Here is a 41,232-nt window from a genome sequence, read left to right as displayed (position 1 = left end):
TCGGCGCCGTCGGCACCACCGACACACCGTTCACCCGCACCGACAACGCACCCAGAACCTCAATGTCCATGTTCTCCCCCGTGAGTTCAGGCAAGGGTCAGGGGCTGTGTGTTGTAACACACTTGCACCGCCGGACCCCGTGCTCTGTTTGACTTGGACACCTTGATAAAAAAACAGCACACTCGGTTTGTCAATTACAGGACGGTGCCCCCCACACGCAGGCGCGGGGCGATATCAGCCCAACTCCATATCGAACCGACGCTCGCTCAACTCCCGCTCCAGCCAGGCGCAAGCATCACCACAGTGCGGGTCCACCGGAAGGATTCCGAAATGGCAGTCGTGTCGGTTCCGGAAGCCGATGGCCGGGCTCTCCGCCGGCCGGTGGCTCGACCGGCCGCGCTGGGATGCGAGATACCCGCGGTGCTGTGAGCTACTTGAGCGGCGGGCGAGGCGGCACCGACCGGCACGGCGCGGCGGGGAGGCGGGTCCCGCGGCTGACACAGGATGACAACCGCCCCACTGACACCACCCGCCTCACGCTCGGCTGACCAGCGGAGTCGGCCGAGAACGGCGGAAAGGGATTCCGCCGAACGTGCGGCACTCGGTCAGGACTCCAGCGCTGGTCGAGTCCACTCCGTCGATAATTTGGCATGCGCAATCACAAAGACATCGTCATGCAGTACCTCGACGGGGTCCCGCGCTACGACGTCGGATTCCCTTTTATCCGCCCGCCATGCCGTCGCACCGGCGAGCAATCGGCCGTGAATCGAGGCCCCTTCACCCGGCCTTTCGGCAGACCGGGAGTCTCGGCATGCAGAGGCACGCCGGGGGTTCCGCGCTCCGCCGCGCGCGGACGCGCGGAGCGGTCCTCGATCTCGTCACCCCTCCCACACCCCGACAGGAGCATGGCATGAGGCCACAGCATGACGCGCGTTCAGCCTTGGTACCTTGGCCCGCGGAGGTCGACCCGGATCAGGTCCGCCAGGCCTCGTCGAAGCTGATCGCACATGTCAGCAGCAGGGTCGACCCCGACGGTGCGATACGCGAGGACTGCAGGAGCCGGGTACTGGAGTCGGCGCTCGCGTTGACACTGATGACACGTGCCGGTGTCTCCTTACCTGCACGGGACCGCGTACTCGCCTTCCTCCGGGCGCATCTCGACACCCCCTTCGAGTTCGACCGCGTCCTGGCGACGCTCGCCGTCGCCCAGGCCGGCGACAGCACGTCCGCAGGTGACTCCGGCCTGATCGACAAACTGACCGAGGGCCTGCTCGGCGCCGCGCCGGAGTTCATCTCCGCGCGCCGCCGCCGGATGCTGTACGCCGTGCTGTCGGTGCTCGGCTGCCCGCTGCCGCCGGGCGTCGTGCCGGCGGCCGATGAGGAGGTCCCCACCGACCCCATCCACTCCTGGGCCGCGGTCCAGCAGGCCTCGGTGACCCTGATCCTCGCCGGCGCCGCGGGCGTCAGCAACAGCGCGACCGCCGCAGCCATGCGCACGCTGGACGCCACCCGTCCGGCGACGACGGTGTGGGAAGGCTACGTGCTGCTGCACCTGCTGTCACTGCACGCGCTCGCCGGCGTCCAGGGACAGGAGGCCACCGTCCGCAGCGGCGTGGAGACACTGGTGCGCCACCAGCGCGACGACGGCGGCTTCCCCTTCGTCACGGAGATGCAGAACTGGTGCACCTCGACCGCCGCGATCGCCCTCGCGGCGGCCGGCTCCCGCCCCGGGCAGCTGTGGACGATAGCGAAGTCGCTGGCGGCCCACCGGGTCGACGCGTCCCAGCGCGAGCTGTCGAGGTCCCTGTCCCGCGGTGCGGCGCTCAGCGACGGCTGGTCCATCGGCCCCAACGTGGCGCAGAACGACGTGGACTGCACTTCGTGCGTCGTGGAGTTCCTGCAGGGCGTCGATCCGGTCGCCTTCGGCGGCGCCGTGCGACGCGGGGTGGACGGCCTGCTGGCCGTGCAGAACAGCGACGGCGGCTTCCCCACCTACGTCGCCGGCGCGTCCTCCGAGCCGTGCATGACGGCCGCCGCCGTGAACGCTCTCGCGCCGCACCCCTCGACCGCGCCCGCGAGGGAGCGGGCCCTGGCGGTACTGGCCGACAGCCAGCTCGCCGACGGCGGTTTCGAACCGGGGTGGAGCCGCAGCCGCCTGCACACCATGTTCCGTGCGCGGCTCGCCGCACACACCGCGGACCCGCGGGACCGCCGGACGGCCCGGATGGCCGAGCGGATCGAGGGCTCGGTGTACGAGACGCAGAATCCCGACGGCGGTTGGGGCATGCAGCCAGGTGACCCCAGCGACGACATCAGCACCGCCTACGCGCTGATCACGCTGAGCTACGGGACGGAGTCCCAGCCCGTGGGGCGCGCCTTGTCGTGGCTGCTCGCCCACCAGAACGCGGACGGCGGCTACGGCGGCCCGCCCGACATGGTCGGTCCCCGCCCGTTCTCCTACCACTTGCCCATCCTGACCGACATTCCCGTGCTCCTCGCATTCGGCCACGTTCGCGCCCGGGTTCAGCGCACGGCCGCAGAACTCCAGACAATGGGGTGACAGCAACCGCCGATTTCTGAGAAATTGGACAGGCCATCGCGTAAACCTCCCAGGTGAACGGGCAGTTCACCGGAGGGAAACGCGCTGGCCTGTCGGCCGTTTCCGGCCCCCGGGGGTCGGCCCGAACGTGCCTGTCTCCGCCGGGACTCCAGCGCTGGTCGAGCCTGATCCGCCGATAATCTGCCATGAGGGATCGCGGGACGGACCCGCCCGGCCACCGCGGCGGGGACGGATTCCGCGGGGCAGCCGCCCCGGCATCGCGTACCTCTCAGCCACACCCTTCGCAGCGGCAGGCTGCCAAGCCGACGCCGACTCGCCGTTCGGTCTCCACCAGGACGCGCGGTCGATGCTCCGCTGCAAGAGCGGCAAGCGACGTTCCATTTCGAAACGTGGGGGGCCTGATGTCCGGAAAAGCCAATGTCGAGCAATTGCACTCGGTCGTGGAAGAAGCTGCCGGACTGCTTGGCATAACGTATCCGAGTGACAGGGTACGGGCGGTATTGACCGCATTCCAGGACGTGCTCGACTCGGCCATCGTGCTCAACGTGGTGACCAAGGGCGGCGGCATAGGGGACCTTTCCTTCGACTTCGCGGCGGCCACCAGTGCCGGCGACCCCTACGACATCGCCCTGGCGCACGGCCTGGCCGACGAGGTCGAGCATCCGATCCGGGCCCTCCTGCCCGACATACTGGCCCGCTTCCCCGTCCAGACCTACGGCGTCGACTACGGGATCACGGGCGGATTCAACAAGACCTACGCCAGCTTCCCGCTGGGCGACCTGCAGCGCCTCGAAAAGCTCGCCGACGTCCCGTCCATACCGCCCGGCCTGGCGGAGCACCTGGGCACCTTCACCACATACGGGCTGGACGGCAAGGTCTCGGCCATCGCCATCGACTACGCGCGGCGGACGTGGAACGTGTACTTCAACGCCCTCTCGCCCGAATACGTCGAGCGCGAGACCGTCGTGGCGATGCTCCGCGAACTCGGAGCGCCCGAGCCGAGCGAGCGGATGCTGGAGTTCATCGGGGCCTCGTCCGCCTTCTACCCGACCTTCGGCTGGGACTCCTCGAAGGTCGAGCGGGTCAGTTTCTCCGCCAAGAACACGGCCCCGGCGGCACTTCCCGACCAGGTGCGGCCGACATTCGAGAATTTCGCCAGGAGCGTGCCCTACACCTACGGGGGCGAGCGCGTGATCGTCTACGCCGGTGCGCTGTCGGCCGGCGAGGAGTACTACAAGCTCGCGGCATATCACCAGATGCCGGCCAAGGTGCATGACCGATTCCGGTCCGAGAGCTGACCTGCCGCCGTGCTTGCCTCATCCGGTGGCAGGCGGTGTCCGTGATCTCGTCCTGGACCGCCTGAGCCACACGTCAAGCCAGGAACTGGAGCGAGCCATGACCGGCATACCTTCCATCTCCGCATACCCGCTTCCCTCCGAGGGCGACCTGCCGTCGGCCGTCGTGAACTGGAGGGCCGAACCCGACCGGTCGGTCCTTCTGGTCCACGACATGCAGCGGTACTTCCTCAAGCCGTTCCCCGAGGGTCTGCGCGGCGACCTGATCCGCAACGCGGCCCGGCTGCGCGACGAGTGCGCGCAGCTCGGTGTCCCGGTCGCCTACACCGCCCAGCCGGGCGGCATGACCGACGAGCAGCGCGGTCTGCTCAAGGACTTCTGGGGGCAGGGCATGCGCCCGGAGCCCGAGGACCGCCAGGTGGTCGACGCGCTCGCGCCGGCCGAGCACGACTGGCTGCTCACCAAGTGGCGTTACAGCGCCTTCTTCAAGTCCGACCTGCTGGAGCGGATGCGCGCCGCGGGCCGCGACCAGCTCATCCTGTGCGGCATCTACGCGCACGTGGGCGTGCTGGCCACCGCTGTCGACGCATTCACCCACGACATACAGCCCTTCTTCGTCGCCGACGCCACCGCCGACTTCTCGGAGGACTACCACCGCTCGGCGCTCACCTACGCCGCCGAGCGCTGCGCCCGGGTCACCACCGTCAAGGGGCTGTTCGCATGACCTACGCCGACCTGCTCGACGAGGCCCTCAACGGGCCCTCGCAGGCGTTCGCCCTGCTGCACCGGCCCGGCAGCACCGGCCCGGGTGTCGTCGAGGTGCTCACCGGTGCGGTGTCCCGGCCCGAGACCCTGGCCGACATCCCGCTGCCGCCGGCGCCCGCGCCCGGCACCCCCGGCCGTCACGAGGTCCTCGTCGTCATCCCCTACCGGCAGCTGTCGGAGCGCGGCTTCGCCTGCGCCGACGACGGGACCCCGCTGCTGGCGATGACCGTCACCGGCCAGCAGCGGCTGCCGCTCGACGAGGCGCTCGCACGTATCCCCGACGTGCCGACCCCGCTCGAAGGGGGCGACTTCGACGTCGACGACGAGGCGTACGAGGAGGTGGTGCGCCGGATCGTCAAGGAGATGATCGGTACGGGCGAGGGCGCCAACTTCGTCATCAAGCGCACCTTCGTCGCCGACATCACCGGCTACGGGCCGCGCAGCGCCCCGGCGCTGTTCCGCCGGCTCCTGGAGGGCGAGTCCGGTGCCCACTGGACCTTCCTGATCCACACCGGCACCCGGACCCTCGTGGGAGCGTCGCCCGAACGGCACGTCAGCCTCCAGGGCGGCAAGGCCGTGATGAACCCGATCAGCGGGACCTACCGCTATCCGCTGTCGGGGCCCACCCTGCCCGGTGTCCTGGACTTCCTGGACGACCGGAAGGAGACCGACGAGCTGTACATGGTGCTCGACGAGGAACTCAAGATGATGGCCCGGATCTGCCCCGCGGGCGGCCGGGTCGTGGGCCCGTACCTCAAGGAGATGGCCAGGGTCGCCCACACCGAGTACTTCATCGAGGGCCACACCGACCGCGACGTGCGCGACATCCTGCGGGAGACCATGTTCGCGCCGACGGTCACCGGCAGCCCGCTGGAGAGCGCCTGCCGCATCATCACCCAGTACGAGATGGGCGGCCGCGGCTACTACAGCGGTGCCGCGGCACTCCTGGGGCGGGACGACGCGGGCGAGCCCGTCATGGACTCCGCCATCCTGATCCGCACCGCCGACATCAGCAGCGAGGGGCACATCGGGATCGGTGTGGGCGCCACCATCGTGCGGCACTCCGACCCCGCCTCCGAGGCCGCCGAGACCCGCGCCAAGACCGCCGGGGTCATCGCCGCGCTGAGCGGGTACCGGCAGGCGCGCTTCGCCGACCACCCCCGCGTGCTCCGGGCGCTCGGGCTGCGCAACGACTCGATCGCCGACTTCTGGCTCTCCGACACCGACACGCGCGCGTCGGCCCGGCCGGAACTGGCGGGCCGCAGCGTGCTGGTGGTCGACGCGGAGGACACGTTCACCTCCATGCTCGACCAGCAACTGCGCTCCCTGGGGCTGCGGGTGACGGTCCGGCGCTTCGACGAGGCCTACGACTTCGCCGGGCACGACCTGGTCGTGATGGGGCCGGGCCCCGGCGATCCGCAGGAGGTCGCGCACCCCAAGATGCACCACCTGCACACGGCCGTCGACCGGCTGCTGCGCGAGCACCGCCCCTTCCTCGCGGTGTGCCTCAGCCACCAGGTCCTCGGTCTGCGGCTCGGCCTTCCGCTGCGCCGCAGGACGGTGCCGAACCAGGGTGTGCAGAAGGAGATCGACCTGTTCGGCTCGGCGGAGCGCGTCGGCTTCTACAACACCTTCGCCCTCGTCAGCGAGCACGACGACTTCGCCTCCGACGGCCACGGCCCGGTCCGGGTCAGCCGCGACCCCGCCTCCGGCGAGGTCCACGGCCTGCGCGGCCCCGGCTTCGCCTCGATGCAGTTCCACCCGGAGTCCGTCCTCACCCGGGAGGGGCCGCGCATCCTGGGCGGCGCCCTGGCCGGGCTGATCGTCCCGGCCCCCGCGGCGGACCCCGATCCGACCTGACCCCCGAAACCGCCGGGCCGGCGCCCCCTCCCCCCCGGGGCCCCGGCCCGGCTTCTCGCCGCCTGCCGCCGGCACGGCCGCAGCCCTATGACGAGTGGGAGAACCGATGCACCAGTACGTCGTCGTCGATGCGTTCGCAAGGATGCCGCTCACCGGCAATCCGGTGGCGGTGTTCCACGCCAGCGACGACCTGACCGCCGACCAGATGCAGCGCATCGCGCGGGAGATGAACCTCTCGGAGTCCACGTTCGTGCTCCGGCCGCAGCAGGGCGGCGACGTCCATGTGCGGATCTTCACCCCGGTCAACGAACTCCCCTTCGCGGGTCACCCGTTGCTGGGGACTGCCATCGCGCTCGGCGCGCACGTCGAGGGGGATCGGCTGCGGATCGAGACCGCCATGGGCATCATCCCCTTCGAGCTGGAGCGGGTGGACGGCAAGGCCGTATCGGCCCGCATGCGCCAGCCTGTTCCGGTGTGGGAACGCTTCGACCGCACCGAGGAACTGCTCGAGGCGCTGGGCCTGGGCGAGTCGACGCTTCCGGTGGAGATCTACCGCAACGGCCCGCGGCATGTCCTGGTCGGCCTGGAGAGCGTCGAGGCGCTGTCGAAGCTCGACCCGGACCACCGCGCGCTGGCCCGCTTCCCCGACATGGCGGCCAACTGCTACGCCGGGGAAGGGACCTGCTGGCGCAACCGCATGTTCTCACCCTCGTACGGGGTCGTGGAGGACGCCGCCACCGGCTCCGCCGCCGGACCCATCGCCATCCACCTCGCCCGCCACGGCCTGATCGGGTACGGGCGGCGTATCGAGATCACCCAGGGCGTCGAGATCGGCCGCCCCTCACCCATGGGCGCACTCGTGCACGGCGAGGGCGACCGGGTCGACTCCGTCGAGGTCGACGGCCACGGAGTCGTCACGATAGAAGGAGTGCTGCATGTCTGACCTGTCATCATTGAACGCGACGAGCGAGCGGGCCACCGGCAACGGCCACGGCTCCACCCGTTCCGAGACGCTCACCGGGACCGTCGAGGTGGACTTCCCCGAGTTCCTGGCGCCGCCCGCCGAGCCGATGGGCCTGCTGACCTCGTGGCTGGAGGACAGCGTCGCCCGCGAGGCGCGCGAACCGCGCGCCCTTGCGCTGGCCACCGCCGACGCCGAGGGCCGCACCTCCTCGCGCATCGTGGCGGTCAACTCGGTGACGGACGAGGGGATCGTCTTCATCACCCACTCCGGCAGCCGCAAGGGCCGGGAGCTCGCCGAGAACCCGTGGGCCTCCGGTGTCCTCTACTGGCGGGAGGTCAGCCGGCAGATCAGCTTTGCGGGTCCCGCGCGCCTGCTGCCCGACGCCGACGCCGAGGCCCTGTGGTTCGCCCGCGCCGTCTTCACCCACCCCATGACCACCGTCTCCCGGCAGAGCCGCCCGGTGGACGACCTCGTCCAGTTCGAGGAGCTGCGCGCCCGGGCCCTCGAACTCGGCGCACCGGCGCGGCCGCTGCCCCGCCCGGAGACGTTCGTGGCGTACCGGCTGGAGCCCGCCTCCGTGGAGTTCTGGGCCAACGGCACCGATCGGCTGCACGAACGGCTCCGCTACGACCGTGCGGACGACGGCTGGCAGGTCAGCAGGCTCCAGCCGTGACCCTCGCGCCCACTCCCATCCGTTCGAGCCAGGAGGCACCATGACGTCGTCCCTGTCCCCCCGAATCGAGGCCCCCGCCCCGGTGTTCACCGACCACCACGACCTGCGGACCCGCAACCGGAGGTCGGTGGAGAGGTACATGGAGACCGGTGCCGAGGCGCGGCTGCGCCGCTACGCCCTCTACACCGAGGACGGCACCGCGTCCCTCTTCTACACCGACGTCGGCCGCCCCATCGTGGTCAAGGGCCGCGAGAACCTGCGGCGGCACGGCGAGCTCTCCCTCGAGGTGCTGCCCGACTGGCAGTGGATGGACGTGCGCATCTACGAGACGCAGGACCCGGCGGTCATCTGGGTCGAGTGCGACGGGGTGGGAACGATCCGGTTCCCGGGCTATCCCGAGGGCGTCTACCGCAACCACTTCGTGCACGGCTTCACGCTCAGGGACGGCCGCATCACCTCCAGCCGGGAGTACACCAACCCGATCGAGCACATGCGATCCCTCAGCATCGAGACACCCCACATCAAGCGGGACTGGATCCCCACCTGACCCGGCCATCGAGCGGCACGCCCCGTGCCGGCGACGACCCCAGGGCTCCCGCCCTGCCCGTGCGACCGCGCCCGCGTGAGTGCAAGCTGCTCAGCGGACGCGGTCGCATTGCTGATCCCCCCGGGTCACCGAGGCCAGCACACCTTCGGGGGCCGCCGCCAGCGACGGCAGGATGCAGGACCAGAAGCGTGCCATGCGCTCGACCGAGGGCCACTCCGCGTCCACCATGGCGATCACCACGAACCCGACGGTGGCCGCGACGATCGCCGTCGTCGCGTCGTCGGCAGAGACTCCCTGCGCCAGCTCCCCCTCGCCCTGGGCCTGGAGGACCAGATCGCGCACGAACCCGGCCCACCAGTGGAGCATGTCCGCCTCGCTCTTGCGCGACGGGTCGACGCACAGCTTGAACCCGGCCCTGACCACCGGGTCGTCACCGGCGGCGGCGAGCAGCCCGAACACCGTGTGGACCAGGCGCTGGAGCGCGGTTCCCGCGGTGCTCCTGCAGTCCTCGGCCAGCTGCCGCACGAAGCCCGCCGCCTCGGCCTCCACCGCCTTGGCCATGTCGTCCTTGCCGGCGAAGTGGAAGTGCAGGGCGCCCGCGCTCACCCCGGCGCGCCTGCTGATCGCGGAGAGGGAGGCCACGGCGTACGCGTCGGCGGCGAACGCCTCCGCAGCCGCATGGATCAGGGCCTGACGCGTGCGCACCGCCCGCTCTTGCTTGGCCATCACGCCTCCTTTGCCTGGCTGGTCGCTCAGCAAACCGCACAATTGGTATGACCGCCAGATCGGGATCAGCTGCCTGCCCCACGACGCGCCGGTTGAGTCCTTGCCCCGCGTGGCCTCGCACGACGGGCCGCCCGGGGCGGCGCGGCGGAAGGCCCCGCCGCCACCACGCCGGCACGTCCGCGCGGAGTTGCGTGCCGTACCCGAAGCCGCCCCTGTCACGGTCGCCCCCGCGGAACCGCGGGGCGACGCCGCCTCCCGGCGGCTGACGCGGCTCGAGCGAGCCCTGAGCCGCCCTCCACCCCCGCCCTGCCGGCGGCCGTGGCACGGGCCCGCTGTCGCGAGCCCCTCGCCGCGGCGTCAGGGAGCCGTGCGCCCGATCCGGCGGCTCCCCGGATGGCCGAACGCGGTCCCGGGTGCCGGGCGGCTCCGCATCCCGAGCCTGTGGTCCCGCTGTCCTGGCCGACCGTCCCCGCCGGCGGGGACCCGCCCCACCGGCGCCCGCCGCCGGGGAGGCATCATCGCGCCGACAAGCGAGGAAGGCCGGGCGACCCGGCCCTCCACTGGATTGTCCCGCTGTCGGCGCCCCGGACGGAGCACCGGGTGGTGTGTCAGGAGTGCGCCTTCTCCGGCTCCGCGGCCGGCTTGGCGCTGGGCCTGGCGGGCACCGGCAGCGGGCCGCTGCGCAGCAGCACGGCGCCGATGACGGCACCGGCCACGAAGATGCCCGCGCACCACCAGAACACCGTGGTGTAGCCGTGGATGACCGCCAGGTGGGCCAGTTCAGGCCCCGGCTTCCCGGTGGCGTGGCTGGTCATGTAGTGGGTGGTGGCGCTGGCCGCGATCGTGTTGAGCAGCGCGGTGCCAATGGCGCCGCCGAGCTGCTGGCCGGAGTTGAAGGTCGCCGAGGCGACGCCCGCGTCCTGCGGCTGGATCCCGGTGGTGCCGGTGTTCAGGGCCGCGGCGAAGATCAGGCCCATGCCCAGGCCGATCACCATGACCGGCACGAGGATCGTCGAGGCGTAGTGCGAGTCGGGCTTGATCCGGGTCAGCAGGACCATGCCGACGGCGTTGATGAGCATGCCGGCGGGAACGAGCGGCCGCGGGCCGACGCGCGGCATCAGCCGGATGTTGCCCACGTTCGCCGAGACGGCCGTGACCGCCACCAGCGGCAGCAGGGCGACACCGGACTGGAAGGCCGAGTACCCCAGGTCGGTCTGCATGTAGTAGATGAGGAAGAGGAACACACCGAACATGCCCGTACCGACGACCAGCGCGGTGAGGTAGGCGCCGCCTCGGTTGCGGTCGAGCACGACCCGCGGGGGAAGCAGCGGGTTCTTCGCCCGGCCCTGCCAGATGGCGAACATGAGCACCAGCACGGCGCCGGCCACCAGGAAGCCCCAGGTCGAGGTGCTGCCCCAGTCGTGCTTGCCCGCGTTGGAGAAGCCGTAGACCAGGCAGAACAGGCCGCTGGAGACCATGAGGACGCCGGGAACGTCCATCCGGGCCTTACGGCGCGGCTCGTACGGGAGCAGCCGGAGGCCGACGATGAGCGGGAAGGCGGCGAAGATCAGGTTGACGTACATGCACCAGCGCCAGTTCAGGCCCGAGGTCAGCGCGCCGCCGATCATCAGGCCGAGGCCGCCGCCGCTGGCCGCGACCGCGCCGAAGGCGCCGAACGCCTTGCCGCGCTCCTTGGGGTCGGTGAACGTGGTGGCCAGCAGCGACAGGCTGGTGGGCGCCAGCAGCGCCGCGAAGACGCCCTGGCAGGCGCGGGCGGTCACCAGCATGCCGAAGCTGTTGGCAGCGCCGCCGACCGCGGAGGCGGCGGCGAATCCGACCAGGCCGACGAAGAACGTCTGCCTGCGCCCGATGAGGTCGGCGAGGCGGCCGCAGAACAGCAGCAGGCTGCCGTAGCTGAGCGCGTACGCCGTCACGACCCACTGCTTGTTGGCGTTCGAGAAGTGCAGGGCCTTCTGGGCCGACGGCAGGGCCAGGTTCATCACCGTCACGTCGAGGGTCAGCATCAGGTAGGCGACGCAGATGACGGCGAGGATGATCCACCGCCGTGGGTCCTTTGCCGTAGGCGCGGCGCTGGGTTCGGACATGAACTGTCTCCTTGTCGGACTGAAAACCTGCTTCGCCTTACTGACAGACCCCGGCACCGGAATGTGACATCCCGGGGCCGGGGCCGGGGCCTGCGGGGGCCGCCGGACTACTGCCTTCCGGCCGTCCCCTGGTCCAGGACCTCGGACATCACCTGCGCCAGCACGCCCGCCGGGTTCTCGGCCGCGCCCATGGACCGCCACGCAACGTGGTTGTCGGGGCGCACCAGGACGGCGCCGTCGTCGGCGATCTCGCGTACGGCCGCCCAGTCGACGCCGGTGTACTCGGCGCCCTCCCCGATACGGGCCACGGTGAGGGGGACGGCGAACTTCTCCGCGACCTGCGCTGCCGCCTCGGCCCAGGGGCCGCCGGCGGGGCCGGTGATCAGCGCGAAGCCGTTCAAGGCCCCGACCAGGTCATGGGTGGACAGGCGCTGCCCGTCCCGCTCGATCCAGGCGTGCGGCAGCCGGTGCCCGGGGCGGGTGGTGGGGTGGTAGTCGACGCCCATCGGCGAGCGGGGCGGCGGCGGCGTCCCGTCGGGGATGAGCGCGCCCTCCTCGTAGCCGTAGCCGATCTCCAGGTCGTGGGCCTGGCACTCGGCGCGGTGGGTGCCGAAGAGCTCCGCGGCCCTGGCACGGATGACGGCGCCCACCGGGGACGGGTCGAAGTAGTTCTCGAAGGCGGACGGGCGGCGCTCCGGCGGGACGTGCGGGCCGAGGCCCACCGCGGCGTCGGTCATGACCCGGTGGTGGAACCAGGAGGTCAGGCCCCAGTCGACATTGCGCTTGCCGAGCGGCCGACGCTCGGCCTCGTAGGTGTCGAGCAGGCTGTCGTCTGCGCGGCCGGAGATCACCGCGGCGAGCTTCCAGGCGAGGTTGTGCACATCCTGGATGCCGCCGTTCAGCCCGAGCCCGGTGGTGGGCGGCTGGCGGTGGGCGGCGTCGCCGACGATGAGCACCCGGCCGGCCCGGTAGCGGTCGGCGAGCACTCCCTCGACCGTCCACTGCGACACCAGGTGCACGGTCAGGTCGATGGCGGGCAGGCCGAGCACCTCGCGTATCCGGCCGGCGACCGCCTCCTTGTCCGAGCGGTCGGCGTCGCCGAGGGAGAAGGTCAGTCCCCACTCCTCGCAGTGCGTTCCCCAGGTCGGGCCCATCTCCAGCAGGATGCTGTTCAGGTCGGGGCGGTAGGGGTTGACGAACCAGGTGATGAGGGTGCCCTCGTGCCACCACTGCGACAGGTCCGCGGAGAAGTACGCGGTGGTGACGTTGGCCATGTTGACCGTGCCCTGCATCTGCACGCCCAGCGCGGGGCCGAGCGTGCGGCCGCCGTCGGCGGCGATGACGTACTGGGCGACGACCCTGGTGACCTCGCCGCTGTCGCGGTCGCGGATCTCGGCGACGACCCGGTCGTCCTTCTCGGCGAAGGAGACCAGTTCGTGGGAGAACAGGACACGGCCGGGGTTGCGCTCCTCCGCCTGCTTGCGCAGGACCGGCTCCAGCCGGAGCTGCGGCAGCTTGACCGGCAGCACCGGGCCGTCCGCCGCGTAGACCGCGGTCATGGCGCCGCCGCCGAAGGCGTCCATCTCGTGGATGACCCGCCGGTCGAGCGGCCCGTCGCCGGTGAGCGAGGTCTGCCAGCGCACCCGACCGAACCGGTCGGTGGTCGAGGCCCCCGCGGCGACGGCGTCGTAGACGCCGTGCTGGCGGAAGACCTCCATCGTGCGCTGGTTGATGTAGTGCGCCTTGGGAAGGATCGACGTGTCCTGATGCCGTTCCACGAGCAGGTGCCCCACACCGTGGTCCGAGAGGAAGATGGAGGCGGACAGGCCGCAGCCGCCGCCACCCACGATCAGAACCGGAACCTCGGTAACCTCCATATTCGCCCTTCCATATGGTGAGGGCCTGCCCCTGCACAGGGCGTCAGACGGTCACGGGAGACCCTGGGCGCCGGCGGGCGGGCCGGGGAAACGGTTCGGCCGATGTGCCGCCGCCGGCTGGCGACGGCCGACGCCGAGATGACGACGCTTTTCGGCCGATACTGCGATCACCACCATCCGACGAGGTGATTGGCCCGCACTATCGCCCCAGTTGGCGTCGGCTTGGCGGCGTCAGGCGGCCCGGGGGCCACCCGGCTACAGCTCGGCGGGCAGCGGCGATCGGAGGAAGTCGCCCCGCGGCAGCACACCGTGGTGCGGCGGGTGGCGGCGGCCGGACGGCGGCAGGCCGCGCTGGCCCGCGACGCCCGCGGGCCACGGCGACTTGGCGACCGCCCTCGGATGCGGCCGCCAGTCGAGGGACGGCACCTGGTTGAGAATCTGCTTCTCCAGCAGTTGCAGGGCCGGCCGCGGATCGATGCCCAACTCGTCGGCGAGCCGCCGCTGGTTGGTACGCAGCACCGCCAGCGCGTCGGCCTGCCGGCCGGCCCGGTAGAGGGCCAGGCTCAGCAGCTCGCAGCCGTATTCGCGCAACGGGTGGGCCTGGACGAACGCTTCGAGCTCCGCCACCGCGATCTCATGGGCGCCGGCCGCGAGCAGAGCCGTGCAGCGCCCCTCCACCACCGACAGCCGCAACTCCTCCAGCCGCGCCACGTCAGGGCGCACGTAGGCGGCGTCGGCCACCTCGACGTAGGCCTGGCCGCGCCACAGCGCTAGCGCCGTCTCGAACTCGTGCACCGCGAACTGCGGATCGCCCCAGTCCAGCGCCTGCCAACCCGCGACGGCGCTCTCACTGAAGCAGTGCACGTCCACCGCCACGACGCGGCTGTCGAGCAGATAGCCGCGTTCGTAGGTGCGCAGCACCGTCGGCGGCGTCCTGGGTGCGCGCCCCGGTTCCAGCACCCGCCGCAGGTTGGCGACATACGCCTGCAGCGAGGCGATCGCCGACGGCGGCGGGTTCCCGCTCCACAGCTCCTCGACGATCATGTCGACGGCGACCGGCTGTCCCACCTTGCTGACCAGCAGCGCCAGCAGCGCACGCTGCTTGGGCGCCCCCAGGTCGACCAGCCGGCCCTCGACCACGGCCTCGATCGGCCCGAGTGCCCGGAACTCGACCAACGGGCGCGGCGGCGGCGGAACCTGCGGCGCCCGCTCCGTGGCGCGCCGGACGTCCTCCGCCCGCCCGGGTGCCACGGCGGCAAAGCTTCGGCCGCCGCTCGCGATGCCCTTGGTGATTCCACTCATGGCGCCGATTCCCGCGACCGCGTGGCCGGCCGCCGGGATTTCGGGATCGATGTCCAACCCCCTTGACACGTACACCCGCAGCGCCTCGTTGGTGCGGCGCAATTCCCGAATCTCGCGTTCCAGTTCCGCTATCCGCCAGGTATCCGGATTACCGGCTCCCGCGCATTGCCGATCACTCGTCTCCGAGGGACACTCACTGTCCGACTCGAAGCCGCCGACCGGAATACCGGCATCGACCTTCTCGTTCGCCATCCGTGAACTCTCCATTTCCACGGTCTGGTTCGGTCGCCCGGTCGGCACCGGGGGGTGTCCTGGCCGACGGCCAGGCGGCCAAACCAGGCATTATCCGGTGATCGAACGCCCGGTGCAGCGCAGTGAACGGCCTGAAGTCCTGTCCCCTTGCGCTTTTCGACTATCGTGGATTCCGAGCATCGGTCCGGATTGTGTCCGAACGGCCCGTCGGTGTTTTCTGGCACGGCTCGGGCATGCATTGCCCACCCCGCTGAGCGCGACCATATACGCCGAAGGTCAGCACGCCAAGCCAGCACCAATCGATTCTCCAGCCACGCTCAAGGTGGGTGGCCGACGCTGAGCGCGGGGAGGCAGTCGGGGGGCGGCCGCAGACGGCATCGCGTCACACGGTGCCCGTGAACCGATCACATTCCAAGGACCAGCAGGATCCCACGTGGAGGTTTCAATGTCCGCAGCCGCTGATGTCGAGCGCGTCTACGCAGCCATGGAGGAAGCAGCAGGGCTGCTCGACGTGGCCTGTGCACGAGACAAGATCTACCCGCTGTTGACCGCGTTCCAGGACACGCTCGCCGAGAGCGTGATCGTCTTCTCCATGGCCAACGGACGCAGATCCACGGACCTGGACTTCAGCATCGCGGTGCCGCCGGGCGAGAAGGACCCGTTCACCACCGTGGTGGAGAAGGGTATCTTCCCGGCGACCGGCCACCCCGTCGACGACCTGCTCGCGGACACCAGGAAGCACCTGCAGACCGGCCTGTTCGCCATCGACGGCGAGGTCACCTCGGGCTTCAAGAAGACCTATGTGTCCTTCCCGACCGACGACATGCCCGGGGTCGCCCAGCTGAGCGTCATCCCCTCCATGCCGCCGTCCGTGGCCGAGAACGCCGATCTCTTCGCGCGCTACGGTCTGGACAAGGTCCAGATGATCTCGATGGACTACAAGAAGCGCCAGGTCAACCTCTACTTCAACGACCTGAAGCGGCAGTACCTGGAGCCGGCGTCCGTGGTGGCCATGGCCACCGAACTCGGCCTGCACGTCCCGAGCGAGCTGGGCCTGGAGTTCTGCAAGGGCGCCTTCGCGGTCTACCCGACCCTCAGCTGGGACACCGGCAAGATCGAGCGGCTGTGCTTCGCCGTCATCTCCACGGACCCGAACCTGGTGCCCTCCACGGACGAGCGGGACGTCGAACTGTTCCGCAACTACGCGACCAAGGCGCCGTATTCGTACGTGGGCGAGCAGCGCACCCTGGTCTACGGGATCACCCTCTCGCCCCACGAGGAGTACTACAAGCTCGGGGCCTACTACCACATCACCGACGTGCAGCGGCAACTGGTGAAGGCGTTCGAAGCGCTCAAGGACTGAGGCGCCGATGCCCCGTGGGGGCCCCTGTCGAGCGCGGCGAACGCGGCCCGGGGCGGGCCGCGTTCGCACAGTTCGCTCAGGACGGGGCCGCTTCCAGCGCCGCGAAGGGCGGCGGGAGCGGGGTGAGGCCGGTGGGGGTGAAACCCGCCCGGGTGCAGAGGCGTTCGAGCTCGGCGCGGGTGCGGACCCGGCCGCCGGTGTTGACGAGCATGTTCAGGTCGGACAGGTAGGCGCCCGGCGGGGTGGAGCCGTTCACGGTCGGCGGGAGGATGTTCTCGACGATCAGCAGCCGGCCGTCGTCCGGCACCGCCCGGCGGCACTGCTCGAGGATGCCGACGCAGCGGTCGTCGTCCCAGTCGATGAGGACGCTCTTGAGCAGGTAGAGGTCCCCGCCGGCCGGGACGCCGGTGAAGAAGTCGCCTGCGTGGACGGTGCAGCGCTCGGCCAGCTCCTCCCGGGCGAGGGTGGCGCCGGCTTCGGCGACGCCCGCGGCCGTGTCGAAGACCATGCCGCGCAGCGCGGGGCGCCCGCGCAGGATCGCGGCGAGCAGCGTGCCGTCGCCGCCGCCCACGTCCACGACCGTCTTGAAGCGGTCGAAGTCGTAAGCCCCGGCCAGCCCCGCCGCGGTCGCGCTGGTGCCCTGGCTCATCGCCGCGTTGAACTCCGCGGCCCCTTCCGGGTTCTGCGTCAGGAACGTGAAGCAGTCGACCCCGAAGGCCGCCTCGAACGACGGCTCACCGCTCCGCAGGCTGTCCCCGAGGTGGTCCCAGCCGCTCAGCACGAGCGGGCCGGTGAACAGCCGGACGAAGGCGGCCATCGAGACGGAGTCGCCGGACGGGGACTCGGCCCCGCCGCCGTGCAGCAGCGCCCCTGCCGGGGCGAGCGCGAAGTGATCGGGGGAGCCTTCCGTGAGCAGCCGTAACGCGGCCATGGCGCGCAGCAGCCGCAGCGTGGCCCGAGGATCGGTGCCGAGGTCCGAAGCGACCTCGGCAGCCGAGCGGCCGCCGTCCGCACCGCGCCCGAAGCGGTCGAACACCCCCAGCCGCAGGGCCGTCCCCAGCACGCGTGCGGCCATCTGGCCGAACACCAGCCGGGTCAGGTCACCCCGGGCGACGTCGATCTCATCCTGGCTCGCTGTCACCGTGGTCTCCTCTGTCTTCGACGTTGCCCGGCGGTCCGCATCCATTCGGCCACCGGAGGGCAGTATGCGCATGGACGAACGTGAAATCCCAGGACCCGCAAGTCGGTTCACGGGCGTGATGCCCCACCAGAGCGGTCCGCCGCTCGATCTGCTGGAGTCGCTGTTCTCGTCGCTGCCGCGCGCCGACCAGCGGCGCACGGGTGTCGAGTACGTCCTCGGTCTGCTGCGCACGCCGGGGCGGAAGTCGGCGCGCAACATCGCGAACCTCATCGGCGGGCGCGGAGCCGACCAAAGCCTGCACCACTTCGTCAACCAGTCGACCTGGGCCTGGCAGCCGGTGCGCCGCGCGCTCGCAGAGTACCTGCTGCCGCGGATCCCCGTGGAGGCCTGGGTGGTGCGCAGGACGCTGGTCGAGAAGGTCGGCGAGCACTCGGTCGGTGTCCACCGAACCTTCGTCCCCGGTGCGGGCCGGGTGCTGAACGCCCAGCAGGCCGTGGGCGTGTGGGCCGCCTCCTGTGAGGGGAGCGGGCCCGTCGACTGGGAGCTGCGCCTCCCCCGCGGCTGGCTCGACGACCGCTCACGCCGCAGGAGGGCGTCGATCCCGGACACCGTGGTCCCCGAGACGTACGCCGAGCAGGTCGCCCGGCAGTGCGGGGCCGTCGTACGCGAGTGGGGGCTGCCGGTCCGCCCGGTCGTCCTGGACGCACGGGAGATGCACCTCGGCACCGTGCTGCGCCGGCTCGTCCGCGCGCGCATCCCCGTGCTGGCGCGCGTCGACGGGTCACTGCCCCTGACGATCGCGGACCCGTCGCTGACCGGGCACCGCGCTTCTGCCCTGATGACCGCGGCCGAGGCCGTGAGAGCGGCCAAGGGGGCGAGCTGCCCGGCCCGTTGGCGTGACCCCGGCGCCCCGCAGGGTTCTCGGGCGGGGCAGCTGGCCAGCGTCGTCGTCAGGTCGCCGGGCGTCGCCGGCATCCGCCCGGGGGAACCGCGCACGCTCACCCTCATGGGCCTGGTCGAGCGCGGCCGGCCGGAGCCTGACCAGTTGTGGCTGACCGACATCAGGGCCGCGCACCCCGCGTCGCTGCTCAGGCTCTGCACGCTGCTGGAACGCGTCGAGTCCGACTACCCGGCCACCGCGAGGAGCGTCGGCATCGAGGACTACGCGGGCAGGTCGTTCTGCGGATGGCACCGGCACATGACCCTCGCGTCGGTGGCCCATGCCGTCTCGCTGTCCTCGGGGCGCCTCCTGCCCCGGCCGGTTTCCCTGGCGCAGGGGGCGGGATGAGCGTGCGGTGGGCGCCGCCGCACCTGACGAAGTACCCGGGAGCCGCGTTGACACCCTGATCGCCGGGGCCGAGGGTGGGGGCGTTCCGACGTGCGGCGAACCACAACGTGCCGCATGGCAGGCCGTCACCACACCGGTACCGCGGCGAGTGGGGCAGCGTGGCTGCACTCCCGCAGAAGGGGACGGGCACCATGGAGGGCAAGGTCGCTCTGGTCACCGGCGCCGCCGGCGGCATCGGCGCCGCCGTCGCCGGCGAATTGTGCCGGCGGGGGGTGGCGGTGGCCGCGGTGGACTGCGACGCGGACCGCCTGTCGTGGACGGTGGGGAAGCTGGTCGCCGACGGCGCGCGGGCCGAGGCCTTCTCGGTCGACGTCGCCAGCCGGGCGCAGGTGGAGGCCGCGGTCGCGGCGGTGGAGGACCGGCTGGGGCCGCTGGACTTCCTGGTGAACTCGGCAGGGGTATTGCGCATGGGCGAGGTGCGGGACCTGACCGACCAGGACTGGGCCGAGACCTTCGCCGTGAACGCCACCGGTGTCTTCCTGATGTCGCGCGCCGTCGCGGCGCGCATGACGGGGCGCCGCAGCGGGGCGATCGTCACGGTGGCGTCGAACGCGGCGGACACGGCGCGTACGCAGATGGCCGCGTACGCGGCGTCCAAGGCTGCGGCGACGATGTTCACCAAGTGCCTCGGCCTTGAGGTCGCCCGCTACGGCATCCGCTGCAACCTGGTCGCCCCCGGCTCGACGGACACGCCCATGCTCGTCGGCATGGGGGTCAACGGGGACGAGGAGAAGACGAGCATCATCGACGGCATTCCCAAGGACTACAAGGTGGGCATCCCGCTGCGGAAGCTGGCCCTGCCCTCTGACGTCGCCGACGCCGTCGTCTTCCTGCTCTCCGACCATGCCGCGCACATCACCATGCACAGCCTCACCGTCGACGGCGGCGCCACTCTCGGCGGATAGCGGAGTGAGCGGGCGCGACCGGTGGGGACGGCGAGAGGAGCGGGCGTTGACGGACCGGCGGGCGCTGCTGGAGAGCCGGGACGGCGGCGTGCTGACGCTGACGCTGAACCGGCCGGACCGCAGGAACGCGCTCAACAGCGAGGTGTGGGCCGCCTTCGGAGCGGCCCTGACGACGGCGGCCGACGACCCCGGGGTGCGCGCCCTGGTGCTCACCGGCGCGGGCGGCGCCTTCTGCGCGGGCCTCGACCTCAACGGCGCCGGCCCCGGCGGCCATCCGCTCGACGTCTCGGGCGCCGGCCCCGGCGGGCATCCGCTCGACGAGATGCGCCGGGCCGGCGAACTCGCCCTCAGGCTGCACGACCTGCCGATCCCCGTGGTGGCGAAGGTGACGGGCGTCGCGGTGGGCGCGGGCTGGAATCTCGCGCTCGGCTGCGACCTGGTGGTGGCCACCCCCGAGTCGCGCTTCTCGCAGATCTTCGTCCACCGGGGCGTGTCGGTCGATTTCGGCGGCTCCTGGCTGCTGCCCAAACTGGTGGGCCTCCAGCAGGCCAAGCGCCTGGTGCTGCTCGGCGAGATGATCGACGCGGCGGAGGCGCACCGCCTGGGCCTGGTGACCTGGGTGGTCCCCGCGGCGGAGATCGACGCCTTCGTCAGCGACCTGGGCCGGCGGCTGGCGGCCGGCCCGCCGATCGCCACGGCGCAGAGCAAGGCGCTGCTGAACGAGGGCGCCGACCGGACACTGCGCGACGCGCTGGCCGGCGAGGCCCGCGCCCAGTCGGTCAACTTCGCCACCGCTGACTCCCGCGAGGGCATCACCGCGTTCCTCGACAGGAGGGACCCGGTGTTCACCGGCGAATGGGCCGTGAAGTGACCGGATCGCAGCCGCCCACCACACCGCGTGTAGGGTGCTCCCGCCCCAACCGCCATACTCATATGAGGAGTTGGATATGTCGACCCGAATGACGGTCGAGGAACGCGAGGCGTTTCTCGCGGACCTGCACATCGGTGTGCTGAGCATCGCCGACGCCGACGGCCGAGGACCGGTCCAGGTGCCGATCGGATACGACTACGCCCCCGGCGGCGACATCCGGGTCTGCACCAAGGCCAGCAGCCGGAAGTTACAGCTGGCGCGCGCCGCCGGACGGGTCACTTTCCTGGTGCAGAGCGAGGTGTTCCCGTACCAGTACGTCTCCGTCGAAGGCCCGATCGTGCTGGAGGAGCAGACGGATCCCGAGGAGCACAGGGCCAGGTCGATCCGGTATCTCGGTGAGGAGATGGGCCAGGGCTACTTCGACGCCATCAAGCCCACCATCGCCGACATGGTGACGCTCGCGATCCGCCCCGAGCGGTGGCGCACCTACGACGCGAGCAAGGGCATGTGACACACCGCCGGCAGCGTCGCCGGCCGACTTGACGGATCCGGGGGGCATCTGTTGACCGGCTCCCCGCCCGCTGGCGACGCTGCCGGACATGACCGACACCCCGATGAAGGTTGACTCCCTCTTCGAAGTCCGCGCCGAGGTCCTGATCGCGGCCCCGCCCGGCGTGGTGTACGCGACGGTGAGCGATCTCCCCCGCTGCGGCGAGTGGAGCGCGGAGTGCAGGGGCGGCGAGTGGATCTCCGGCACGCCCGGCACGGTCGGCGCCGTCTTCCGCGGGGAGAACCACCGCGGCCGCGACGTGGTCGCATGGGCCCCCGTGGTGCGCGGCACCTGGACCACCGAGGCCGAGGTCGTCACCGCCGAGCCCGGCCGCAGGTTCTGCTGGGCGATGCGCGACAGCGCCGGGCGGCGCCAGGAGAGCGTGTGGACGTACCGGACGCAGGCCGCGGAACCGGCCGCGGAGGGCTCCGTCCTCGTGCACAGCTTCTGGATGGGCAAGGCCACGGAGGGGATCCGCGGCATCACCGCCGACATGACCGAGGCGGAAAGGACGGTGTTCTTCTCCGCCTGGGCCGCCAAGCTCCAGACCGAGATGGAAGCGACGGTCCGGCGCGTCAGGGACGTCATCGAGAAGTTCTGAGGGGTGCCCAGATGTTCCTGCAACGCATAGGCAACCGCGGACTGCGGCTCGGGACGCTCGTCGAGCGCGCGGCGGCGCGGCATCCGGCGAACCTGATGGTCTTCGACCACGACCTCGACATCGCGCCGGAGGCCGGCCGCCGGCTGACCGTGGCCGAGGTGGCCGACCTGATCGCGGACTGCTCCTCCCGGCTCCGGCAGGCCGGCATCCGCTCCGGCGCGCGCGTCGTGGTCCACAAGTCCGACGGCTTCGACATCATGCTGCTCGCCTGCGCCGTGAACCGGATCGGGGCGGTGCCGGTGCTGCTGTCCCCCGCGCTCGACGGCGAGACGGCCGCCGAGCTGATACGCCGGGCCGACCGGCCGCACCTGATCACCGACCGGGCGAAGCTGGACGGGGAACTGCCCGCGGAGGTCTTCGAGTTCACCCGCAGCGTCGTGCTGGCCTCGGGCCGGCACCCGGACGCCCTGGCGCTCGCGGACCTCGGCGGCGGCCCGCCCGCCCCCGCGGTCGTCCTGCCGGCCGACCTGCCGATGCTCATCACCCACACGTCGGGCACCACGGGCACGCCCAAACTGGCGGTGCACACGGCGCGCAGCATGCAGGCCCGCTACCGCCCCCAGCGCACGGCCATCGCGCCCTTCGTCCGAGGGTGCGAGACAGTGGCGATCCATGTGTCGTTCGTCCACTCGCGGCTGGTCACCGCGCTGGCCATCTCGCTGCTGAAGGGCTATCCGGTGCTGGTGCTGCGGGACGGGGAGCCGGCGCCCACCGCCGAGCTGTTCGCGCGGCTGCGCCCCGGCATCCTGGAGGCGCACCCCAACTCGTACATGAGCTGGGAGGAGCTGGCGGACGATCCGCGCGGGCCGCTGGCCAACGTCAAGTTCTTCAGCAGCACCTTCGACGCGATCCACCCGCGCACCGTGCAGCGCCTGCTGGGCGCCTCGCGCCGCAGCCGGCCGCTGTTCGGGCAGATCTACGGGCAGAGCGAGGTCGGGCCCGCCCTGCTGCGCGCCTTCAGCCTCAAGCGCGCGCAGGACGCGGACGGCCGCTGTGTCGGCATGCCGGTTCCCGGGATGACCGAGGCCCGTGTCGTCAGTCGCGGCGGCCGGCCGCCCTCGGCGGAGAACCCCGGGTTCATCGAGGTGCGCAGCGACGGCCGGATCGTGACCTACCTGGGCGAGCAGCAGCGCTACGCCGAGCAGCTGACCGACGGCTGGTGGCGGATGGGCGACGTGGGCTACCGCACCAGATGGGGCTGCATCCACCTGCTCGACCGCGAGGTCGACGTGATCCCCGGCTTCGGCAGCAGCCTGGCCGCCGAGGACCTGCTGTTCACGCAGCTGGACCAGCTGGCCGAGGTGGTCATCGTGCCCGGTGCGCAGGGCACTCCCCCGGTGCCCGTGGTGTGCACCAAGGACGGCAGACCGCTCGACCCGGCGGCCTGGCGGGCCGCGGCGGCCCGGCTGCCGGCGATGGCCGAGCCCGTGCACTGGCGGCTGGAGGACCTGCCGCAGACCGCGACCAGGAAGATCAAGCGACTCGATCTGGCCAGACTGCTGTCGGCCGCGGCCGACCACGCCGAATAGGGGGCGGGAATGGCGAGGGTGGTCATCGTCGGCGGCGGTATCGGCGGCCTCGCCACCGCGCTCGCCGTCGCCGCCCGCGGTCACCGGGCGGTCGTGCTGGAGCGCGGCGAGGAGTTCGCGGAACTCGGCGCCGGCATCCAGCTGGCGCCCAACGGCATCCACGCGCTCGACCGCCTGGGGCTCGGCGCGCGGGTGCGTGAACGCGGTGTGCACATCGACGAGTTGCGCTTCATGGACGGGGTGACCGGCCAGCACGTGGCGAGCCTGCCGCTGAAGGGCGCCTACCCGCGCCGGTTCGGCAACCCGTACGTCGTCGTGCACCGCGGTGAGCTGTACCGGCTGCTGCTGGCGGCGTGCCGCGACGCCGTCGGCGTCGAGCTGCGCGCCGGATGCGCCGTCACCTCCTACCGGCAGGACGACGCGGCGGCCGCGGTGCTGCTGGGCACCGGCGAGGAGGTGGCGGGCGACGCCGTGATCGGGGCGGACGGCATCCACTCGGCGGTCAGGCGGCAGCTCGTCGGCGACGGCGAGCCGCGTGTCTCGGGCATCACCGTCTACCGGACGGTCGTCCCGATGGAGCGGGTGCCGGTCGAGCTGCGGTGGAACGCGGTGACCTGGTGGGCGGGGCCCGGCTGCCACTTCGTGCACTACGCGATCGCCGGCGGCCGGTATCTCAACCTGGCGCCCAGCGTCGAGAACGGCGTGACCGAGGCGTTCGCCGGTGTGCCCGCGGGCACGGACGAGGTACGGTCCGCATTCGCCTCGCTGAGCGGGGTCGCACGGCGGCTGCTCGCGCTCGGCGAGGACTGGAAGTCGTGGGCGCTGGTCGACCGCGACCCGGTCGACGTCTGGACCGACGGCCGGGTGGCGCTCCTGGGCGACGCGGCCCATCCGATGCTCCACTACGCCGCCCAAGGAGCGTGCCAGGCACTGGAGGACGCGGTGCTGCTCGGCGGGCTCTTCGACGGCGACGCCGTCCCCGGGTGCCTGGCGGCGTACAACGCGGAGCGCCGCGAGCGCACCGCCCGCATCGCGCGCCTCGCCCGGGAGAGCACGCGGCTGTGGCACCCGGCAGGCGAGCTGGCCACGGCGCGGAACACGGCGCTGTCCTCGCTGTCGGAGACGGAGTTGCACGACCGGGTGGCGTGGATGCACGGCGCCAGGGAGTTCGGCAGGGCCGCGGCGCCCGCTTGACGCCCTGGGGCGGCCCGCGACCTGACAGACGCGGGGCGCGGAGGCGGCGGGGCCCGCCCTGCGGCGGCAGAATCGGGGCCATGCTGGCTGCCTACGTGGAGGAATGCGGCCCGCCGGAGGCCATCAGGTTCGGCGAGGTCCCCGCGCCCCGCCCCGGACCCATGGACGTGCTGGTCGACGTCGAGGTCAGCGCGGTCAACGCCGTGGACACGATGGTGCGTTCCGCCGTTTTCCGCACCCCGGTGACCTTCCCGTTCGTCATCGGCCGGGACCTGGTCGGCACGGTCGCGGCGGCCGCGCCGGGGGTGCCGGGCTTCCGGGCCGGCGACCGGGTGTGGTGCAACAGCCTCGGGCACGGCGGGCGCCAGGGCGCCGCCGCCGTGCAGGCCGTCGTACCGGGCGACCGGCTCTACCGGCTGCCGGAGAACGTTGACCCCGTCGACGCGGTGGCGGTGCTGCACCCCGCGGCCACGGCGTACCTCGCCCTGTTCACCCACGGCCGGCTCCGGGTCGGGGAGACGGTGGTGGTCGGCGGCGGCGGCGGTAATGTCGGCGGCGCCCTGATAGCGATGGCGGCGCACGCCGGGGCCCGCGTGGTGGCGACGGCGGCCGAGCGGGACGCGGAGCGGTGCCGCGCCCTCGGGGCGGACGAGGTGGTCGACTACCGCAGTCCCGAGCTCGCGGCGGCGCTGCGCAAGGCGTGCCCCGACGGCGCCGACGTGCACATCGACACCTCGGGCCGCAACGACCTCGACCTCGCCGTCGGCCTGCTGGCGCGGCGCGGCCGCGCGGTCGTGCTGGCCGGGATGGGCTCACGGCCCGCGCTGCCCGCGGGGGCGCTCTACGCCATGGACCGCTCGGTCGTCGGCTTCGCCATCTCGCACGCCACCACAGCCGAGCTCGCGCAGGCGTCCGTCACCGTCAACCGCCTGCTGGCGAGCGGCGCGCTGCGGGCGCCCGCCACGGAGGTACTGCCGCTGAGCGCCGCGGCCGAGGCGCACCGGCGGCTGGAGTCGGGCGGCGTGCGCGGCAAGCTGGTGCTCCGCGTGGCCCCTGCGGGCTGAAGGGTGCCGCCTCCGCGTCCTCGACGGCCTCGGCGGCGGGGTCGGACCGGCGCATCCCGCAGGAGGGCGCCGGTCCTCACGTGACGCCGTTTCCGCATCGGGGCGCCAGACCTGCTTGGCCGGCGGCTCGTCCGCTGTACGCGGCCGCTGAGCCGCCGGGGCCTGTCGACCGGGGCCGCGGTGGGTCAGGCCGCGGTGGCCGGGTCGTGCCAGCGTACGATCGCGGCCGCGGCGGTCATGCCGGCGCCCACGGCGAGCAGCGCGAAAAGGTCGCCGTCGCGGAACGGCCGCTCGGCGTGGGCCATCGAGAAGGTCACCGCCACCGAGGCGCCCGCGGTGTTGCCCGTCAGCCGCCCGTAGTCGGGCACCGCCTCGGGCGGCAGCCCGACGAAGTCGCCGAGCCTGCGCACCAGCTTGGGATTGGCCTGGTGGACCAGGAGCCGGTCGAGCTGGTCGAGCCGCACGCCCGCCTTGGCGAGCGCCGCCTCCAGGATCTTCGGCGCCATCTCCATGACGACCCGCTTCACCCCGCGACCGTCCATCCGGAACCAGCCACCGTGGTGGGGCATGACCGCGACCTCCGACAGGCTGCCGTCGGCCCACATCTCCAGCGCGAGGATCCCGTAGCCGTCGGGTACCGGCCCCAGCAGGACGGCGCCTGCCCCGTCACCGAACAGCGGCGCGACACGCTCGTCCTTGGGGTCGACCCAGCGGGTCATGACATCGGCGCCGACGACCAGCGGGTGCCTGGCCAGCCCGGCGGCGACCATGGCCGAGGCGACGCAGAGCGCGTAGAGGAAGCCGGAGCATCCGGCGCTCACGTCGAAGGCCGGCACGCCGCCGAGGCCGAGGTTGCGCTGCACATGGCAGGCGGTGGACGGGGAGAGCCCGTCGGGGGTGCTGGTGCCGAGGACGATCATGTCCGTGCCGGCCGGTGCGGTTTCCAGCGCCCGGTGCGCCGCCTGCGTCGCCAGGTCCGAGGTCAGCGACTCAGGGGCGGCGCGGTGGCGGGTCTCGATGCCGGTGCGCTCGCGGATCCACTCGATGTCGATGCCCGCGGTCTCGGCCATCGCCTCGTTGGACACGGGCAGGCCGGGAAGGTGGTGCCCGACTCCGAGAATGCCCAACGAGGTCGTCGTCATCATGCGCTCCAATGTCGTCCCGGACACGGCGGCGTGCGGTGGAGAGGAGCCCCCACGCTCCTGAGGACAACGGCTGGGTGAGCGGGAGTCCAGTGGGGCTGCGCGGGTTTGTCAGGTGGGGCGGTGCGGCGCTGACGACCTGACAGACTCGGTCGCGGACCTGTTGAGCGGGACGTCCGGGCGGGCCTTTACTTGCAGGGTGCCGAATTCCAGCGGTATCCCGTCGGTCGCGGGAGGGTGAGCAGCGTGCTCGACCCCGAGATGACGGCCGCCTATCTGGAGCGGATCGGGGCCGCCAGGCCGGCCCGCCCCGACGCCGCCGCGCTGCGCCTGCTGCACGAGCGGCACGTGCTGTCGGTGCCCTTCGACACCCTTGACTTCCACATTCCCCGGGAGATCTTCCACAAGGACGCGCGTGTCGTCGAGAAGATCGTGCGGGAACGCCGCGGCGGCGTGTGCGGCGAGACGAACACCAGCTTCCTCTTCCTGCTGCGGTCCCTGGGGTTCACGGCCACGATGCACCACGGCAGGGTCTGGTTCGGCGACCGGCTGTACGCGCCGTACAACCACGTCCTGCTGTCGGTGGACATCGACGGCGACACATGGGTCGTCGACGTCGGCTTCGGCAAGACGTCCCGGTATCCGCTGCTGCGGGACTCGCAGAACCCTCAGCGCAACCCGCACGGCGAGTTCGTCGTCCGCAAGGTCGACGGCAGGTCCTACGACGTCATCCGCAACGGCAAGCCGCAGTACCGCTTCTACGACGAAGAGGTGGACCTGTCCGTCGACCTCGACCAGGTCGTCTGGTGGATGTGCACCAACCCGCAGTCGCCGACCCTGCAGAACATGATCTGCTCGATGCCGTTGGAGGACGGCTGGGTGACCCTCAAGGACGACGTGCTGACGGTCGTCAGCGGCGGGGTGCGGGAGACCGAGCGGCTCGCAGGCGACGCCGAGGTGCTCGCCGCTTACGAGAAGTGGTTCGGCTTCACCCTGGACGAGCGCCCCACGCCGGGCCCGCACGCGCGGAGCGACCCCACGCGCGTGATGGCGGTCGAGCAGGACTGAGGGCCCCGGCGGACGGCAGGCTCAGCACAGGACGACGTCGAGGCCGGTGAGGTCGGCCTGGATGTCGATGCTGCTGATGAGGCCGCCGGCGAAGCCGAAGCGGAAGACGGTCAGCGGCACGCCGTTGGGGGCGTAGGCCAGCCCGGCGAAGCCGTCCACGAGAGCGGGCACGGGGCCCCAGGAGAGCTTGCTGAAGGCACGGGTGACCGCGTCCGAGCCGCGGATCTCCTCGGCCACGCCCATGCTCACGACCATGCGGTCGGAACGCACCACGATGTCGGGGGCGAGCGTCGCCAGCAGGGCCTCGAAGTCACCCTCGCGGGAGGCGGCGAGGAAGGCGCGGATGAATTCGGCCTTGTCGGCCTGGGAGGTGTCGGCGCCCTCGTCCTGGACCGCCACGGCCTTCGGGCCGGCGCTCGCGGCCGCCGGCGTGCCGGGGGCGGCGCCGTCGCGCTGGAAGCGGCGGCGGGCGCGGCTGGCCAGCTGGCGGGCCGCGGCGGGGCTGCGGTCCACGATCGGTGCGATCTCCTCGAAGGGCACCGCGAAGATGTCGTGCAGCACGAACGCCAGCCGTTCCGCGGGCGTGAGCGTGTCGAGGATGACGAGCATGGCGGTGCCGACGGAGTCGGCGAGCAGCGCCTCCTGCTCGGGGTCGGCCACCAGGTTGAGCCGTTGCGGGCCCTCGATCTCGGGGGCGTCCACCAGCTCCTCGCGGCGCGACTTGCGGGACTCCAGCATGTTCAGCGACACCCGGGCCACGATGGTGGTGAGCCAGCCGCTCATGTTCTCCACCACGGTGGCGTCCGAGCGGCTGATCCGGATCCAGGCCTCCTGGACGGCGTCGTCCGCCTCGGCGATCGAGCCGAGCATCCGGTAAGCCACCGCCCGCAGCCTGGGGCGGTCCGTCTCGAATCGAGCGGCAAGCCATTCGTTCTCGTTCATCGGGTCACGCTCTCCCACCGGTGCTCGAATACTCGAATGTCTGACAGGCCGGAGCCCACCAATGTGACAGCCGAGGACCCCGAATCGTGACATGCGCGGGCGAGCGCGTGTCGCCCGGCTCGCACCGGACGGCCCCCGGGGTCGTCCCGGGGGCCTGCGGGCCGGCGCGTGTCACGAGTACGGCGGGGGTGGATCGCTTGCGTCAGGCGGTGTCTCCTACCACTCGACCAGGGCGAAGCCCGCTGACATGCCGCCGCCGAAGCCGGCCATGAGGATCAGCTCCCCACGCTGGAAGGCACCGGATCGGGCAGCTTCATCCAGGGTGATCGGGATGGACGCGGCCCCGGTGTTGCCGTAGCGCTCCAGCGTCAGATGCATGGTGCAGCGCGGCAGCGCCATCTGCTCGAAGACCGTCTCCAGCATCACCCCGTTGGCCTGGTGCGGCACGAAGTGCGCGATGTCGTCGGGGACGACGCCCGCCTCGTGCAGGAACTGCTTCGTCAGCGGCGGCAGCCGGTCCTCCACGAACCGGCGCACCCCCCGCCCGTCCATCGCGAAGTACTGCAGGCCTTCGTCGAGGGCGGCCTGGTCGAGGGGCAGCCGGCTGCCGCCCCCGGGCACCTGGATCAGGCCTGCCAGGTCACCGAAGGTGTGCAGCGCGGTGTGCCGGAGCCGGGAGGCGTGCCCACCGGAGCCGCCGGGGCCCAGGACCATGGCGCCCGCGCCGTCGCCGAACAGCACGACCGTCCTGCGGTCGGCCGGGTCCAGGATGCGCGAGTACACATCGGCCCCGATGACCAGCGCGTGGCCACCCCGCCTGGCCAGCACCCCCTCGGCGGCCGAGAGCGCGAACACCTCGCTCGAACACACGGCGTTGATGTCGAAGGCGGCCGCGTCGGCCGCCCCGAGCAGATGCTGCACATACGCGGCGGTGGGCGGCTGCGGCCGGTCCGGCGTTGACGTGGCGACCACGATCACCGACAGCTCCCCGGCCGTGATCCCCGCCGACTCCAGCGCCGCCCGACCAGCGGCCGCCGCCAGATCCGACGTCGCCTCCTCCTCCCCCGCCCACCGACGCTCCCTGATCGCGGTCTTGCGGAAGATCCAGGCGTCATCGACCCCGGCCGCCGCCCCGACCTCGTCATTGGAGACAACCCGATCCGGCACATGGGCACCGGTCCCGAGGATCCCGATTTCGCTCATGCGGCCCGTCCTCCCTGATTGGACTTGAACTGGTCGTACGGAAGGCCGGCGGTGTGCGGCCATGACTGATCCACCGCGGAGCGCGGGGCGGTCCCCTCAGCGGGCCTCGTAGATGCGCTTGTGGCCGCGCAGGCCGGCCAGCCGGAAGGGCCCCGAGGTCTGCGCCGGGGTGAGGTGGTCGCCGCCGTCTGCCGGGAAGGTGCGCTGGTGCAGCTCACGGTAGGCGGCGTAGTCGAGGGTCTTGCGGCGGTCGATCGACTCGTGGTGCGCCTCGGTGCGCAGGTGCTCGCGGTAGCCGGGGACGACGGTCCCGGCGAAGAACTCGGCGACGCTGCCCGACCCGTAGCTGAGGAAGCCGATGGAGCGGTCGGTCAGGTCCTCCGCCTGGTCGAGCAGCGCGGCGAGGCCGAGGTACACCGACGCGGTGTAGCTGTTGCCGATGACGGTGTTGTAGGCCGTGGTCAGGCCGAGCGCCTTGGAGATGGTGTCCTTGTCGCTGGCGAACCCGACGTAGTCCAGCAGGTGGCGGTGGGCCTTGTAGGCCATCTTGGTGAACGGCTGGTGGTAGACGAAGGCAGCGAAGTCCTCGAGCGGGCGCCCGTCGTGCTCCGTGTAGTCCTTCCAGGCGCCCTCGACGGCCTGGAGGTACGCGGCGATGGACTCGTGCCCGTCGACCAGCGCGGTGTCGCGGTAGTTCGGCCGCCAGAAGTCCATGACGTCGGCGGTGAACACGCCGGACGGCTCCTCGATGCGCAGCACCGCGGGATCCGTACCCACCAGCATGGCGACGGCCGCCGCGCCCTGGGTGGCCTCACCCGGGCTGTCCAGGTCGTACTTCGACACGTCGCTGGCGATCACCAGGACGCGCTGGGTGGGGTCCCGGCGCACGAGGCCGATGGCGAACTGGAGGCCCGCGGTCGCTCCGTAGCAGGCCTGCTTCAGCTCCACGACCCGGCAGGCCGACGGCAGTCCGAGCAGCGAGTGCACGTACACGCCGGCCGACTTCGCCTGGTCGATCGACGACTCGGTCGCGAAGATGACCGTGCGGATCCCGTCGCTGCCGTGCCGGGCGATGATGGGCGCGGCCGCGGCCGCCGCCAGGGTGACGATGTCCTCGTCGGCGGCCGGCACGCTCATCGACTGCTGGCCTATGCCCACGTGGTATTTGCCGATGTCGGTGCCGTTGTACTCGGCCAGTGCCGTGTGCGGCAGTACGAACTCGGTTGTCGCGAGCGACAGATCGTGGATTCCGATGGAAGTGGACATGCCCTATGCACCAACCTTTGCGGTCTCGTTGTTGCGCTCCAACTGGACGTGCGCACGCATCAGCTCACCGGGGTTCGTCTGGGCCGCGAGCAGCGAGAGCTCACCGCACAGCACCGTCGCGGCCGCGATGACAGCGAGGCGGCGCGCGTTCTCCCCGGGTTCGCGGTCCTCCCGGCAGCCGAGCCGGGTCAGGTTGGTCTCCACGAAGCCGAGGCCCTTGCCGTTGCCCACGGTGCCCACGATCAGGTTCGGCAGGGTGCAGGCGAAGTACAGGTCGCCGTCCCGGTCCTCGGCCATGGTGACGCCCTGCGAGCCCTCGACGATGTTGGCGGCGTCCTGGCCTGTCGCCAGGTAGAAGCCGAGCAGCATGTTGGCGTAGTGGGCGTTGGCCGAGCGGATGCCGCCGGCGAGCAGGGTGCCGAGCAGGTTCTTGCGGATGTTCAGCTCGACCACCCGGGCGGCCGTGGTGTGCAGGACGCCCTCGACCACGTCGCGCGGCACGAGCAGTTCCGTGACCACGTTCTTGCCGCGGCCGAGGATGCCGTTGATGGCGGTCGCCTTCTTGTCCGTGCAGTAGTTCCCCGAGATCGATCCGTAGGAGATGCCGGGGATCGTCGTCAGCAGGTGCTTGAGCAGGACGTCGGAGGCCAGCGTGGCCATGTTGTGCCCTGAGGCGTCGCCGGTGGCGAACTCGAACCGGATGAAGAGCAGGTTGGCGTTGATCTCGTGCCGGATGCCGATCAGCCGTGCGAACCTGCTGCAGGTGCGCACCACGTCGCGCAGCTCGTCGATCCGCGCCTCGATGGTGCGCGCGGCGGCGAGCGCGGTCTGCGCGTCCACCGCCTCGACGAGCACCGAGCGGGTCATCCGCTCGTCCACGAGGGTGGCGACGATGCCCTTGTCCGCCAGCATCGAGACCTTCGCGCCGCGGCCCACGGAGGGCCACAGCGGCGACTCGTAGGTGGCCAGCGGGACCTGGGTCTCGGTGGTGGCGACGTTCCCGGAAATGCGAAGGGGCCCCACCCACTTCATCGGGACCCCGGCGATCGCGTGTGCCTCAGTCATCGTGTGCTTCCCGTCGTCTCGTGAAAGGCCTCGGAGTTGCGGGAGCGCCGGGCCAGCGAACCGGTGTCGATGCCCAGGTCGGCGCAGAGGTTCCGCAACTCGCCGTGGATCAGCAGATCGCAGCGCGTCAGATCGGCAGGGGTGCGCGCGCCGAGCATGGTCTGCAGCGCGGCCAGCTGGTCCAGCCAGGTGGAGATCTGCCCGACCAGCGCCGACACACCGCCGTCGACCAGGGTGCGCAGGAAGCCCCCGGAGGCGCCGACGCCGGAGGCGCCGAGCGCCAGGGCGCGGGCGACGTCGAGCGGGTTGCGCACCCCGCCCGAGGCGAGCACGGGGATGCCGACGTTCTGCGCGTCGAGGAGGCAGGCCACGGTGGACTGCCCCCAGCCGTGCAGGTAGGCGTAGTCGCCGAGCTCGCGCCTGCCGTTCTCGATACGGGCGAAGTCCGTGCCGCCCCTGCCGCCGAGGTCCGCCACCCGCACGCCCAGCTCCCGCAGCGTCAGGACGCTCTCCCGGCTCAGCCCGAAGCCGACCTCCTTGACGATCACGGGGACATCGACGGCCGCGGCGATCTTCTGGATCTGCGGGACCCAGGAGGAGAACGAGCGGTCCCCCTCCGGCATCACCGTCTCCTGCACGGTGTTGACGTGGATCTGCAGGGCGTCGGCGCGCAGCAGGTCGATCGCGCGCTGCGCGTTGTCGACCGACGCCGTCGCGTTGATGTTCGCGATGACGAAGCCGTCCGGGTTCTCCTTGCGCAGCACGCTGAACGTGCCGGCGCAGGAGGGGTCCTTGAAGTACGCGCTCATGGATCCCGACGCGACGGCCACGCCGGTCTCCCGGGCGGCGATCGCCAGGTCCCGGTTGATGATCCCGGTGTTCTCGCTGCCGCCGGTCATGGCGTTGATGTACAGCGGCACCTGCCAGGAGATCCCGGCGAACGTCGTGGCCAGGGACACGTCCGCCCGGTCGATGCCGGCCAGTGCGTGGTGGACGAACGACACCTCGTCGAACTGGTTGCGCCCGCTGTGCGCGTGGTGCTGCTCTACGGCGAGCCGGACGTGGTCGTCCTTGCGTTGCCCGATCATTCCTCGATCCCTTCCAGAGCGGGTCGGATCGGCAGGGGCAGCACCCCGGCCTTGGCCCACTGCTCTTGCATGTGAGCGATGTCCTGCGACGCCTCCGCGTCCAGCAGGGCGATGCCGCAGTCGCCGCCGCCCGCTCCCGATGGCTTGGCCGCGCCGCCGACGGCTTCCGCGGCCTCGCACAGTGCCGTGAGCCCGGTCGTGAAGATGCCGAGGCCCACCTCGCCGTCCAGCCGGGCCAGCTCCCGCCGGGACCGGCGGATCTGGTCCAGCAGGCCCTGGTCGTCGCCCTGTTCGAGGGCGGCGACGGCGGCGAGCACGAAGTCGGTGGTCGCCGCTACGAACCTGCGGTGGGACGCGCTGCCGCGCCAGGTCCGCCGGTGCAGGTCGGAAACCAGGGACGCGGTGGAGGCGGGATTTCCGGTCCAACCGACCTCGAACGACAGGTCCTTGGGCTCCGGGAGCCGGTGCACCTCGAAGCCGGGCCACGGCACCCGGAGCGCCTCCTCGACGCCGCAGCGTTCGACCAGGTCGAGTACGGCCGCGCGGTCGGGCGCCTGGTAGCTGATCCAGCCACCCCAGGTGCTGGCGGCGAGATCACCGCCGGAGGCACGGGGCTCGATCCCGGCGGTGGCGAGCATGGCCAGCCGGAAGCGGTCCTCTGTCGACGGCGCGAGGCCGCAGAAGGCGGCGACCGCCGCCACCGTCGCCACGGTCACCGCACCGCTCGACCCCAGGCCGTACTTGGTGCCGTTGTCGTGCAGGCCGCTCTCCACCGAGACGGTGAAGGCCGGCAGGGCGAGGCCGCGTTCGGCCAGCAGCTGCGCCACGGTCTCGATCGCGGAGACCACGTGGGCCAGGCCGCTGCGCGCACCCTGCTCGTCGTCCGTGCCGTGCGGGCTGAGCCGGCCGTACCGCCACTGCCACAGGACGTCCCGCGGGCCGAGGTCGGAGGAGATCCGGACGCCGGTGCCGGAGGAGCCGGTCACGGTGACCGTGATGTACCTGTCGACAGCTACCAGGACGGCCGGGGTGCCGGGGTCGACGACCGCGTACTCGCCGAGGACGAACAGCTTGCCCGGAGCCCGCCGGATGATCGCCGGCGGGGTGGTCATCGGTCGTCCTCGGGCAGGAGATAAGCACCCCGGCCGGAACGCGCGATATGGACCGCACCATCCCCGACAACCTCACGAACGCTCTTCGCGACCTGCTCCGCATCAACCTGACGACACAACACCTTCACATTCGGCCCCGCGTCCATCGTCGCGTAAGCCAACACACCATCCCGCCGCAACTGCCCCACACAATCCAGAACCGTCAACGACGCCGGCGACATATAACGAACCCCAGGCCGAGCCGCCAACATCGTCGCATGCATACCCAACGCATTACGCTCCGCGATCTCACCCACCACCTCGAGATCACCCGCCACCAACGCAGCACGCATCTCGACCAGATCCACCGCACTCGACGCCGCCCACGGCCCATACAACGGCGACGTCTCCACCGTCCGCCGCATCGCCACCCGCGACGACACCGCCTTCGGACCCCCATCCACCACCGCAACCACCAACGCAGGATCCATCTCAGCCGCAACCACCGGCTCGGCAAACGACCCCAGATCCGCCTCCACCAACGAACCCGACCCCGCATGCCACACCACGAACCCACCAAAAACCGAACGCGACGCCGACCCCGAACCCCGCCTCGCCAACCGCGACAACCCCCGGGCATCAACCTCCAACCCGAACGCCCCCACAGCAGCCAAAGCCAACGCCGCAAACCCACTCGCCGACGACGCCAAACCCGCACCCGTCGGCACCGTATTCACCGAATCCACCACAACACGCTCAGACGACCCAGCCAACCCACGCACCAGATCCACAAACCCACAAACCCGCCCCAACACCTCACCAGAAGCAGGCACACCATTCAAACGCACCACATCCCCGACCGCCCCCGGCACCACACACACCGAAGTCGTCGTCGGAAAAATGTCCAACGTCAACGACAAACTGTCCACCCGCGGCAGGACCAACCCCTCATCCCGCTTACCCCAATACTTCACCAACGCAATATTCGGATGCGCAACAGCCCGCACACCACCTGAAGGTGACACCACCACTCCCAACTCCCCTCGACGCGAGAACACCGAAAACACCGGAACACACAGCGCGGTGGTCAGCCGGCCCCGGGAGCGCTGCGTTCCGGGTAATACGCCGGCCACACCTCATGTGCGAGGCGCCGCTCCTGCCGGGACAGCGGGACGTCCTCGCACAGCCGCTCGGGGTGGGCGGGCGGCGGGCCCGCCAGGCCGTGACCGAACAGGGCGTGGAAGGGCGGGGGCGACGCCGGTGCCAGCAGCACGACATGGTGCTCGGCCAGACCGGCGTGGATGACGCCCAGGACCGTCAGCGAACGCAAGAACGGCCGCAGGCAGCGGTCCAGAAGCTGCCTGCGGCCGTGCAACAACCGTCTCATCTCCGCCCTTCGCAACGGCGCGGAAGCTCGAACAGGGCCGGACCGTCAGTCGATACCGCGCACGACGTTGGGCTCCCAGGTCTCGTCCTCGTCGATTCCGGCGAGCCGCAGGGGCGGAAAGCCGGGCGGCGCGAGGTCCGGGACGTCCCGGGAAAGCCTGATGTCCTCTTCTTCTGCGTCGTGCATGCGGTCCTCCAGCTCGGTCAGAGTCGGTCTTTCAACTGGTCCTTGAGTTGGTCGGCAAGGGCGAGGCGCTGCACCTTGAGCGTGGCGGTGCGCGGCAGTTCGGCCTCCGGGATCTGTATCGGGGCGGCCAACTGGGGGAATCCGCTGACCGCGGCACGCCAGCGGTCCTGGTCAAGCGGCCGGTCGTCACGGGTGCAGAGCACCGGGACGGCCTCGGAGTTGGGCCCCTTGACCACGACCAGTTCGCTCAGCTCCGGCATCTTGTTCAGGACGAAGTCCTCGACCTCCAGCGAGCTGCGGACCCCGGAGATCATGTCGACCTCGCGGTCGAGCATGTGCAGGCACCCGAGCTTGGTGAAGTAGCCGACGTCGCCGGTGCCCCACCACTCGCCGTCCCGGTTGCTGTCGTAGCGCTCCTGCTCGGCGAAGTACGTCTTGGCGATGCCCGGCCACGCGACCTCGATGCGGCCGGGGTTGTGCTCGGTCGCCCGCTTGCCGTTGCGGCTGACGACTCGGACCTTCGCCGAGCCGACCGGCATCTGCCAGCCGACGCAGCGGCCGTTGGCCTTGTGGGCGGAGTTGCGGAAGTAGGCACGGCCGACGGCGAACCCGACCTCGCTCTGGCCGTATATCTGGAAGAACAGCGCGCCGCGCCGCTCGGAGGACTTCAGCAGCCGGCTCATCGTCCCGGGGTGGATCGCATCGAAGGTGCTGCTGAAGTACTTCACGGAGGCGAACGGCTTGCGCGGGTCTTCCGCCAGGCCCTCCCACGCCATCAGCGAGTTCGGCAGCGCCTCGATCAGCCCCGGCCGGTTCTGCAGGAACAGCTCGGCGACCGCGTCGGGCGCCGACTCGTTCATGAGCAGGACCGGCATCTCCTTCAGGAGCGCCAGGGCCATCGCCGCGACGTTCCTGGAGTGCACGAAGGGGATGGCGATCGCGACGGTCTCCTTCTTGCGCATCAGGGAGAGCAGTCGCCACTGCGGCTTGAGCCGGATGCCCTGGGTGCGGGGGGTGTGCACCACCAGCTTGGGGATCCCCGTGGTGCCGGAGGTGTGGGTGATCACGGCGGCGTCGTCGATCGGCCGCTCCACCGCCTTCACCCGCGGCGCTCCGGCGAGCGAGCCGAGCGAGATCGTTCCGGGCCGCTCGCCCGCGACGATGATCACCCGCTTCGCCAGCTCCGCGGGGGACACCTCGGCCAGTACGTCGAGCTTGTACTCGTCGGTGAGCAGGTTGGGCTGGTCGAGCCGCTCGAGCAGGGCCGCGATGGTCTGCGCGTTCAGGCCGGGCGAGAGCATCACCGGCACCGCCCCGATACGGGAGGCGGCGCAGGCGAGCATCCACACATCGGCGTTCGCCTTCTTGTGGATGACGATGTGCTCGTCGTAACGGACACCGGCCGCCCACAGCCGGGCCGCCAGATCGTCGACGATGTCGGCCAGCTTGCCGACCGTCAGCGACCGCCCGGCCTCGGGCATGACGTCCAGGTCGTGGTCGAGCGTGATCGGCGTCGACCTGTTGACGGAAGCGGCCAGTTCCGGCAGCAGACCGATGTGAAGACCGCGCTTCTGAATCGACTGATGAGCTTTTGAGCCCTTCATCGGGCTGTCTCCTTTGCGGTATGCGGCGGACACGCAGGCTGTCGCCGGCAGTGCGGGTGAGCCTGTGGGGGAAAAGGCGCCGGGGCGCTCAGGGGTGTCTCCCCCTGAGCGCCCCGGACCGGGTCAGAACGAGTGCGGGCCGAAGCGGCCCCATGCCACGAAGACGGCCATGGCGAGCAGGACGATATTGATCACGACCGACCGGGTCTCCTGCCGGCGGCCGTGCGTGATGGCAGCGCCGATCATCAGCGCGACCAGACCGGCGGCGGCGACCGCCACCATCACCGGTGCGATGTCCACCGCGGCAGGCAGGATCAGACCCACCGCGGCCAGGATCTCCAGGGTGCCGATGGTCTTCACCATGCCGGCGCTGTAGTCCTCCACCCAGCCGTTGCCGGCGGCGACGAGCTTGTCCTTGGGCTTGGACAGATTCGTGGCGCCGCTGGCCAGGAAGCCGGCACTCAGCACTCCCGCGACGATCCACAAGGCGACGTTCATCAGGGGGTCTCCTTAACGACGAGGCCGAGGTGACCCCGTCGGTTGCGTAAATGGGCGAACCTCGCCGTGAGCAGAGCGCGCGGTCGGCCTCGAACGCACCGCCTGCTAACGGGCGATGACCAGAGTGCCAGGTGGGGCGGAGTAGAAAGCGACGTTCTCGAAACCGGCCTTGAGAAGCCATTCGCGGTAGTCGGCCTGCCGCCAGGTGCTGCCCTGCTTGCTCTTGAGCAACATCTCGGAAGCGAATATCAGCGGGAAGGCCGGCCCGCTGCGGTCGTCGTCGACGACATAGTCGCAGACCACCAGGGTGCCGCCGGGCTTGAGTGCCTGCCGGAGCCTGGTGAAGACCTCGATGTTGGCCTCGGGCCCCTCCTGGTGCGCGATGTGCGAGTACACCGCGACATCGTGCTCGGCCGTACCGAACCCTGTGGTGTGGAAGTCACCGTCGACGCAGGTGAACCGGTCGCCCACACCGCGTTCGTCCAGCAGCCGGCGGGCGATCGCGTTGATCGGCTCCCAGTCGATCTGGGTGGCGCGCGCGGCCGGGTTGGCCTCAAGCCAGGTGCCCGAGTAGATGCCCGAGCCGCCGCCCACGTCCAGGATCGAGATCTCGCCGGCCTCGGCCAGCCCGAGCAGCTCGACCGCGGCAGTTGCCGCGGGAACCGACTGGGGCGCGATGGCCTTGACGATCTCCTCCCAGTGCGGGTTGTTGGCCACCTCGACCACCGGGGCCTTCACCGGCCCGCCGGCGCGGACCACATCGGCCAGATCCGTCAGGGCACCCATGTGCTTCAGCTTGAGCTTGGCGAAGCGGGCCAGCGAGACCGGGGTGTCCTCGACCAGGTAGGTCGACGCGTCCGGGAGGTTGCGGTAGCGGCCCTCGTGCAGCTCGACCAGGCCCACGCTGACCAGCCCGTCGAGGAGGGTCTGCGCCCCCCGCTCGGAGATCTCGGCGCGGGCTGCGAGCCCGGCGGCGGTGTCCACACCGTTCTCGAGGTGGGTGAAGAGCGAGTGGGTGGCCGCGGCGGCGAGCACGCCGGTGGCCCAGTAGCCGTTGATCAACCGCATGATGCGGTCGGGTGTCGGCTGGTTGTCCGTCATACCGCCCCTCCCAGGGCTCGGGTGGATGCCGAGTGGGTCCTGACCGCGCTGCGCAGGGCATCAGCGACCCGTCCGACCTGGTCCGTACTGAGTTCCGCGTGCATGGGTATCGCCATCTGACGGGCGAAGAGGTCCGCCGAGACCGGGCAGGTCTGCTTGGTCTGGAACACGGGCTGCACATGGGCGGCGAAGGTGCCGTGCCCGCAGCCGATGCCCTGGCCGCGAAGCTCGGCGGCGACTGCGGCGCGGTCCACGCCCGGGTCGAGCGTCACCATGTAGGTCTGCCAGGCGTGGGTGCGGTCCTCGGGCACCTGCGGCAGCGTCAGAAGCTCCTCGTCGGCCAGCAGTTCGCCGTACTGCGCGGCGATGGCCGTGCGGCGGGCAAGCAGCTCGTCGATCCGGCCCAGCTGGACCTGGAGGATCGCCGCGGCGATGTCCGACAGCTTGAAGTTGTAGCCGATCTCGGTGAACTCGGGGATGGGAAGGCCGACGACATTGCCCATGTCGAAGATGCTTCCGATGCCGAAGGAGGACCGGAGCCTGGCGTCCTGGCCGATCTTCGGGTCGCGGGCAAGCAGCGCCCCGCCCTCGCCGCTGCTTGCGCCCTTGCGGCCGTGGAAGGACAGGCAGCCCACTTCGGCGAGCGCGCCGGCCTGACGGCCCTGGTAGGTCGCTCCGACCGCGCAGGCCGCGTCCTCGACGAGGAACAGGCCGTGGCGGCCGGTGATCGCCTCGAGCTCGGTGTAGTCGGCGGGCATGCCCACCGTGTCCACCGCGACCACGCCGACGGTGCGCGGGGTGATCAGATCGGCCACCGCCTGCGGGTCGACCGTGTAGGTGTCGGGTCGCACGTCGGCGAAGACCGGGGTCGCGTCCAGGTAGCGGGCGGCCTGGGCGGGGGCGGGGAATCCGTAGTCGGCGACGATGACCTCGTCGCCGGGCTTGACGCCGAGCGCGAGCATGGCCAGGTGGAGGGCGGCGCCGCAGTTGCTCACTGCGACCGCGTCGCCGACGTCGTACTTCCTGGCCAGCTGGGCCTCGAGCGCCTTGCCCTTGGGGCCCTGTCCTGCCGGCCAGCCGGAGGCGAACACCTCGGCGACGGCCGCGAGTTCCTGTTCCCCCAGACTCGCGTGTACCAGTGGGATCGCATCCACCGCGGTCACCTCGCGCTCTCTTGCTCGTTCGTCTTCTGTCCGGGGATCCGGGTGGCCGACGGCGGTTCGTACCGCAGCGGCGTGAGCTGGCTGACGTCGTAGCGCTTGCGCATCCGCTCGACGGCCTCGGGGTCGACCGCGGTACCCGACGCCCAGATCTCCGCGATCTCCTCGAAGTAGTCCTCGTGGTCGGGCGACGGATAGCTCTGGAAGAGCATCCGGACCGGCTTGTCGGTGGCGTTGCGGAAGGCGTGCGGGATGCCGGAGGGCACGAACATGGAACTGCCCTCGCCCGCGCGGATGACGCGGTCGCCCTTGACGGAGGTCCAGTTGTGCCAGCTGTCCTTCGTGCGCTCGGTCGGCTCGAAGGCCAGCACGTCCAGATCGCCTTCCAGGACGTAGAAGAACTCCTGCGCCTGGCCGTGGACATGCGCCCCGACGTCGAACCCGGGTGGCACGACCACCTCGAAGATCGACACCGCGGATCCCATCTCCTTGGTGGCCTTGAAGGTCACTTCCTGGGCCTTGGTGATCAGCTTCCGCCCCGCGCCGGGTGGGAGGATCAGGTCGGTCATACGCTTGGCTCCTTGTTCCCGTGCGAGCTCAGTCGATGGTCTGGGGGACGTCGTCGGCCCAGGTGCCGAGTGCCATCTCGGCGGTGATGCCGGGCCCGAAGCCCGCGATCAGCCCCGTCGCGCCCGGCGTGAGCTTGTCCTCCTCGAACAGCCGGCGCGCGGCATCCAGCACCACGGCACTGGCGATGTTCCCGAACTCCGTCAGCGTCGACCAACTGTGCCGGAACACCTCACGATCGACCTCGAGGAACTTCGCCAGATCGTCCAGGATCCGCGGACCACCGGCATGCACGATGTAGAAATCGAGCTT

Annotated in this window: 38 protein-coding genes; 17 read left to right on the top strand and 21 right to left on the bottom strand. The window is 71.1% G+C overall.

Features of this window, described 5'->3' with window-relative positions; translation table 11 throughout:
- The first annotated feature begins 910 nt into the window (after window positions 1–910).
- The 7 genes from ACGFMP_RS36390 (at window position 911) to ACGFMP_RS36360 (ending at window position 8,664) form a co-directional block, all read left to right on the top strand.
- On the top strand, window positions 911–2,560 hold the full coding sequence (locus tag ACGFMP_RS36390) for a prenyltransferase/squalene oxidase repeat-containing protein (RefSeq protein WP_393678274.1): 1,650 nt from the start codon (window positions 911–913) through the stop codon (window positions 2,558–2,560).
- A gap of 185 nt (window positions 2,561–2,745) precedes the next feature.
- Window positions 2,746–3,858 (top strand): aromatic prenyltransferase, encoded by a 1,113-nt coding sequence (locus ACGFMP_RS36385; protein ID WP_393678272.1) that lies wholly within the window; start codon window positions 2,746–2,748, stop codon window positions 3,856–3,858.
- Window positions 3,859–3,955: 97 nt separating this feature from the next.
- Entirely contained in the window at window positions 3,956–4,579 is a 624-nt protein-coding gene (locus ACGFMP_RS36380; protein ID WP_393678271.1) for an isochorismatase family protein, read from the top strand.
- Window positions 4,576–6,480 (top strand): anthranilate synthase family protein, encoded by a 1,905-nt coding sequence (locus ACGFMP_RS36375; protein ID WP_393678269.1) that lies wholly within the window; start codon window positions 4,576–4,578, stop codon window positions 6,478–6,480. The genes ACGFMP_RS36380 and ACGFMP_RS36375 overlap by 4 nt, the downstream gene beginning before the upstream one ends.
- 106 nt (window positions 6,481–6,586) lie before the next feature.
- Window positions 6,587–7,423 (top strand): PhzF family phenazine biosynthesis isomerase, encoded by an 837-nt coding sequence (locus ACGFMP_RS36370; RefSeq protein ID WP_393678268.1) that lies wholly within the window; start codon window positions 6,587–6,589, stop codon window positions 7,421–7,423.
- The gene (gene phzG, locus ACGFMP_RS36365) at window positions 7,416–8,117 is read left to right on the top strand and encodes a phenazine biosynthesis FMN-dependent oxidase PhzG (RefSeq protein ID WP_393678266.1); all 702 of its coding nucleotides are present in this window, start codon (window positions 7,416–7,418) and stop codon (window positions 8,115–8,117) included. The genes ACGFMP_RS36370 and phzG overlap by 8 nt, the downstream gene beginning before the upstream one ends.
- Window positions 8,118–8,157: 40 nt before the next feature.
- Entirely contained in the window at window positions 8,158–8,664 is a 507-nt protein-coding gene (locus tag ACGFMP_RS36360; RefSeq protein WP_393678265.1) for a PhzA/PhzB family protein, read from the top strand.
- A 90-nt stretch (window positions 8,665–8,754) separates the two neighbouring features.
- Here ACGFMP_RS36360 and ACGFMP_RS36355 read toward each other — a convergent pair whose 3' ends face one another.
- From ACGFMP_RS36355 to ACGFMP_RS36340, 4 genes are all read right to left on the bottom strand, one after another.
- Complete coding sequence (locus ACGFMP_RS36355) at window positions 8,755–9,390, bottom strand: ScbR family autoregulator-binding transcription factor (RefSeq protein WP_393678263.1); 636 nt, start codon at window positions 9,388–9,390, stop codon at window positions 8,755–8,757.
- Between the two features lie 608 nt (window positions 9,391–9,998).
- Window positions 9,999–11,495: an MFS transporter gene (locus tag ACGFMP_RS36350; protein WP_393678262.1), complete on the bottom strand. Its 1,497-nt coding sequence runs from the start codon at window positions 11,493–11,495 to the stop codon at window positions 9,999–10,001.
- 107 nt (window positions 11,496–11,602) lie between these two features.
- Window positions 11,603–13,372 carry an FAD-dependent monooxygenase gene (locus ACGFMP_RS36345; protein ID WP_393678260.1) on the bottom strand — a complete coding sequence of 590 codons (1,770 nt, stop codon included), beginning with the start codon at window positions 13,370–13,372 and terminating at the stop codon, window positions 11,603–11,605.
- Window positions 13,373–13,627: 255 nt separating this feature from the next.
- On the bottom strand, window positions 13,628–14,674 hold the full coding sequence (locus ACGFMP_RS36340; RefSeq protein ID WP_393678259.1) for a BTAD domain-containing putative transcriptional regulator: 1,047 nt from the start codon (window positions 14,672–14,674) through the stop codon (window positions 13,628–13,630).
- A 697-nt stretch (window positions 14,675–15,371) separates the two neighbouring features.
- Here ACGFMP_RS36340 and ACGFMP_RS36335 point away from each other — a divergent pair.
- Window positions 15,372–16,289 carry an aromatic prenyltransferase gene (locus ACGFMP_RS36335; RefSeq protein ID WP_393678257.1) on the top strand — a complete coding sequence of 306 codons (918 nt, stop codon included), beginning with the start codon at window positions 15,372–15,374 and terminating at the stop codon, window positions 16,287–16,289.
- Between the two features lie 76 nt (window positions 16,290–16,365).
- On the opposite strand, the gene ACGFMP_RS36330 is transcribed toward ACGFMP_RS36335, so the two are convergent.
- Window positions 16,366–17,430, bottom strand: a complete 1,065-nt coding sequence (locus tag ACGFMP_RS36330; RefSeq protein WP_393678255.1) for a methyltransferase — start codon at window positions 17,428–17,430, stop codon at window positions 16,366–16,368.
- A gap of 70 nt (window positions 17,431–17,500) precedes the next feature.
- Here ACGFMP_RS36330 and ACGFMP_RS36325 point away from each other — a divergent pair, with 70 nt between their 5' ends.
- The 8 genes from ACGFMP_RS36325 to ACGFMP_RS36290 all read left to right on the top strand — a co-directional run bounded on the left by ACGFMP_RS36325 (window position 17,501) and on the right by ACGFMP_RS36290 (window position 25,552).
- Window positions 17,501–18,718, top strand: a complete 1,218-nt coding sequence (locus tag ACGFMP_RS36325; RefSeq protein WP_393678253.1) for an IS701 family transposase — start codon at window positions 17,501–17,503, stop codon at window positions 18,716–18,718.
- A gap of 191 nt (window positions 18,719–18,909) precedes the next feature.
- Window positions 18,910–19,683, top strand: a complete 774-nt coding sequence (locus ACGFMP_RS36320; protein WP_393678276.1) for a 2,3-dihydro-2,3-dihydroxybenzoate dehydrogenase — start codon at window positions 18,910–18,912, stop codon at window positions 19,681–19,683.
- Between the two features lie 46 nt (window positions 19,684–19,729).
- Window positions 19,730–20,554: an enoyl-CoA hydratase/isomerase family protein gene (locus ACGFMP_RS36315; protein WP_393678251.1), complete on the top strand. Its 825-nt coding sequence runs from the start codon at window positions 19,730–19,732 to the stop codon at window positions 20,552–20,554.
- A 76-nt stretch (window positions 20,555–20,630) separates the two neighbouring features.
- Complete coding sequence (locus ACGFMP_RS36310; protein WP_393678249.1) at window positions 20,631–21,065, top strand: pyridoxamine 5'-phosphate oxidase family protein; 435 nt, start codon at window positions 20,631–20,633, stop codon at window positions 21,063–21,065.
- 88 nt (window positions 21,066–21,153) lie between these two features.
- Entirely contained in the window at window positions 21,154–21,705 is a 552-nt protein-coding gene (locus tag ACGFMP_RS36305) for an SRPBCC family protein (protein ID WP_393678247.1), read from the top strand.
- Window positions 21,706–21,716: 11 nt separating this feature from the next.
- Entirely contained in the window at window positions 21,717–23,294 is a 1,578-nt protein-coding gene (locus ACGFMP_RS36300; protein WP_393678245.1) for an AMP-binding protein, read from the top strand.
- A 9-nt stretch (window positions 23,295–23,303) separates the two neighbouring features.
- Complete coding sequence (locus tag ACGFMP_RS36295; RefSeq protein WP_393678243.1) at window positions 23,304–24,488, top strand: FAD-dependent monooxygenase; 1,185 nt, start codon at window positions 23,304–23,306, stop codon at window positions 24,486–24,488.
- An 80-nt stretch (window positions 24,489–24,568) separates the two neighbouring features.
- Window positions 24,569–25,552 carry an NADPH:quinone reductase gene (locus ACGFMP_RS36290; protein WP_393678242.1) on the top strand — a complete coding sequence of 328 codons (984 nt, stop codon included), beginning with the start codon at window positions 24,569–24,571 and terminating at the stop codon, window positions 25,550–25,552.
- Between the two features lie 185 nt (window positions 25,553–25,737).
- Here ACGFMP_RS36290 and ACGFMP_RS36285 read toward each other — a convergent pair whose 3' ends face one another.
- Window positions 25,738–26,697, bottom strand: coding sequence for a 3-oxoacyl-ACP synthase III family protein (locus ACGFMP_RS36285; protein WP_393678240.1), 960 nt, complete (start codon window positions 26,695–26,697; stop codon window positions 25,738–25,740).
- Window positions 26,698–26,940: 243 nt separating this feature from the next.
- On the opposite strand from ACGFMP_RS36285, the gene ACGFMP_RS36280 reads away from it, so the two are divergent.
- Window positions 26,941–27,762, top strand: a complete 822-nt coding sequence (locus tag ACGFMP_RS36280) for an arylamine N-acetyltransferase (protein ID WP_393678238.1) — start codon at window positions 26,941–26,943, stop codon at window positions 27,760–27,762.
- Between the two features lie 21 nt (window positions 27,763–27,783).
- Here ACGFMP_RS36280 and ACGFMP_RS36275 read toward each other — a convergent pair whose 3' ends face one another.
- From ACGFMP_RS36275 to ACGFMP_RS36205, 15 genes are all read right to left on the bottom strand, one after another.
- Complete coding sequence (locus ACGFMP_RS36275) at window positions 27,784–28,704, bottom strand: sigma-70 family RNA polymerase sigma factor (RefSeq protein WP_393678237.1); 921 nt, start codon at window positions 28,702–28,704, stop codon at window positions 27,784–27,786.
- Window positions 28,705–28,920: 216 nt separating this feature from the next.
- The gene (locus ACGFMP_RS36270; protein WP_393678235.1) at window positions 28,921–29,907 is read right to left on the bottom strand and encodes a 3-oxoacyl-ACP synthase III family protein; all 987 of its coding nucleotides are present in this window, start codon (window positions 29,905–29,907) and stop codon (window positions 28,921–28,923) included.
- Window positions 29,908–30,003: 96 nt separating this feature from the next.
- Window positions 30,004–31,173: a hydroxymethylglutaryl-CoA synthase gene (locus tag ACGFMP_RS36265; protein ID WP_393678234.1), complete on the bottom strand. Its 1,170-nt coding sequence runs from the start codon at window positions 31,171–31,173 to the stop codon at window positions 30,004–30,006.
- Between the two features lie 3 nt (window positions 31,174–31,176).
- Window positions 31,177–32,238 carry a hydroxymethylglutaryl-CoA reductase gene (locus ACGFMP_RS36260; protein WP_393678232.1) on the bottom strand — a complete coding sequence of 354 codons (1,062 nt, stop codon included), beginning with the start codon at window positions 32,236–32,238 and terminating at the stop codon, window positions 31,177–31,179.
- The gene (gene fni / locus ACGFMP_RS36255) at window positions 32,235–33,326 is read right to left on the bottom strand and encodes a type 2 isopentenyl-diphosphate Delta-isomerase (protein ID WP_393678230.1); all 1,092 of its coding nucleotides are present in this window, start codon (window positions 33,324–33,326) and stop codon (window positions 32,235–32,237) included. Before fni ends, ACGFMP_RS36260 begins: the two co-directional genes overlap by 4 nt.
- Entirely contained in the window at window positions 33,323–34,438 is a 1,116-nt protein-coding gene (locus ACGFMP_RS36250; RefSeq protein WP_393678229.1) for a phosphomevalonate kinase, read from the bottom strand. The genes fni and ACGFMP_RS36250 overlap by 4 nt, the downstream gene beginning before the upstream one ends.
- The gene (mvaD, locus tag ACGFMP_RS36245) at window positions 34,435–35,448 is read right to left on the bottom strand and encodes a diphosphomevalonate decarboxylase (RefSeq protein ID WP_393678227.1); all 1,014 of its coding nucleotides are present in this window, start codon (window positions 35,446–35,448) and stop codon (window positions 34,435–34,437) included. The genes ACGFMP_RS36250 and mvaD overlap by 4 nt, the downstream gene beginning before the upstream one ends.
- Before the next feature lie 56 nt (window positions 35,449–35,504).
- Window positions 35,505–35,804 (bottom strand): DUF6059 family protein, encoded by a 300-nt coding sequence (locus ACGFMP_RS36240; protein WP_393678226.1) that lies wholly within the window; start codon window positions 35,802–35,804, stop codon window positions 35,505–35,507.
- A 45-nt stretch (window positions 35,805–35,849) separates the two neighbouring features.
- Window positions 35,850–35,990: a hypothetical protein gene (locus ACGFMP_RS36235; RefSeq protein ID WP_393678224.1), complete on the bottom strand. Its 141-nt coding sequence runs from the start codon at window positions 35,988–35,990 to the stop codon at window positions 35,850–35,852.
- A gap of 17 nt (window positions 35,991–36,007) precedes the next feature.
- On the bottom strand, window positions 36,008–37,594 hold the full coding sequence (locus ACGFMP_RS36230; protein ID WP_393678223.1) for a class I adenylate-forming enzyme family protein: 1,587 nt from the start codon (window positions 37,592–37,594) through the stop codon (window positions 36,008–36,010).
- 123 nt (window positions 37,595–37,717) lie between these two features.
- The gene (locus ACGFMP_RS36225) at window positions 37,718–38,092 is read right to left on the bottom strand and encodes a DoxX family protein (RefSeq protein WP_393678221.1); all 375 of its coding nucleotides are present in this window, start codon (window positions 38,090–38,092) and stop codon (window positions 37,718–37,720) included.
- A gap of 105 nt (window positions 38,093–38,197) precedes the next feature.
- Window positions 38,198–39,193, bottom strand: a complete 996-nt coding sequence (locus tag ACGFMP_RS36220) for a class I SAM-dependent methyltransferase (protein WP_393678220.1) — start codon at window positions 39,191–39,193, stop codon at window positions 38,198–38,200.
- Window positions 39,190–40,347 (bottom strand): DegT/DnrJ/EryC1/StrS family aminotransferase, encoded by a 1,158-nt coding sequence (locus tag ACGFMP_RS36215; RefSeq protein WP_393678218.1) that lies wholly within the window; start codon window positions 40,345–40,347, stop codon window positions 39,190–39,192. The genes ACGFMP_RS36220 and ACGFMP_RS36215 overlap by 4 nt, the downstream gene beginning before the upstream one ends.
- A 5-nt stretch (window positions 40,348–40,352) precedes the next feature.
- A complete protein-coding gene (locus tag ACGFMP_RS36210) occupies window positions 40,353–40,922 on the bottom strand; it encodes a cupin domain-containing protein (RefSeq protein WP_393678217.1) in 570 nt (189 codons plus the stop codon).
- A gap of 28 nt (window positions 40,923–40,950) precedes the next feature.
- Window positions 40,951–41,232 (bottom strand): 3-oxoacyl-[acyl-carrier-protein] synthase III C-terminal domain-containing protein (locus ACGFMP_RS36205; protein ID WP_393678215.1); only part of this gene is annotated, 282 nt, incomplete at its 5' end.

Source organism: Streptomyces sp. NPDC049040, assembly GCF_043197715.1.
In the GTDB taxonomy this organism is placed as follows: domain Bacteria; phylum Actinomycetota; class Actinomycetes; order Streptomycetales; family Streptomycetaceae; genus Actinacidiphila.
This window is presented reverse-complemented; position numbering and strand designations above follow the sequence as displayed.

What these genes read in the sequence shown, in the direction of transcription:
- ACGFMP_RS36390 (WP_393678274.1), top strand. Translation starts at nt 911, where the DNA reads ATGAGGCCACAGCATGACGCGCGTTCAGCCTTGGTACCTTGGCCCGCG.
- ACGFMP_RS36385 (WP_393678272.1), top strand. Translation starts at nt 2,746, where the DNA reads ATGAGGGATCGCGGGACGGACCCGCCCGGCCACCGCGGCGGGGACGGA.
- ACGFMP_RS36380 (WP_393678271.1), top strand. Translation starts at nt 3,956, where the DNA reads ATGACCGGCATACCTTCCATCTCCGCATACCCGCTTCCCTCCGAGGGC.
- ACGFMP_RS36375 (WP_393678269.1), top strand. Translation starts at nt 4,576, where the DNA reads ATGACCTACGCCGACCTGCTCGACGAGGCCCTCAACGGGCCCTCGCAG.
- ACGFMP_RS36370 (WP_393678268.1), top strand. Translation starts at nt 6,587, where the DNA reads ATGCACCAGTACGTCGTCGTCGATGCGTTCGCAAGGATGCCGCTCACC.
- phzG (WP_393678266.1), top strand. Translation starts at nt 7,416, where the DNA reads ATGTCTGACCTGTCATCATTGAACGCGACGAGCGAGCGGGCCACCGGC.
- ACGFMP_RS36360 (WP_393678265.1), top strand. Translation starts at nt 8,158, where the DNA reads ATGACGTCGTCCCTGTCCCCCCGAATCGAGGCCCCCGCCCCGGTGTTC.
- ACGFMP_RS36355 (WP_393678263.1), bottom strand. Translation starts at nt 9,390, where the DNA reads ATGGCCAAGCAAGAGCGGGCGGTGCGCACGCGTCAGGCCCTGATCCAT.
- ACGFMP_RS36350 (WP_393678262.1), bottom strand. Translation starts at nt 11,495, where the DNA reads ATGTCCGAACCCAGCGCCGCGCCTACGGCAAAGGACCCACGGCGGTGG.
- ACGFMP_RS36345 (WP_393678260.1), bottom strand. Translation starts at nt 13,372, where the DNA reads ATGGAGGTTACCGAGGTTCCGGTTCTGATCGTGGGTGGCGGCGGCTGC.
- ACGFMP_RS36340 (WP_393678259.1), bottom strand. Translation starts at nt 14,674, where the DNA reads ATGAGTGGAATCACCAAGGGCATCGCGAGCGGCGGCCGAAGCTTTGCC.
- ACGFMP_RS36335 (WP_393678257.1), top strand. Translation starts at nt 15,372, where the DNA reads ATGTCCGCAGCCGCTGATGTCGAGCGCGTCTACGCAGCCATGGAGGAA.
- ACGFMP_RS36325 (WP_393678253.1), top strand. Translation starts at nt 17,501, where the DNA reads ATGGACGAACGTGAAATCCCAGGACCCGCAAGTCGGTTCACGGGCGTG.
- ACGFMP_RS36320 (WP_393678276.1), top strand. Translation starts at nt 18,910, where the DNA reads ATGGAGGGCAAGGTCGCTCTGGTCACCGGCGCCGCCGGCGGCATCGGC.
- ACGFMP_RS36310 (WP_393678249.1), top strand. Translation starts at nt 20,631, where the DNA reads ATGTCGACCCGAATGACGGTCGAGGAACGCGAGGCGTTTCTCGCGGAC.
- ACGFMP_RS36305 (WP_393678247.1), top strand. Translation starts at nt 21,154, where the DNA reads ATGACCGACACCCCGATGAAGGTTGACTCCCTCTTCGAAGTCCGCGCC.
- ACGFMP_RS36300 (WP_393678245.1), top strand. Translation starts at nt 21,717, where the DNA reads ATGTTCCTGCAACGCATAGGCAACCGCGGACTGCGGCTCGGGACGCTC.
- ACGFMP_RS36295 (WP_393678243.1), top strand. Translation starts at nt 23,304, where the DNA reads ATGGCGAGGGTGGTCATCGTCGGCGGCGGTATCGGCGGCCTCGCCACC.
- ACGFMP_RS36290 (WP_393678242.1), top strand. Translation starts at nt 24,569, where the DNA reads ATGCTGGCTGCCTACGTGGAGGAATGCGGCCCGCCGGAGGCCATCAGG.
- ACGFMP_RS36285 (WP_393678240.1), bottom strand. Translation starts at nt 26,697, where the DNA reads ATGATGACGACGACCTCGTTGGGCATTCTCGGAGTCGGGCACCACCTT.
- ACGFMP_RS36275 (WP_393678237.1), bottom strand. Translation starts at nt 28,704, where the DNA reads ATGAACGAGAACGAATGGCTTGCCGCTCGATTCGAGACGGACCGCCCC.
- ACGFMP_RS36270 (WP_393678235.1), bottom strand. Translation starts at nt 29,907, where the DNA reads ATGAGCGAAATCGGGATCCTCGGGACCGGTGCCCATGTGCCGGATCGG.
- ACGFMP_RS36265 (WP_393678234.1), bottom strand. Translation starts at nt 31,173, where the DNA reads ATGTCCACTTCCATCGGAATCCACGATCTGTCGCTCGCGACAACCGAG.
- ACGFMP_RS36260 (WP_393678232.1), bottom strand. Translation starts at nt 32,238, where the DNA reads ATGACTGAGGCACACGCGATCGCCGGGGTCCCGATGAAGTGGGTGGGG.
- fni (WP_393678230.1), bottom strand. Translation starts at nt 33,326, where the DNA reads ATGATCGGGCAACGCAAGGACGACCACGTCCGGCTCGCCGTAGAGCAG.
- ACGFMP_RS36250 (WP_393678229.1), bottom strand. Translation starts at nt 34,438, where the DNA reads ATGACCACCCCGCCGGCGATCATCCGGCGGGCTCCGGGCAAGCTGTTC.
- ACGFMP_RS36240 (WP_393678226.1), bottom strand. Translation starts at nt 35,804, where the DNA reads ATGAGACGGTTGTTGCACGGCCGCAGGCAGCTTCTGGACCGCTGCCTG.
- ACGFMP_RS36235 (WP_393678224.1), bottom strand. Translation starts at nt 35,990, where the DNA reads ATGCACGACGCAGAAGAAGAGGACATCAGGCTTTCCCGGGACGTCCCG.
- ACGFMP_RS36230 (WP_393678223.1), bottom strand. Translation starts at nt 37,594, where the DNA reads ATGAAGGGCTCAAAAGCTCATCAGTCGATTCAGAAGCGCGGTCTTCAC.
- ACGFMP_RS36225 (WP_393678221.1), bottom strand. Translation starts at nt 38,092, where the DNA reads ATGAACGTCGCCTTGTGGATCGTCGCGGGAGTGCTGAGTGCCGGCTTC.
- ACGFMP_RS36220 (WP_393678220.1), bottom strand. Translation starts at nt 39,193, where the DNA reads ATGACGGACAACCAGCCGACACCCGACCGCATCATGCGGTTGATCAAC.
- ACGFMP_RS36210 (WP_393678217.1), bottom strand. Translation starts at nt 40,922, where the DNA reads ATGACCGACCTGATCCTCCCACCCGGCGCGGGGCGGAAGCTGATCACC.